Here is a 57,671-nt window from a genome sequence, read left to right on the forward strand (position 1 = left end):
AATATTGAAGCCAAATTACAAGGATTAGGGGCAAAAATAGAACGTTTGCGCTCTAATGACTAATTTATTTTAGTTATCCTTTTTTAGCGATTTAAAACCATAGTGCATTGTTGTGCTATGGTTTTTTTTGCGCATTATTTCAATAGGACTCTCAATAGAATAGGATAATTCATAAGGCATTTCTTGCGTGACAAGATACAGTAAGAAAATAGACCTGTTTTAGAGAAATCTCTATGAGCTAAAAGGAAGGGACATATATGCAGGTAACAAGGAAACAAGAGCGCCTAGTTCGCCAAGCACTGGATGAATGGCAACAATCTGGTGCAATCTCGACACAAGAATATCAACAATTAGGAAGTACGTTGCATCGTATTCCTTTTGATTGGAAAAGATTAAGTCGCTACGCATTTTGGATAGCAATGGTCTGTTTGATTATTGCCGCTGGGAGTATCTTTAGCGATAGCGCATTAGTCTATTATTTAATTGAGATTTTTAGTGTTTCTGAAATTATGCGAGTTATCTCTCCTGCACTTATTGCTTCTGCGCTCTATTTATGGGGATTTAAACGTCAGCGAAAAGAGACACAGTGGCATTACAGTACTGAGTTTATTCTCTTTTTAGGTGTGATGTTTACGGCTATTTTCCTTTGGCAACTGGGAGAATTACTGGATACAGGAAGTGGTCATATTGCTCCTCTCTTTCTAATCGGTTGTGTTATTTATGGTGCAATTGGATTTATCAGTCGTTCCTCGTTGGTGTGGTTATTCTTCTTATTGATGTTAGGAAATTGGTTTGGTGCTGAAACTGGCTATATGTCAGGATGGGGCGCTTATTGGTTAGGGATGAACTATCCTATCCGCTTTGTCTTCTTTGGCGCAGTATTATTAGCAGGCTGTTATTTCCTACAAAATATATTGATACACCGTCGTTTATTTACCATGACAAAAATAATGGGGCTGACTTATCTGTTTATTGCACTATGGATAATGTCTATTTTCGGTAATTACGATCCAGATACGTGGTATCGCACTTCAAGTGTGAATTTATTGCCTTGGGCGCTATTATTTGGTGTTGTCGCCGTTATCTGTATTTATATAAGCCTTAAAACAGATGACGGTATGTTAAGAGGATTTGGCCTAACATTCCTTGGTATCAACCTTTATACCCGATTCTTTGAATATTTCTGGGATAGTTTACACAGTGCGATTTTTTTCTTTATTTTGGCGGTTTCACTGATTTTAATTGGACGAAAAGCCGAAAAAATTTGGCATGCTGTTGAAAATAACTCAATTGCTAATAAAGAGAGTAAGAGCGAATAGTATAATTAACGATATGATAGGAGAGCTAATCCTATGGAAAAGCGAAGTTGTCATCTTCCTTTAGAAGTGAGCTGTGTTGCATGCCATTATTTTGTTTTCAAAGATAAAGAGGAGGCATTTTTTGAGATCTGCCCCGTATGTGGCTGGCAAAATGATGGTACTAAAGAAGGACAATATAGCGGTTGTAATCACAGCACATTAGAGGACTATCGTAATACCCAAAGCTTTAAAGAAAGTTGCTTACAAAGTGCAACGTTCTATATGAAATCTCCCTACTAGCCAAAAATAGGGAGATTTTTTTGTTAGTTATGATTCTGGTTGGTATTCCGAAATGGTGACATCGACATTAATTTCATTGCCATCACGCAATAATGTTACAGGTAATACCGTACCGGGGCGCGTCTCAGCAATATAATCCATCATTTCCATCGCAGAAGTCGCTGGTGCATGATTAATGCTAAGAATAATATCGCCAGTTTTTATTCCTGCTTTATCTGCTGGGCTATTTGGTGTGATACGGAAAATGCGCAACCCTTGAATTTGTTTGATGTCGGTATTTGATGAACGAATTTTAGGTAATTCTTTTGCTGTGATACCAATAAAACCACGAATAACACGACCATCACGAATAAGCTTATTCATAATTTTTACAGCAAGTTCAGTCGGAATAGCGAAGCCTAATCCTTCTGCACTAGGGCGATATCCATTATAAGTACCTGAATCAAACGTCATGGTATTAATACCCACAAGTTCGCCTTCAGTATTAATTAATGCGCCACCCGAGTTGCCTTCATTAATTGAGGCATCTGTTTGTAGAAAGTTTTGGTAGCGTGTTGGACTTAACCCAACTCGACCCGTAGCACTGATGATCCCTTGAGTAATAGTTTGTCCAATATTAAAGGGATTACCAATAGCCAGTACAACATCACCAACATGAGAAATTCGTTTACTATTAATGGGGATCGTCGGGAGTTTATCTGCATCAATCTTTAACACAGCAAGATCAGTTAATGGATCAGAGCCAACGAGTAAACCTTCATAGAGATCACCATTTTGTAACGCAACAATAATTTGATCAGCATTATTAATAACATGTTGATTTGTCAGAATATAACCACGACCATCCATAATGACGCCAGCGCCTAAAGATGTCAGCTCACGACCTTCTTGAGAAAAGCTTCCCATCGTACTGCTATAAACATTAACAACCGCAGGGGCGGCTCGTCGTACTGCTGTGTTATAGCTAAAAGGCGCATTGAGAAAATCGCCATTAAGTAGGCGTTCAATAAAAATAGGGCGAATTGAAGGAACTGCAATCAAAAGAATTGCTGCTGTGAGAAGACCAATTAGAGTTGATCGCAGTAATTTAGTTAACATAAAAATCCTGTATTTATGTCTGACTGTGAAATTATTCGCGTAGAAGGGGTGAGAATAGCATAGTTTAACTTATGAAAGCATCGCTCAACGCATAAAATCCCCTTTTAAGCCAATGACGCTCATCAAAAATAGATATAAAAAAAGCCCTATAATAGATATTACAGGGCTAAGGAAATCAATAAATTAGATAGGTGAAAGCTTACTTCTTAGCGCGGTGTATTACGTAACAGCAGATAAATTTGTTCATTGCCACGTTGAATATTCAATGCAAGAACAGGCGGTTTAGCATCAATTGCTTTGCGTAAATCGCCTAGTGATGTAATTGGCGTATTATTGATACCAATAATAAGGTCGCCTTTTTGTAAACCAGATGCAGCAGCGGCTGAATCTTTTTCGACAGAATCGACTGCAACAGCTTTCACTTGTTTATTCACATAGTTACTTAGTGTTGCACCTTGTAGTGCAGGAGAGAAGTTATCTGCGCGTGTTGCATCTGCCGATTGTTTCTCTAATGTCACTTTCACATCCATTGGTTTACCTTGACGGATTAAACCAATTAGGATCTCTTTACCTGGCGGTGTTGTACCCACTTTAGCTCTTAATTCAGCAAAGCTATTGATACGTTTACCATCAACTGAAATTAAAACGTCACCCGGTTTAATGCCTGCTTTTGCAGCAGATGAATCTGGCATTACTTCGCTAACAAAAGCACCGCGTTGTGCATCAATATTAAAGGATTTCGCCAGATCAGAATTCATTTCTGTACCGCGAATACCTAATATGCCACGTTTAACTTCACCATGAGAAATCAGTTGTTGGCTAAGGTCACGCGCCATATTACTTGGGATGGCGAAGCCAATACCGATGTTGCCACCACCTGGTGCTAAAATAGCAGTGTTAATTCCGATTAACTCACCATTCAAGTTAACAAGCGCGCCACCAGAGTTACCACGGTTGATTGAAGCATCGGTCTGGATAAAGTTCTCTAAACCTTCAAGATTTAAACCGCTACGACCTAGTGCGGAAATAATACCGGATGTTGCTGTTTGGCCTAAACCAAATGGGTTACCGACTGCAACTGCAAAGTCACCAACACGTAGTTGGTCAGAATCCGCCATTTTAATTGCAGTTAAGTTGGTTGGTTTTTCAATTTGCAGTAATGCGATATCGGTTTGTGGATCGCTACCAATTAATTTTGCACTAAATTCACGGCCATCATTAATTTGCAGTTGAATTTTATCTGCGCCATCAACAACGTGGTTGTTTGTTAATACGTAGCCTTTTTGTGCATCAATAATGACGCCAGAGCCTAAGCCTTCAAAAGGGCGTACACTTTGTTGTTGTGATGGGAAATTGGGGCCAAAGAAGAATTTGAACTCTTCGGGCACTTGCTGGTTTTGTACTCGCGTTCCTGAAACGTGCACACTGACAACCGCAGGTAACACTTTTTCTAACATCGGTGCAAGGCTTGGCAGTTGTTCGCCTGATGGCATCACAGCAGGTAGTGCAGCCATACTGGTTGCTGGAATAGTAGAGAGTGAAAGTCCGACACTCATTGCTAATGCACTAAGTAATAATTTTCTTTTTTTAGTCAACATGAATTAGAGTCTCTTGATACAGTTATCAAAATAAAAGTTTTTGCTCAAAATGAGCGCGATGTCACTAAGACCTGTACTGACAAAGGAAAGTTCATTAAGACATGATGTGCTTTGCTTCCTTTTACACGGATTTACAAGACAAAAGCTATCTTTAAAACCATAGCAAATAATTGTCATTTTATGACGTTTGTTAGAAAGAAAAACGCCACAAAAAATGTGGCGTTTTTAATATTAACTGTCTTTTTTATCTGTGGGTCTGAACAATCCAGATGCTCCTTCGGAGTAATCACGAGGTGGCATTTTTATTGGAGATTGGTCATTCGCTGCTTCTGATTCGCTTAAACGGTAATTAAATGGATTTTCTTGAGCAGGCATATCAGGCATGAGCTCATTAGAGCTTTTTGCCATATGTTGATAAAGCTGACGGTAATCTCTCGCCATGTTATCTAATAGTTCAGCACTTCTAGCAAAGTGGCTGACAAGCTCATTGCGATAAGTATCAAGTTCTTCTTTTTTTGTGTCTAACTCTGCTTTGATAGCATCTTGTTGACGAAGGGTGCTGTTACCGTAACGCATTGCAAGTGCGCCGATAATAAGACCGACAACTAATCCAATCAGTGCATAAACCCAAACCATGGCAACTCCTTTTCATCTAATAGTGAGGACGATGGATTCTTATAACATCATAACCGCTAAAAGGCATGGGTGGAATAATATCCTTAAGCTTAATATAAAATTCGTGTGTTACGTTGATGTTAAAACAATTCTTAATGCTTATAATAGAGCCATTCGACAGACACAAATCAGTATGTCAGAAAATTAAGGATAAGAGGGCATTCATGACTGTTAGTACGCCGTTATCACTTTATGAAGCCGCATTGAAGCAAGGTGATTATCAACCTGATGATGTTCAGAGAAAAACGGTTCTCCATCTTCAACAGATATACCATGCATTATTAAAAGAGACTCCACCAGAAAAAAATTCGCTAACCCAACGATTATTCGGGCGAATTCGCACAAAAAAACAGATTGTTACACCAGAACGTGGTCTATATATGTGGGGCGGTGTTGGACGAGGTAAAACATGGCTCATGGATATGTTTTATCTAAGCTTGCCGACAGAACGAAAGCTTCGCTTACATTTCCATCGCTTTATGTTACGTGTTCAAGAAGAACTAAAAAACTTACAAGGCCATGAAAATCCGCTAGAAATTATTGCTGATGGATTTAAAACGCAAACTGATGTGCTCTGTTTTGATGAGTTTTTCGTTTCTGATATTACTGATGCGATGATTTTAGGTACCTTGCTTGAGGCGTTATTTGCTAGAGGTATCACATTGGTGGCGACATCAAATATTCCACCTGATGAGCTTTATCGTAACGGATTACAGCGTTCTCGTTTTTTACCTGCAATAGAGCAAATCAAACAACACTGCGATATTTTAAATGTGGATGCAGGGATTGATTATCGACTAAGAACATTAACGCAAGCGCATCTTTTTTTATCTCCACTTAATGATAAAAATCGTCAGGAGATGGATAGAATTTTCATGCACTTGGCAACCAGCGAACCGCAAGTTGATTGTACCTTAACCATTAACCATCGCCCCATGAAAGTAAGAAAAGCATCTAATGGGGTACTCGCTATTAATTTTTCAACCTTGTGTATGGAACCACGTAGTCAGCTTGATTACATTGAGCTTTCTAAGCATTACCACTCTGTTTTGTTATATGACATGGAGCAAATGGGGACATTAAATGAAGACGCTGCGCGTCGGTTTCTAGCGCTTGTTGATGAGTTTTATGAGCGTAAGGTGAAACTTATTATTAATGCAAATGTAGAAATGAACGAGATTTACCAAGGTGATTTTTTACGTTTTGAATATCAACGTTGCTTATCTCGTTTACAAGAGATGCAAAGTGAAGAATATTTAGTACAACCCCATCTCGCTTAATTTTTAATTCTTGAAGAAAGTCATCTTTCATTATGGTAGGATGACGCAGGTTAAGTTGCTTGATGTTTTTTTCTATGAAAATAGAGTGCATTAGGCAGCTTACAAGCGCTCTGGAAAGGAACAATTCTTCTCTTCAGGTAGCAAGAATTTATCAGTCAAATCAGAAAAAAGTGCCAGATTCGTTTTTTTCGCTGAAATATTGAAAAAGAATTCAATTGTTTTTCAATTATGACTCGATTTTTTTTTCTGACTTCTCTATAATCTTGCGACCCCACGTTGCAGCAAGTTTTTTATTTCCCAAAAAACTCGCATTTTAGAGTCAGCAGTGCTACTCGAAGGGGTAGGTTTGCTGGACACAAGAGTCGTGTGAACCTCAATAGTATTTGAACCGAGCGTTCACCAACGTGTAACTAAACATTGGGTAATTTTCAATAATGAAAACTTTTACAGCTAAACCAGAAACCGTAAAACGCGACTGGTACGTTGTTGATGCAGACGGCAAAACTTTAGGCCGTTTAGCAACTGAAATTGCTAGCCGTTTACGCGGTAAGCACAAAGCGGAATACACTCCGCACGTTGATACTGGTGATTACATCATCGTTTTAAACGCTGAGAAAGTAGCGGTAACTGGTCATAAACGTACTGACAAAGTTTACTACCGTCATACTGGTCACGTAGGTGGTATCAAACAAGCGACTTTCGAAGAGATGATCGCCCGTAGTCCTGAGCGTGTAATCGAAATCGCGGTAAAAGGCATGCTGCCAAAAGGGCCTCTGGGTCGTGCGATGTATCGTAAACTGAAAGTTTACGCAGGATCTGAGCACAACCACGCGGCACAACAACCGCAAGTTCTGGACATTTAATCGGGATAATAGGCAATGGCTGATAATCAATACTACGGCACAGGTCGCCGCAAAAGTTCTTCCGCACGTGTCTTCATTAAGCCAGGTAGCGGTAATATCGTAATCAACAAACGTAGCCTAGAAGTTTACTTCGGCCGCGAAACAGCACGTATGGTTGTTCGTCAACCGCTGGAATTAGTTGATATGCTGGGTAAATTAGATTTATACATCACTGTTAAAGGTGGTGGTATTTCTGGTCAAGCTGGCGCGATCCGTCACGGTATCACTCGTGCACTGATGGAATATGATGAGACTCTACGTTCTGATCTGCGTAAAGCTGGTTTCGTAACCCGTGATGCGCGTTCTGTTGAACGTAAGAAAGTGGGTCTGCGTAAAGCACGTCGTCGTCCACAGTTCTCTAAACGTTAATTTGTTATCTTTAGATATCAATTTGATGTTGAAAACCCGTCTTCACAGGCGGGTTTTTTATTTTTAACTTATTTGTGCTTATTAATAATAAAAACATAATGTTGCTAATACATGAGGCTGTTACTCATAAAACAGGCTATATGTAAGATAACGATAGTATTAAAAAGTCTATTTTTCAGATGTTATCTCTAAATAATTTCATTTTTTGATATTATAATCTTACTTTTAAGGTAGTGTGGCATATTGTGTTGAATTATTTGCATTAGCCCCCCTAAGTAACATGAATTCTGGTAGAATAGCGAGCTTTGATGTCTTTCTTTCTATGACTTCATCATGTTGCCAATGGGTATATTGATCGTAATACCAGTGATGAGTTTGAAAGTCATACCAAAATTATTATGACAATATGATTGTTGAATGATTATTTTGGTATTACTTGATAATGATATGTGCCGCAAAGACAGGTGAGTTTTTAACCCTGTAAAATATGATTATCCCACGATAACACTGTTATACAGGTAGTTACCCAATGCAGTTAATAGCTTAAATGTTTATTTAGGTCTACTGCGTTTGTGTGCTTGTCTTTTAGGAATGGGGAAATGGAAAAGGCATTGTGCTAATTCATTTCTTTAATTGATTAACTTGGAGGTTTTCATGGCTGTCGCTGCCAACAAACGTTCGGTAATGACTTTGTTTTCCGGTCCGACTGATATTTTCAGCCATCAGGTCAGAATTGTCCTAGCGGAGAAAGGTGTCAGTGTTGAAATTGAACAGGTTGAAGCTGGTAATCTTCCACAGGATCTTATCGATCTAAACCCTTACCAAAGTGTACCGACTTTGGTTGATCGTGAGCTGACTCTGTATGATTCACGCATCATCATGGAATACCTTGATGAACGCTTCCCTCATCCTCCTTTAATGCCAGTTTATCCTGTTGCTCGTGGTAGCAGCCGTTTAATGATGCATCGCATCGAGCATGATTGGTATTCTTTAATGAACACCATCGAAAAAGGAACTGAACAGCAAGCAAATGCCGCTCGTAAACAGTTAGCAGAAGAGCTACTGGCTGTATCTCCTGTGTTTAAAGAATATCCTTACTTTATGAGTGAAGAGTTCAGCTTAGTAGATTGCTACCTTGCTCCTCTGTTATGGCGTTTACCAGTGCTCGGTGTAGATTTAAGTGGTGCTGGCGCTAAAGATGTACAAATTTATATGCAGCGTGTTTTTGAGCGTGATTCTTTCCTCGCGTCATTAACCGAAGCAGAGCGTGAGATGCGCTTACCTTCAAGAGGGTAATTAAGTATGGAGATTATGGATATGTCTCCGCGTCGTCCGCATTTATTACGTGCGCATTATGACTGGATCATCGAAAACGATTTAACACCACATTTAGTTGTTGATGTGAATGTTGTCGGTGTTCAAGTCCCAATGGAATATGCGCATGATGGTCAAATTGTACTAAATATTTCATCTCGTGCTGTAGATGAATTAGAGTTAACACCGTATCAGGTTTTATTTAGTGCAAGCTTTGGTGGCATACCTCGTAAAGTGCGAGTGCCTATGGCTGCTGTTATGGCTATTTATGCGAGAGAAAACGGTGCGGGAATGATGTTTGAGCCAGAGCCTGCTTATGAATCTGGCGCATCATTACAGTTTGCTGAAGATGAGCATCAAGAAACACCAGATGCTCCTGTTGGCGAAGTCTTATCATTAGTAACGGATAAACCTGTTTCTGATGATGTAACGCCACCAGATGATGATCCAGAGCCACCTCGTCCTACAGGTCGTCCATCATTGCGTGTAGTGAAATAAGAGATTATCTTATTTGTATTAATGAAAAACCCAGTTCATTTGAACTGGGTTTTTTTGTACATAAAAAAACGCCCTATATTTCTATAGGGCGTTTAAATTAATGATTGGGCTGAAATTATTTCAGCAGTTCTTCTAAACAACCAGTGTAAAGATTAACTGCAGTCATTAATTGTTTTTCGTCGAAGTCAAAGCCTGCTTGGTGGTGACCCGCTGTTCTATCGGCACCAACAACGAAGTACAGTGATTTACCACCACAACGTTGTACACGTTTTGCTAATACTGTTGCATCTTCACTACCACCGAATGGGCGAGTTGCAACCGCAGTTAGCTCAGAATGTTTACCCACAACTTTGGTCATAACATCAATCAGTTCTTGGTCATTCGTCAAGTCAACGGCTTCACCCATGATTTCGCTTTCCATTTCTAACTGGAAGCTATGTGCTGCGCCTTCAGCCATACGTACTGCATTTGCAGCCATAAAGCTGTTGATCTCTTCATTTTCACCACGAACTTCAATTTGCATTTCTGCGTTAGCTGGGGTGACGTTACGGCCTTCACCGGCTTTTAATACACCGATGTTGATACGTGACATTCCTTTACCATGGCGAGAAATGCCCAGCATTTGTGTTGCCGCGTGGCAAGCACCCGCTAAAGCATTACGACCAAGTTCTGGCTCTGCGCCTGCGTGAGATGGTGCGCCTTTAAAGCGGAAGTCATATTTAGTGGTACATAAGAAATGTGTTGGGTTAATAACAATTTCACCACTGTTGGCGATAAAGCCTAAGTGAGCACCTAAGAAGTAATCAGCATCATCTGCGATACCACTTTCTGCCATTGCACGAGCACCACGAACACCTTCTTCTGCTGGTTGGAATAGAATTTTAACTTTACCAACCACTTTATCTTTATTCTCAACTAACCAGTGAGCAACACCTAAACCGATAGAGATGTGTCCATCGTGACCACAAGCATGCATTTCGCCTGCGTGACAAGAAGCAAAGTTCTCTGCATGAGGACGGTGTTTTGCTTCTGTTGCTTCGTTAACACCAACACAGTCGATATCAAAACGCAGTGCTACTGTTGGGCCTGCTTTACCACTGTCAAAGATAGCCACACAGCCAGTTAGCTCTTTCATTTCATCAAGTAGAGCTTCATCAACTTTATGCTCTCTTGCAACAGCTAGACCTTTTTCAACGACTTGACGGCGGCGACCAAAAGCAAACTCTTGATTGATAACGTCTGGGCCAACTTTAACTTCTAAACCTAAACTACGTAGTTCTTTGACGATTTTTGCTGTGGTTAAAAATTCTGACCAACCAATTTCTGGATATTGGTGAAACTCACGACGCCATTTAATTAATTTTTCTAGTGTAATTGCTGACATATTCATTTCTCCACTTATAACATGAATAACGCAACAGCGATGACGCCGATAATCATACCCGGTGCAGTACGTTTTGCGATTTCCATAGGGTTTACGTTTGCAAGACCAGCACAAACAATTGCTGCACCTGCCAGTGGTGACATAGTACGACCTAACGCGCCAGATAATGCCGCTGCCATACCCATGTCTGGGATTTCATAACCGAATTGTGCAGCATGAGGTGTTACTGTTTCGTTGAATGCGAATGCTGCTGCGTCACCAGAACCTGTGATAATACCCATTAAGAATGGCCCTAAAGTACCACCCCAGCGAGCGAATTCAGGAGAATGAGTTAAGAAGTTGATGAACGCGTCGATTAAACCAGATGCTTTCAGACCTGCTGCGAATACTGCTGCTGCAATGATGATACCTAATACATCACCATAAGCATTACCCATACCTTTAAAGAACTCTTTCGTAATTTGAGCTGGGTTAGTTAATGTGATGAACAGAGCATAGATAGAACCGATTAACATTGCCGCTGGTACAGACAGTTTAAATGTACTGAAAGTCTCGAAGAATGGCAGAATTAACAGGATTAATGGAATGAAAGGTGCTGTTGCATATAAGTAGTTAGGGCGAATAGCTTCTGGCGTTGCTTGTGCTGATGAAGATGATGCATCACCCGCAACAGAAGCCATTTTGAACTCTTTTTTCACTAAAGCGACAACCGCCAGTGAAACTGCTGCGATACCACCAGCCATTAAGCTATATGGGCTATGGCGAGCGATTAAATCAACCACTTCCATATTCGCCATGTTAGCAACGAAGGCGTTATGCGACATACCTGGGCTTAGCATTGAGCCGATAGTACCACATAACACTGCACCACCAGCAATAGCTGGGTGAATACGTGCTGCGATTAATAATGGAATGAGTGTCGCACCTACCGCTGCCGCACAACCTGCTGCTGATGGGATTGCGATATTAATAAAATACGTTACGACAACCGTAGCTGGAATAAGGAAGAAGCCCAGACGAGTCATTACTTTTGATAAAACATGAACCAGATGCATATCGCATTTGGTATATTTCATAACATAAGCAAAACCCATACTCGAACAGATTGCTTGAATTAATGATGAAGATACCATGCGCTCACTAAATGCGGCAAACGCATCTAATGGGCTTAGGCTCAAAATACAAAGCAATAAACCCGCACCGATAAGTACCATTCGGGTTTCATATTTTTTTATTAGCAAATAGACAGTTACGATAATAACGGCTACGGCTATAAGTTGCATCACCATGGTGATCCCCTAGTTAATTATGACAATACTATTAATTATGAAAGCGAACCTAACATCAATAAATTATATTTTTCTGTAAAGTTATTAGGTGACTCCATTATGAAGTTGGTAGGTTGACAATATTTGATTGTTATCAAATTTAATAGCCGAAATAAAATCTATTTTTTTAGACTGTGATGTTATTAACAAATGCTGTAAAACAATGATCATTAAAAGATGACAAAAAGGTTAAATAAAAAGAGATAAAGTAAAAAATACGAAAATAAATTATATTTACTATAGATAAGGAGTGTTATTTTGATACAAAAAAGAATATCGCTTTTTATCAAAATATTATTCTATAAATTATATTAAATGGTAATGAGAATGATTATTTGGTCTGATATCTTGATGATCCTTAAATACTATTTATTAATTTCACCGATAATATTGCAAAATTATCCCACTTAAATTAAATGGGATAATAAACAAGAGAAATTGTTATTTAAAATAACGGAAATAAAAAATATTTAACATGATAAATATTGCAATATTCCTTCGGCAGCCTCTCTTCCTTCTGCTATTGCTGTTACCACAAGATCAGAGCCTCGTACAATATCGCCTCCAGCAAACACTTTAGGATTTGTTGTTTGATTTGGTATTTCTTGATTATCTGAAATAATAATTCTGCCTGAAGATGCATATTCAATATTATTTTCATCTAACCATGGATAATGTGCAGGTTTAAAGCCAAATGCCAGAATAACCGCATCAGTAGATAACAAATGCTCACTTCCTTCAATCGGCGTTAATGTTTTATCACTTTGAGTTTTAATAACGCGAATACCAACCACTTTATTTTGATTATCAACTTCAATATCTATAGGTTGAAGATTAAATAAAAATTCGCCGCCTTCTTCTTTGGCGTTTTTTACTTCACGTTTTGAACCTGGCATATTGCTTTCATCACGACGATAAACACAAGTGACTTTATTTGCACCTTGTCGAATTGCAGTACGCACACAGTCCATTGCGGTATCGCCACCGCCTAATATCACTACATTTTTATCTTTAAGGTCGATATAAGGTGTTTGAGGATCTTCACCATAACCCATTAAATAACGTGTATTACCAATTAAATAAGGTAGGGCGCTATAAACACCATCAGCATTTTCATTAGGAAAATGACCGCTTAAACTGTGATAAGTGCCCAATCCTAGAAAAACCGCGTCATATTGTGTTATTAGGGTATTTAGGGCGATATCCTTGCCTATTTCCGTATTAAGGCAAAACTCGATACCCATTTCACTAAATAATTCGCGGCGTCGGATCATCAGTGATTTTTCGAGTTTAAAAGAGGGTATCCCAAACGTAAGTAATCCCCCAATTTCTGGATGTTTATCATAAACAACTGGTTTCACACCTTGACGAATAAGAACATCTGCACAGGCAAGACCCGCAGGGCCTGCGCCGATAATCGCAACTTTTTTATCAGTCATTGTGACGTGAGAAAGATCGGGGCGCCATCCTTGTGCTAAGGCGGTGTCATTGATGTAACGTTCAATATTGCCAATTGTGACTGCACCAAAATCATCATTAAGCGTACAGGCACCTTCACAAAGCCTATCTTGAGGGCAAACGCGACCACAAATTTCAGGCAAACTGTTTGTTTGATGAGAAAGCTCGGCCGCTTCAATAATACGTCCTTCGTTTGCCAGCTTTAACCAATTAGGAATGTAATTATGAACAGGGCATTTCCATTCACAATAAGGATTCCCGCAACCTAAACAGCGATCAGCTTGTGCGGAGGCTTGCTGTGGTGAAAAGGCCTCATAGATTTCAACAAACTCAATTTTGCGAATTGCTAACGGTTTTTTAGTCGGCTCAACACGATTTAAGTCGATAAACTGATACACATTCTGACTCATAATATTCTCCTATTGTGCCTGAACGCGTAATTCAGCAGATGAACGACGAGGATGACCAAGCAACGCATTGACATCACTGGACTTTGGCTTAACCAACTTGAAGTGTTGTGACCAATATTCCCACTGTGAAAGTAATCTTTCTCCTTGCTGTGAGCCTGTTAGTCTGACATGTTCTGCAATCATGCCACGTAGATGTTCAGCGAGAATGGCAAAGGATGCAACAGGAAGCAACTCAATCGACGAAGTGTTGATCCGTTGCGATAATGTGAGGTCTTCATCTAATAGATAGGCAAATCCCCCCGTCATTCCTGCACCAATGTTAATCCCTGTTTTACCGAGAACGCAGACAATACCGCCCGTCATATATTCACAGCCGTTATCACCAACGCCTTCAACAACAGCAATCGCGCCGGAGTTTCTGACGGCGAAACGTTCACCTGCCAAGCCTGAAGCATACAGTTTCCCGCCTGTTGCGCCATAAAGGCACGTATTACCCATAATGGTTGCATGATGATTTTTAAAAGCAGAACCAACTGGAGGCGAAATTACAATACGACCGCCCGCCATACCTTTGCCAACATAATCATTTGCATCACCGATTAAGGTTAATTCAACGCCTTGTGCATTCCAGACACCAAAGCTTTGACCTGCGGTGCCCGTAAAATTGAGTTTTATAGGTGTTGCAGATAACCCATTCTCGCCATATTTCTTAGCAATAATGCCAGATAACGTTGCACCCACAGAGCGGTCTGTATTACGAATATCAAAATAGTGTGTTTGGCTTTTTTGCTGTTCAACGGCTTCAATCGTTTGAGTAACAATACGCTGGTTTAATTCACCTTTATCATAAGTTTCATTATTTTCCTGACAATAAAGGGATTTACCTATGGGGGATATCACTGTTTCTAGTAATCCGCCTAATGAGAGTTTTTGTTGTTTGCTTGTCACACCTTCTAAACAAGAAAGCAGATCAGTACGACCGATTAAGTCGGTAATTTTTCGTACTCCGAGCAATGCCATTAACTCACGGGTTTCTTGTGCAATAAAGCGGAAGTAGTTAATAACACGTTCAGGTAATCCATGATAATGGTTACGACGTAGCGTTTCATCTTGAGTTGCAACACCCATTGCGCAATTATTTAAATGACAAATACGCAAGTATTTACAGCCTAACGCGACCATAGGGCCTGTACCAAAACCAAAACTCTCTGCGCCTAAAATCGCCGCTTTAATAATATCGAGTCCTGTTTTTAATCCGCCATCGACTTGTAAACGAATTTTATGACGAAGATTGTTTGCCACTAGCGCTTGTTGGGTTTCCACTAAACCTAATTCCCACGGACTACCTGCATATTTTACAGAAGTTAAAGGACTTGCACCTGTACCTCCGTCATAACCTGCAATGGTTATCAAATCCGCATAGGCTTTGGCAACACCCGTAGCAATGGTGCCCACACCAGGCTCTGATACGAGTTTTACAGAAATCAGTGCAGTAGGATTGATCTGTTTTAAGTCGAAAATAAGCTGTGCTAAATCTTCAATAGAATAGATATCGTGATGAGGTGGTGGTGATATTAAAGTAACACCAGGAACAGCGTAGCGTAATTGCGCAATATAAGGGGTGACTTTATCGCCGGGAAGTTGTCCTCCTTCACCGGGTTTTGCTCCTTGTGCGACTTTGATTTGCAAAACATCTGCACTCATTAGATAAGAAGGCGTCACGCCAAAACGACCCGAGGCAATTTGTTTAATGCGTGAGACTTTATTAGTACCGTAACGAGCCGGATCTTCACCGCCTTCGCCTGAATTTGAAAAGCCGCCCAATGTATTCATCGCTTGCGCAAGGGCCTCATGAGCTTCTTTGCTTAGTGCCCCAATTGACATTGCGGCGGTATCAAAGCGTTTAAATAATTCTGTTTCAGGTTCGACTTCTTCAATCGAGATAGGCGTTGCCTTGTTATTGAGGACTAGCATATCGCGCAATGTGGTTATTGGGCGTTGTTGTACCAGACTAGCATAATGCTGATAGTCGGCATATTCCCCGCTATTTACCGCTTGTTGCAGTGCTTGAACGACATCAGGATTGTAGGCGTGATATTCCCCTTTATGTGCATATTTCAATAATCCCCCCGCATCTAAAGGGTAACGGGTTAACCAAGCTCGTTTAGATAGATTAAATAAGTCGTGTTCAAAATCACTAAAGTCAGCGCCATTAATCCGATTATCAACGCCCGCAAAGCAGAGTTCGACAACGCTATCATTTAATCCCACCGCTTCAAAAAGTTGAGAGCAACGGTAGGAAGCTACGGTTGAAATGCCCATTTTGGACATGATCTTATACAATCCTTTATTTATGCCGTTGCGGTAATTAAGCATTACTTGGGCATAGCTTGCTTGCAGGATTTTTTTATCAACACGTTGGGCTAAAGATTCATAAGCAAGGTAAGGGTAAATAGCGGTAGCACCAAATCCGAGTAATACGGCGAAATGGTGAGGATCACGGGCACTAGCGGTTTCGACAATAATATTGGCATCACAGCGTAAGTTATTATCTACCAATGCTTTTTGTACCGAGCCAACTGCCATAGGAGCAGGAATAGGCAATCGCTCTTTAGTGATATTTCTATCTGATAAAACCAATAATACCGCACCACGGTGAACTTCCTGTTGTGCTTTTGCGCATAATTGGCGTAACGCTGTTTCTAAGTTGCATTCTGTTGGTTGATATGTGATATCAAGATGAACAGATTGGTAATAAGGACTTTCTTGATTAATAAGCTGTTGGAAATCGCTATAAAGCAAAATAGGCGATTTAAAACTCAGTCGATGAGCTTGACCTTCCGCTTCGCAAAACACATTCATCTCGCGCCCAATGCAGGTCGCTAAAGACATAACATGTGCTTCTCTTAATGAATCTATGGGAGGATTTGTTACTTGCGCAAATTTTTGTCTGAAATAGTCATAAATAAGCCGAGGGCGTTGAGAAAGTACAGCAAATGGCGTGTCATCGCCCATTGATCCTGTGGCTTCTTGCCCGTTTTCTGCAAGCACATGCAAAATGCTTTCAAGTTCTTCTTGGCTATATGCAAATTGTTTTTGATAAGTGGCTAATAAAGTGTCATCAAAGGCACGTTGTCCTGTAGCTTGTTGTTCTGGTAACTCTTCAAAGGGCGTTAAACGTTTGACATTGCGCTCTAACCACAGTTTATAAGGATGGCGTCTTTTTAAATCTTCATCGGTTTCGGCAGAGTGCAAAATACGCCCCTGATGAGTATCAATGACCATCAGCTCGCCAGGACCTACACGTCCTTTTTCTCGCACTTCATCAGGCTGATAATCCCAAATACCAATTTCAGAAGCACAAGTGATGATGTTATCTGTGGTAATAACGTAACGAGCAGGGCGCAAACCGTTTCTATCTAGCGTACACGCAGCGTAACGACCATCTGATAATACAATGCCTGCGGGGCCATCCCAAGGCTCCATATGCATTGAGTTAAAATCAAAAAAGGCACGAAGATCTTCATCCATTTGTGGATTGTTTTGCCATGCAGGCGGCACTAACAATCGCATTGCACGAACAATATCCATACCGCCATTGAGAAAAAGTTCTAGCATATTGTCGAGTGAACTTGAATCTGAGCCACTCTCATTGACAAAAGGTGCTGCACTTTGTAGATCAGGAATAAGTGGCGTATGGAATTTATAGGCACGCGCTCTTGCCCATTGACGATTGCCTGTAATGGTATTTATTTCACCATTATGAGCAAGATAGCGAAAAGGTTGCGCAAGAGGCCATCTTGGTGTGGTGTTAGTTGAAAAACGCTGGTGGAATAAACAAATTGAAGATTCCATGCGTAGATCGGCAAGATCGGTAAAAAAGCGCGGTAAATCAATGGCCATGCAGAGACCTTTATAGATGGTCACTAAATTAGAAAGACTACAAATATAAAAATCATTGTCAGTAATGCGCTTTTCAATACGTCTGCGGGCAACAAAGAGTCGTCTCTCAATATCACTTATCCGCCATCCTGCGGGGGCATTAACAAAAACTTGTTCGATTAAAGGAAGAGAAGAAAGGGCAATACTCCCTAAAATATCAGTGTTAATAGGCACTTCACGCCAGCCGACAATAGAAAGTGTTTCACGTTGTAGCTCTTCTTCAACGATGAGACGGCATTGTTTGGCAATATTGGGATCTTGGCTTAAAAATAGCATCCCTACGGCGTAATTTTTTGCTAAATGCCAGCCTTTTTCTTGTGCAACTAATTGGAAGAAACGCTCTGGTTTTTGTAAGAGTAATCCGCATCCATCGCCGGTTTTACCATCAGAAAGAATAGCACCACGATGTTGCATTCTGGCAAGACCATGTATGGCATTTCTGACAATCTTATGGCTGGCTTGCCCTTCAATATGCGCGATCAACCCAAACCCACAATTGTCTTTTTCCTGTGTCTTTTGATAGAGCATTTTTTTGCTTCCTACTTAGTTTACTGAGCACCTCAAAACAGAGCGCAAAAGGAACGTTTTGGCTCAAAGTATGTAGGTAAATTTATGGGTGCTCAGTCGGGTGATGTTGTGTTTGCCTAGCTTGGAGTGTTTTTTATATTGCTATGCAATGCCTTTTCAACTTATCGATAAATAAAAATCAGGTCAATGTGTAGGGATATTTGACTGAGATAAAATAGATAAGGATATTTTTATTTTAATGCATTGATTAATAACTAAATTATTCTATTTTAAAATAGTATGAGAGCGATTTTTTAATGTGAGCTATATCACTTTATTTGAGCGCTTTAGCTTTATCTCATCCTTTAATGATAAAAACGGGTAGTGAGTTATTCTACTGAATATATTGATTTTGGAGTTTTATTGTTTTTATACATTTTGTATAAAAAAAGACAAATTGAATTTTTTCTAATAAGGTCTATTTATCGTTGATATTGCTATCGTCTATGTTGCTTAGTTTTTGTATTATTTTTATGAATGCATATGTCTGAATAGATTCGTTGAGAGAAAATAGAGGGTTAAATCAAACAAAGTAATGAGAAATAACCACTCTTAGCAAGATTTCTGAATGTTCGCCACTGCGCCAATTCATTTTTGGGTTATCATTCCATAGATTCAATATATTGGAGTTTTCAATGAAATTGCTCAAAGGGCTTGCCCAATACTACGTTGACTTAATGATGAGGCTGGGGCTAATTCGCTTCTCATTGTTGTTAGCTTCTGCATTAGTTGTTTTAGCGATGGTTGTTCAAATGGCGGTGACATTCTTGCTTGCAGGTGATGTTACCAGTATTGACCTTGTTCGCTCTATTTTCTTTGGGCTGATTATTACGCCTTGGGCTGTCTATTTTCTCTCTGTTGTGGTTGAACAACTTGAAGAATCACGACGCCGTTTATCTCGTATGGTGGATAAACTAGGTGTAATGCGCCAGCGCGACTTAGAGCTTAACTCTCAATTGAAAGAGAATATTGAGCAATTAAACTTGGAAATTCAAGAGCGTGAAAAAGTTGAAAAAGCACACCTTGAACTACTAGAAAAACTAAAAAGTGAAATGAAGCGTCGTGAATTGACGCAAATCGAGCTTGAACAGCAATCCTCACTTTTACGCTCATTCTTAGATGCCTCTCCTGACTTAGTTTATTACCGCAATGAAGATAATGAATTTTCAGGATGTAACCGTGCGACGGAATTACTGACAGGCAAAAGTGAAAAGCAACTTATCGGTTTAACACCATTTGATGTGTATGACGAAGATATTGCGATAAAAGTGATGGAAACGGATGAAAAAGTCTTCCGTCATAATGTGTCGCTCACTTATGAGCAGTGGTTAGTTTATCCTGATGGCCGCAAGGCTTGTTTTGAACTGCGCAAAGTGCCGTTTTATGATCGTATTGGTAAACGTCATGGCTTAATGGGCTTTGGACGTGACATTACAGAGCGTAAGCGCTATCAAGACGCATTAGAGAACGCGAGCCGTGATAAAACCACCTTTATCTCAACAATCAGCCATGAATTGCGTACACCGCTAAATGGTATTGTTGGATTAAGCCGTATCTTATTGGATACCGAGCTTTCACCAGAACAACTCAATTACTTAAAAACGATCCATGTGAGTGCGATTACGTTAGGGAATATTTTTAATGACGTGATTGAGATGGACAAAATTGAGCGTAGAAAAATTCAGTTAGATAACCAGCCAATTGACTTTACTGAATTTATTTCTGATTTAGAAAACCTGTCTGGATTGTTAGTACAGCCAAAAGGATTGAAATTCACACTCGAAGCTGAAGAAACGCTACCGCATAAGATAACCTCTGATGGGACTCGATTACGTCAGATCTTATGGAATCTCATTGGTAATGCTGTGAAATTTACTCAAGAAGGTGAAATCAAAGTGCGTATTTGGCAAGAAGCGCCAGATAAGTTGTTATTTGAAGTGAAAGATAGCGGAATTGGTATTCCAAAAAGTGAGCTTGAGAAGATCTTTGCTATGTACTATCAAGTCAATGATAGTCAAGGTGGTCGTTCTGCAACGGGAACGGGTATCGGACTTGCTGTCTCAAAACGCCTAGCACAGCATATGGGCGGCGATATTCGTGTTGAGAGTGAGTTAGGTGAGGGTTCTACCTTTACCCTCTCTATCGTCGCTCCTGCGATTGAAGAGCACCACGATATCGAAAGTGATGATGAACTCTTATTACCTGCTTTAAATATTCTGCTTGTTGAAGATATAGAACTTAACGTGATTGTTGCCTGCTCTGTTTTAGAAAAATTGGGTAATACCGTTGATGTGGCAATGACAGGACAAGAAGCGTTATCGATGTTTAAGCCTGATGAATATGACTTAGTGCTACTAGACATTCAATTACCTGATATGACTGGCTTCGATATTTCAAGAAAATTACGTCAAGAATTCGACAGTAATGAACTTCCTCCTCTTATCGCTTTAACAGCAAATGTTTTGAAAGACAAAAAAGAGTATTTGGATGCGGGAATGAATGATGTGCTAAGTAAACCACTTTCTGTGGATGCACTTACCGCGATTATCAACAAATTCTGGGGTGATGGTGCGGTTTCTGTGCCATGTAATGAGTCATCGGAATTGTTGAATAAAAATGAAGAATTATTAGATATAGACATGCTGAATCAATACATCGAACTTGTCGGACCTCAATTAATCACTGATGGTTTAGATGTTTTTGAAAAGATGATGCCAAGTTATATGTCAGTTCTTGAATCTAACCTAACAGCGCGTGATCAGAAGGGCATCACTGAGGAAGGACATAAAATCAAAGGTGCAGCAGGTTCTATTGGTTTAAAACATTTACAGCAACTCGCTAAACAGATCCAATCACCGGAATTACCTGCTTGGTGGGACAATGTACAAGAGTGGGTCGATGAGCTAGGGAAGGATTGGAGAAAGGATGTAGAAAGTTTAAGAAACTGGTTGGCAGACGCTAGAAAAAAATAACCCCAACCGAAGTTGGGGTGCGCGAATACTGCGCCAACACCAGGGAAACTTTTCTATCCGCTTTTTTTGATTCTCATTACATAGGCGAATAGGATGAAACTATTCCATACATCATACAAGCAACAAAATAGCAAAGATAAGTTTTTTTGTTACAAGAAACATTTAAATATGTGATGCCGATTGGTGTTTACACCTATAAATGGGTAACTAGTAATCTACTACAAACGGAGAAAGATATGAAATCAATTGCGGTAATTTTAAGTGGCTGTGGTGTATTCGATGGGAGTGAAATCCATGAATCAGTGCTCACAATGCTTGCTTTAAGCCAAAATAATGCTGAAGTTCATTATTTTTCACCTAATGATTTGCAACCAACTGTAATTAATCATATTACAGGTGAGGAAAAATCAGAAAAAAGGAATATGATGGAAGAATCTTCTCGTATTTCTCGTGGAAAAATCTCCCCTTTATCAGAGGCAAAGGCTGAAAACTTTGATGCTGTCATTATTCCTGGTGGCTTTGGTGCAGCGAAGAATTTATGCAATTTCGCAACAAAAGGGAGTGACTGTGAAATTAACAAAGATCTCTTAAGATTTGTACAAGAGATGCATCAGCAAAATAAGCCATTAGGGTTAATATGTATTGCGCCTGTAATGTTACCAAAAATGTTAAATTCTCCAGTAAAATTAACAATTGGAAATGACGCAGAAACAGCTCGTGCAATTGAAAAGATGGGTGGCATCCATATAGATTGCCCGGTTGATGATATTGTTGTTGATGAAAAATATCGTGTTGTCACAACTCCTGCGTATATGCTTGCACAATCTATTGCACAAGCACAGGTAGGTATTGAGAAACTAGTTAAGAAAGTCCTTGAGATGGCATAAATAGTAGGTAAAAACAGCAGATGGTACTGGTGAGAAAGTTAAAGAAACTATTAATTATTTTAATTGCTTTATGGCTGTTAACAGTTGTGCTGTTTTCTTTTTTACCTGTGCCTTTTTCTGCTGTTATGGTTCAAAGACAAATTTCTGCTTGGAGTGAGTTTGATTTCTCTTATGTATCACATTCTACTTGGGTAAGTGAAAAAGAGATAGCTTCTGTGATGTATTTAGCCGTTATTGCTTCTGAAGATCAAAATTTTCCCAAACATTGGGGCTTCGATTTTGATGCTATTGAGAAAGTTTTCAAAAAAAATCATAACAACGGGAAAACATTACGTGGTGCATCGACTATTTCTCAGCAAACGGTCAAAAATCTCTTTTTATGGGATGGTCGTAGTTGGATAAGAAAAGGGCTTGAGACGGGAATGACGCCAGTTGTCGAGCTTATTTGGTCAAAAAAACGTATTTTAACGGTGTATCTGAATATTGTTGAATTTGGTGATGGGATCTTCGGTGTAGAGCAGGCTTCTCAACACTATTTTAGAAAGCCAGCGAAACAACTTACAAGCCATGAAGCTGCATTATTGGCTGCGGTATTGCCTAACCCGCATATTTATCACGTAAATAAACCTTCTGCTTATACCTTAAAACGGCAACAGTGGATCTTAAATCAGATGCGACTAATGGGTGGAATAGCCTTTTTAAAGAAAAATAATTTGTAACACCTTTATAAGGTCGGAAACACTTTACTTTCTGGCTCTGCAATTTTTTCTGACATTTTGTTTATCGTCGATGGATCATTAGCTTGACGAGATTGAATGCGAAACTGTGACGGTGTCATGCCATATTTACGTTTAAAGGCATCACAAAAATAAGCATTACTTCCAAATCCACAACGATGGCTGATTTGAAATACCGAGTAATTAGAGAATGTGAGGTAGTTTAAAGCGATCCCCATTCTGACATCTAATAGCAATTGGCAGAATGAAACCCCTTCTTTATTTAAATGCCGACGTAATGTCGATGGCGTCGTAAACAATGTTTTTGCGACATCTTCTAAATGCCATTTTCGCTGTGGATCTTGTGTTATCAGGTGTGTAATGGCCTGATTTTTCGGCTCATCATAGTTAAAACGAAAGATATTTAGAATATCCACACCTGCCTGATGTACCGCCATTAAAATAAAGAATAAGCACTGCTGCATAAACATGGTTTCTTGTGATGGAGAGCCATGTGGTAGCGGTAAACACTGTTTTAAAATTCCAAAATTACTTTTTATCACTTCAGGAGTTGATAAATGGTAAGACGGAAGGTGGCTTGTGAGTGGCGAGCTAGATTTAATTAAAGGTTTTAGTAAAGAGAAAACCGATTGAAGCTCTGTTTCACATAACACCAGAGTGTGTAGTTCAATAGATTTATGCGTAAATTGGCTGACAATATCGCAAGAAATTTGACTATATTTCGGAATAATAAGCGTTAAATGGCTTGATACATCAATAGTTTGCCCATTGATGCAAATTGTACCTTTTGCGCCACTAACCATCGCTATCATCGGGTTTTCGATGTAAAACGTTTTTAAAGACATTTGGTTAGAGGACAGGATGTGTTTGTATTCCATGATCTCCGATATACCGTAGGCAAGTTAAGCATTAATCTTGCTTAAATGAACAATACTCAAAATTAGCTCATTTGCTGTATAAACTGATAAGCCACGTCTAGAATAATAAATAGAGAGATTATTCTAGTTTAAATTAGTGTTGTCATGCAAAGCTGAATGAGAGCAAAACAGAATATAATCTTGCTGATAAAACATGACAATATAGATATTTGCTCATTTTTTACATTTATTTTAAACAGTGTCATTTTTTCTAAATAAATTGTTATTTATTCAAAACGCATTTTTCGTAATAAGGTGTAGAATCGCGCGTCAAAGACGAAGGAGATTATCCTGTTCTTAGGATACCACTGTTTGTCTTTTATCCACACCCTATCCAACATTCATTAGCTTATTTTCTATTTGATTTTGAATGACTCAATCTTATGGATAGCGCTGTATGTATTCACATATTTTCCTGATTTATTGATAATTTTGCCGAGTTGGCAGGAGTGAGTATGTCTGACTTTTCAGGGAAGGGTTGGCTTGCTGAAATCGTTTTACGTTATGAAGTAAAACGTGAAATAACACGTCTTACAGAAAAGCGCCATATCGGCCCATTAATGGTTCAGCGTCCTTTTTATCCTGAGCAAGGTATTGCACACACTTATTTGCTTCATCCCCCAGGCGGTGTGGTTGGTGGCGATAACCTATTGATCAATATTGATGTGCAGCCTCAAGCGCACGCGTTGCTTACAACACCTGGAGCCACTAAGTTTTACCGTAGTGCAGGCGGTGTTGCTCGGCAAGTTCAAACCTTAAAAGTGGCAGCTAATGGTTTTTTAGAGTGGTTACCTCAAGAAAATATCTTTTTTCCTGAAGCTCAAGTTTGCCTAGAAACGCATATTCATATTGCATCTACAGCCAGATTTATTGGCTGGGAAATCCAATGTTTTGGTCGCCCTGTTTTAAATGAATGGTTTGAAAATGGCAATGTAAAAGGGCGTTTAAATTTCTATATTGATGAAAAGTTGACATTAACTGAGTCGCTTTTTGTCGATGGTTTACAAAAAAGATCGGCTGCCATGCGTGAATTTCCTATGTTGGGGTCACTTTATATTTATCCCGCAACAGACGAATTAAAAAACCTTATTCAACAGAGCGTTGAGATTTCTTCAGCCACTTACGATCCTGTTATCGAATATGGTTTAACGGATGTAGACGGTATTTTAGTTTTACGGTTATTAGGCTCGCAAACAGAGCCGATGATGGCGTGTTTTGCTCAAGTTTGGCAAACCGTCAGACAACACTGGTTAGGGTATTGCCCTGAGCCGCCTCGTATATGGGCGACATAATCGTTAATTTTAGGAGCAGAAATGGAATTAACACCAAGAGAAAAAGATAAATTACTGCTTTTTACAGCGGGTCTTGTTGCTGAAAGACGTTTAGCGAAAGGGCTCAAGCTTAATTATCCTGAAGCGGTTGCACTTATCAGTTGCGCCATTATGGAAGGCGCGCGCGAAGGTAAAACTGTTGCCCAATTGATGAGTGATGGACGTACTGTTTTGACGGCAGAACAAGTCATGGAAGGGGTGCCAGAAATGATCAAAGACATTCAAGTAGAATGCACATTCCCTGATGGCACAAAGCTTGTTTCTATTCACGATCCTATTGTGTAGGTAACAACATGATACCCGGTGAAATTAGAGTTAATCAGGCATTAGGGGATATCGAGCTTAATGCCGGTCGAGAGACAAAAACAATACAGGTTGCCAATCATGGTGATAGACCCGTGCAAGTTGGTTCTCATTATCATTTTTATGAAGTGAATGACGCACTGAAATTTGAACGAGAAGGCACTTTGGGTTTTCGTTTAAATATTCCAGCGGGCATGGCGGTTCGTTTTGAACCCGGTCAAAGCCGCACAGTCGAATTGGTGGCTTTTGCAGGAAAACGTGAAATTTACGGTTTTCATGGCAAAGTGATGGGTAAATTGGAGAGTGAGAAAAAATGAAAACTATCTCACGTCAAGCTTATGCAGATATGTTTGGCCCAACAACTGGCGACCGTCTGCGATTAGCCGATACTGAGCTTTTTCTTGAAATTGAAAAAGACTTCACCACTTATGGCGAAGAAGTCAAGTTTGGTGGTGGTAAAGTTATTCGTGATGGTATGGGGCAGAGCCAAGTCATCAATGCTGAATGTGTCGATGTACTTATTACAAACGCCATTATTTTAGATCATTGGGGTATCGTAAAAGCGGATATCGGTATTAAAGATGGTCGCATTGTGGGTATCGGTAAAGCTGGTAATCCTGATGTACAGCCTAATGTGGATATTGTTGTAGGGCCTGCTACTGAAGTGGTTGCTGGTGAAGGTAAAATTGTTACCGCAGGTGGCGTTGATACGCATATTCACTTTATCTGCCCTCAACAAGCACAAGAAGGTTTGGTGTCTGGTGTCACCACGTTTATTGGTGGTGGTACAGGACCAGTAGCTGGAACAAATGCAACCACAGTCACTCCGGGTATTTGGAACATGCACCGCATGTTAGAGGCTGTTGATGAACTCCCGATTAATGTTGGTTTATTTGGTAAAGGCTGTGTGAGTCAACCTGAAGCCGTTCGTGAGCAAATTGAAGCGGGTGCTATTGGTTTAAAAATTCATGAAGATTGGGGCGCAACACCAATGGCAATTCATAACTGCCTTAATGTTGCCGATGAAATGGATGTGCAAGTTGCTATTCACTCTGACACCTTAAATGAAGGCGGTTTCTATGAAGAAACTGTGAAAGCAATTGCTGGTCGTGTGATCCACGTTTTCCACACCGAAGGCGCGGGTGGGGGGCACGCCCCCGATGTAATTAAATCAGTCGGAGAGCCGAATATTCTCCCCGCTTCAACCAATCCTACAATGCCTTATACCATTAACACGGTAGATGAGCATCTTGATATGTTGATGGTTTGCCATCACCTTGATCCTTCTATTCCTGAAGATGTGGCTTTTGCTGAATCTCGTATTCGCCGTGAAACTATCGCAGCAGAAGATATTTTGCATGATATGGGCGCTATTTCTGTTATGTCGTCGGACTCGCAGGCAATGGGGCGCGTAGGTGAAGTGATCCTTCGTACTTGGCAATGTGCACACAAAATGAAATTACAACGTGGCATATTAGAAGGTGACACACCTGAAAGTGATAACCATCGTATTAAACGCTATGTGGCGAAATACACTATTAATCCTGCTTTAGCGCATGGTATTGCACATGAAGTTGGTTCTATTGAAAAAGGAAAATTGGCTGATCTGGTTTTATGGGATCCGGCTTTCTTTGGTGTGAAACCCGCATTGATCATGAAAGGTGGCATGGTGGCTTATGCGCCAATGGGTGATATTAACGCGGCTATTCCAACGCCTCAGCCTGTGCATTATCGTCCAATGTATGCGTGTTTAGGTAAAGCGAAATATCAAACGTCGATGATCTTTATGTCGAAAGCGGGGATCGACGCAGGTGTACCTGAAAAGCTGGGCTTAAAGAGCTTAATTGGTCGTGTTAAAGGTTGTCGTAATGTGACTAAAGCTTCGATGATCCACAATAGTTATGTGCCTCATATCGAGCTTGATCCTCAAACCTATATTGTGAAAGCTGATGGTGTGCCATTAGTGTGCGAACCTGCAACGCAATTACCTATGGCACAACGCTATTTCCTCTTTTGATCAGCGTTTTACCGAGAATGTAGAGAATGAAAAGATTTACTCAACTTATTGATAAACAAAAAGCGCTTGAAATAGCAACTTCGGAAAAACAGGCTCTTACTTTGTGCTTAACGATGGATGAAAGAACCAAAAGTCGTTTAAAAGTAACCTTAAGTGATGGGCAAGAAGCTGGGCTATTTTTGCCCCGTGGTACGGTGCTAAAAGAGGGCGATATCTTACTGTCAGAAGATAATACGCTGGTAACGATTGAAGCGGCTAAAGAGCAAGTTTCAACCGTGTATAGTGACGATCCGCTGTTATTGGCTCGTGTTTGTTACCACTTAGGTAATCGTCATGTTCCATTACAAATCGAAGCGGGTTGGTGTCGCTATTTTCATGATCATGTTTTAGATGATATGGCGAGAGGTTTAGGCGCCAATGTAGTGGTGGGTTTAGAGAAATACCAACCTGAGCCAGGCGCTTATGGTGGATCGTCAGGTGGTCATCATCACCATCACTCTCATGACGATCACCATCATCATCACTAATTATTTGAATAAGGGAGCCTATTGATGCTTGCAGATCTGCGCTTATATCAATTAGTCAGTCCTTCTTTACCTGTGGGATCGTTTACTTATTCCCAAGGATTAGAGTGGGCGATTGAAAAGGGTTGGGTTTGTTGTCCGCAAACATTATCGGATTGGTTAAGTACCCAAATGACCAGCACTATAGCAACGTTAGAGCTCCCTATCTTACGGCGATTACAAGAAAATTTGGCACAAGCCAAAATGAGTGAAGTGAAATATTGGTGTGATTTTATTGTCGCAAGTCGTGAAACTAAAGAGTTAAGACAAGAAGAGCGCCAACGAGGTATCGCTTTTGCTCGTTTACTTCCTCAATTAGATATTGAGTTAGATGAAACTTTACAAGCATGTGTAAAACAGACACAACTCATGGCGTTTGCGTTAGCTGCTGTGAAATGGAATATCTCCTCTGAAAAGTTATGTTGTGCTTACGCTTGGGGTTGGCTTGAAAATACAGTGATGTCAGGCGTAAAACTGATCCCATTAGGGCAAAGTGCGGGGCAGAAAATATTGTTTACATTAGCAGAGCAGATCCCTGCAATTGTTGAGCAATCCGCACATTGGGCAACGGAAGATATTGGGAGTTTTACACCCGCACAAATTATTGCCAGTAGTCGCCATGAAACACAATACACTCGACTTTTTCGTTCATGAGAAATCTATATGCAAGAATATAATCAACCACTACGTATTGGTGTGGGTGGCCCTGTTGGATCAGGAAAAACCGCACTGTTAGAAGTTCTTTGTAAAGCAATGCGCGACACTTATGAAATCGCGGTTGTGACTAACGATATTTATACTCAAGAAGATGCCAAGATCTTAACACGTGCTGAAGCATTAGATGCGGATCGTATTATTGGTGTCGAAACGGGCGGTTGCCCTCATACTGCTATTCGTGAAGACGCATCAATGAACCTTGCGGCGGTTGAAGAATTAGCTATGCGCCACAAAAATCTTGATATCGTTTTTGTGGAAAGCGGTGGTGATAACTTAAGTGCGACATTTAGCCCTGAGCTTGCTGATTTAACTATTTACGTAATTGATGTTGCCGAAGGCGAAAAGATCCCTCGTAAAGGTGGTCCTGGTATTACTCATTCCGATCTACTCGTGATCAACAAGATCGATCTAGCACCTTATGTTGGAGCATCATTAGAAGTGATGGAAGCAGACACAGCAAGAATGCGCCCTGTGAAGCCTTATGTTTTCACAAATCTAAAAGAAAAAGTGGGCTTGGAAACGATTATCGATTTTATCATTGATAAAGGGATGTTAAGACGCTAACTGCTTGTTGAGTGAAGGCGAGTTTTAGTCGAGAAAGAAACTGATAGTATCGGTCATTTTATTATAAAGACCGATACTGTCAGGATAATCTAAAAACGATATTAGCAATGGGATCAGTTAAGGTAAGTAAATGCGGTAGTGACTTTTACTACCCCTTTGGTTTCACTGGCAATTTTTGCAACAGCAGCCCCTTCTTGGCGGGTTAAAATACCAAACAAGAACACTTCACCATTTTCAGTGATCACTTTTACAGAAGAGGATTTTACTGAATCACTGCCTAAAATTTGAGAGCGAACTTTGGTTGTTAACCATGTATCTGAAGATGCAGTGCCTAATGTCACAGGCTCACCTTGGCGCACTTCGTTGTAGACGTTATTCACCCCTTCAACCTGACTTGCGACTTGTTTTGCCGTATTCGCAACAGACATATCAGGGCTTTGACCTGTTAACAGAATATTGCCTTGGTAAGCAGTCGCCACAATACGTGAATTACTTTTCTTGATCTGTTCGTTTTTGTTTAGAGCACCAGAAACACGAGCTTCCAAGGTACCATCGTCAACTTGTTGCCCTAATGAGCGAGGATCGGTTGCAGTTTTACCCGCAACTGCGGCTGTGCCGACAACAGCTGCGCCGATACAACCTTGCAGTAAAAGCGCAGAACACAGCACTGCAGTGATAGGAAGCAATTTCATAGTAACTCCTTAGTCATCCTGATGTGGGAATAATGTATTATCAATCAAATCACAGAGACAATTGACTGTTAGCATCTGAACTTCCTGTATTCTGACGGTGCGTTGAGATGGAATACGAATTTCAACGTCTTGAGGGCCTAATAACCCAGCAAGCTCTCCGCCATCATAACCTGTTAATGCAACAATGGTCATATCTCGTGTAACAGCGGCTTCAACGGCTTTAATAATACTTCTGCTGTTACCGTGCGTTGAGATAGCAAGTAGCACATCTCCAGCTTGTCCTAATGCACGCACTTGTTTTGCATAGATTTCATCGTGCTGCTGATTCCCCATAATTGCAGTCATCACAACGCTATCTGTGTTTAACGATAATGCAGGCAAGCTTGGGCGCTCAGTTTCAAAACGATGGATCATGCTTGCGGCAAATCGCTGTGCTGTTGCTGCTGAGCTACCGTTTCCACAGCTTAATATTTTATGGCCGTTTAACAAAGATTGAACCATCATCATGGCGGCTCTGGAAATGGCATCTGGTAATGCTTCTGCTGCTGCAATTTGAGTTTGAATACTCTCTGTAAAGCAGACTTTGATTCTATCAAGCACGTTAAGACCTATATAATCTAATTTAACGAATAAATTCCGTATAATCGAGAATGTTTTTTAACCATATTAGCTGGCGTTGATTAAATGCACAAATATCAAAGCGACAGTCTGATGTCTCGATACTTTCTTGGCGTTGTGCTAACCAACACTGTGCTGTACGCCACAAGCGACGTCGTTTTGAGGCAGTAATAGAGCTTATTGCATCACCAAATAAGATGTTACGTCTAAAACGAACCTCAACAAATACCCATGTCCTCTTTTCCTGCATAATAAGATCAATTTCTCCGCAGGGATATCGGACATTACGCTCAATCAATATTAATCCTTGTTGGCGTAAATATTTTAGCGCTTTTTGCTCATAATACAGCCCTAAAAAATAAGGGTTTTTAGAAAAAATCATCCATGATTTCCTTCTTTATCTCACTCATAAAATAAACCGCCTTTATGGCGGTTTATTTTAATGATAACTAAATATGTGTATTACTGTACCACAGGTTCAATTTTACCTTGTTTAAACTGCATCCAAGGAAGTTCTCTATAAACAGTACAGTTGTTTTCAACACGTAATGAACCTGAAATACCATTAAAACGTAATGTGCCTTTTGTCAGATCATTGTAATTGTTTGCTAATGACCATGCATCAATTCCCATGGCATAAAGACGCATTAATGAGTAATCGTTCGCAAACTTGCTGGATGCTTTTTGCATTAACGGCAAATTAGCGCCAGCCATCAATGGAATATCACTAAATTGAATACCATCCATCTCCATACGGAAATCAGGGCCTGTTCCACCTTGGTTACTCCGCGAACTAACATAAATTGGTGGACGTTTTTGGGTGCTGATCGCCATATCAATCATTGGCTTAATTAAGGTTAATTCATCGCTGGTGGCAATGATGTAAACCGAATCAATGGCACCACCCGCAGATGGAATAGATTGTGTCTCTAATGGTAAAGGTGCATTAGCTGTTGGTAGAACAGGCGTACCTGTCATACGAATACCCACACCACGGTTAATAGAGGCTTTTAAGCTATCAACAGAACTAAAAGTTTGTTGTAAAACGGTGCCACCACCTGTGCGTTGCCACTCATCAGCAAATGTTTGAGCCATTCTTTGACCAAATTTATTATCAGGAACAATAATTAATGGGTTTGATTTTTGTTGCTGACGTAAATGTTGTGCCGCATTACGTGTTTCATCTTCTGGCGAAAGCGAGAAGAAGCAAACCGTGGTTGCAGAAGGCACATTATCTAACTCATTGAGTGCTAATACAGGTAAACCACTTTGAAGCTCTATCGTCTTCATGACTTCAGGTTTTAGCAGCGGGCCAACAATTAAGCTAGCGCCGTCTTGCTGCACTTTTTTCATTAAAACATCAATAGGCTGGCTATTGGTATCATAAACAATCACTTGGCGTGAGTTTTGTGCAATAGGATCTAAGCGTAATGTTGTATCACCAGAAAATGTTGAGCTCTCTTTTCCTTGATCTTGAGTCGCTTGCGTATTTTCGGTTGTTTCTTTTGCCGTATCTGTTGCTGGCGTCTCTGTATTATTGATGCCCAACTCTTCTAAAATTGATGCAAGGCTGTCATCTTTTTTAGGCTCTTGCGGTGCTGTTGGCATAGCTTGAGGTTGCGGTAAACCACTTTGTGCATCAAGGAAACCTTGGCGAATAGCTTCACCAAAGACTTTCGCTTGCCCTGTTAAAGGTAATAATAATGCGATTTGGCTACTCGTACTCACAGAGGGTTGTGAAAGACGTAATAATGCTGCTGGAAGGGTTAATGCCGCTGGATTACGAGGATAGCGAGTCTGCCATTCTCTGACTGCCGCTGATAGCTTATCAGCATCATCTTTGTTGTATTCATAGGTATTCAGTAAATCTAACCAACCTTGCAGTGTATTTTCATCTGCTTTGATAACAACGCCACGGCGTTGCTCTGGTGTGAGTTTGGTTAGCGTGAGCCATGTATCATCAATATTTTTCTGATGCAGTTGAGGATCAGTAATTAATGTTTCTAACCCAATATAGGCTCTAATAACATCTAAAGATGCTAGCCCTTGAGCGTCATCAATCACTTTTTGAAATTGTTTCATCTCCATTTCTGCTTTTGCAGCTGGAGTGAGAGGTTGTTCTTGTTGCCCCGTCAGGGTACAACCTGACATAATCAACGCAGAGAGTATCGCAGTATAGGATAAACCTGTTTTAAAACGCACAAAAATTGAGGAAAGCATACTGTACCCAGTGATGTTTTATAATTATGCTCAATTTTAAATCGGTCATTCGGAATAAACAATGAATCAACCTAATCGAGCAGCGGTAACGACATCCACACTGTACATAGTACCCACACCTATTGGTAATCTGGGCGATATCACCCAGCGGGCACTTGATGTGCTGTCTCATGTCGATTTAATTGCTGCAGAAGATACCCGTCATACAGGGCTTCTATTACAGCACTTTGCCATTAACGCACGTTTGTATGCGTTACATGATCATAATGAACAGCAAAAAGCGGATCAATTAATTAGCAAATTACAACAGGGGCTAAGTATCGCATTAGTCTCTGATGCAGGTACACCATTAATTAACGATCCTGGCTATCATTTAGTCAATCAATGTCGTAAGAATGGCATCAATGTCGTGCCATTACCCGGCGCTTGTGCTGCTATTACGGCACTTTCTGCGGCAGGGCTTCCTTCTGATCGTTTTTGTTATGAAGGATTTTTGCCAGCAAAAACAAAAAGTCGTCAAGATTGTTTACGCGCATTATCAGAAGAGCCTCGTACATTGATTTTTTATGAATCAACACATCGACTGTTAGATAGTTTAGCTGATATGGTGACAGTTTGGGGTGAAGATCGCTACGTAGTATTAGCGAGAGAGCTCACAAAAACGTGGGAAACTATTCAAGGCATGCCTGTTGGTGAATTACTTAAGTGGGTACTTGAAGATGAAAACCGTCGTAAAGGTGAAATGGTATTAATTGTTGAAGGTTATGAAAAACCCGTTGATGACGATTTTTCCCCAGAAGTATTACGGACACTTGCGATTTTACAAAAAGAGTTACCACTGAAAAAAGCAGCAGCAGTCACTGCTGAGATTTATGGCGTGAAGAAAAATGCACTCTATAAACATGTCATTGAGCAAAATGGTGAAGCTCAAGACGAGTAAAGTGATTTTTTAGCTTCTTTTGCTATACATTTTCTACCAAAATCCCTATAATCCGCACCCAGAGTTGACTAGACAACCGCTGCTTTATCGTTGTCCCTTCGGGGGAGACGGATAGAGGGGAGGAAAGTCCGGGCTCCACAGGGCAGGGTGCCAGATAACGTCTGGGAGGCGCGAGCCTACGACAAGTGCAGCAGAGAGTAAACCGCCGATGGCCTGTTTACAGGATCAGGTAAGGGTGAAAGGGTGCGGTAAGAGCGCACCGCGCAACTGGTAACAGTTTGTGGCATGGTAAACTCCACCCGGAGCAAGACCAAATAGGGGTTCTTATGGTGCGGCCCGCATTGAACCCGGGTAGGTTGCTGGAGCCAGCGCGCAAGTTCTGGCCTAGATGAATGGTTGTCCACGACAGAACCCGGCTTAACGGTCAACTCACCTCATAAAAAACCCTCGATTCACATTGTGTTTCGAGGGTTTTCTGTTTTTAAGCCAATCCAAATCAACTATCACGAAATGATATCAATAAACAAGCCACGAAACTCAGCCGAGCTTTTTAACGTGATACTGTGGCTCTCTTGGATAAAAGCTCCATCACCACACTGAATTTGCCCATTTTCTTGTGTTGATGTTTGCAAATAGGTGCCACCTTTTATGGATTGTAAAAAGCCTTTCTGTCCTTTTATTGGTAGCGTAATTTCATCGCCTGCTTGCAAATGAATATGATAAAGCCAAATTGTTTGCCTTAATATTAATGAGCCATCATCACCGGTAGGTGAAGCTAACAATTGATATTTTAAGTTTTCATCTAAAGCCAATTTTTGTGAAGCTAAACTTTCTTGTTGTGGGCACGCATTTAACCACAACTGAATACGGGTTAACGGTGTATCAGGGCTACTGTTTTTCTCTATATACGTATCAGTATTATGCGGTGAAATAAGTAAGCACTCATTTTCTTTTGCCGTCACTGTACGTCCCATATTATCAAGGTATGTCGCTTCTCCTTGAAGGATCAAGTTAACCACATCAACATGAGGATAAGTCTTTGCTTTAAATTCAGAATTTGGGGCAAGCACTTCTTGGTTGAGAACTCTTAGCGTGCCATAGTCTAAAAAATGAGGGTCAAAGTAGTGGCCAAAGGAAAATGTGTAGCGAGCTTGTAGCCAACCATAATCCGCTTTACCACATTGTTGTGCTGTTCTGTATTTTATCATAGCGGTATTTTTCGAGTAGATTATCAATATATTTATCATAGAGGTATGGACTGTCTATTGTTAGCAAGTTAATCTGGTGCCAATAATCAAATTATTTGATAGAGATAAGTATAATGAGTAAAGACAAAGCAATTACGTTGGAATCTTTACGAGTGATGGATGCCATTGATCGTAGAGGGAGTTTTGCAGCAGCAGCTGATGAACTAAATCGAGTTCCATCGGCACTCAGTTATACCATGCAAAAATTAGAAGAAGATTTAGACGTTGTCCTTTTTGACCGTTCTGGCCATAGAACTAAATTTACTAATGTTGGCAGAATGCTGCTTGATAGAGGACGCATATTACTTGAGGCTGCTGACAAATTAACGTCAGACGCAGAAGCCTTAGCAAGAGGTTGGGAGCCTCATATCACTATCGTTTGTGAAGCACTTACTCCTGCATCTCGACTCTTTCCTTTGGTTGATAAATTAGCTGAAAAATCCAATACCCAACTCTCTTTAGTGACAGAAGTCTTAGCAGGTGCTTGGGAAAGCTTAGAAAGCGGTAAATGTGATATTGTGATTTCACCTGATATGCATTTTCGCACTTCATCAGAAATCAACTTTCGTCCTTTATACAATACCACTAGCGTTTATGTCGCCAGCCCAGATCATCCCATCCATAACGAACCTGAGCCATTAGCCGAAGAAACTCGCTTAAAATATCGTGGTATTGCCATTGCAGATACCGCAAGAGAGCGCCCAGTTTTAACTGTGCTGCTATTGGATAAACAGCGCCGTTTAACGGTCAGTTCTATTGAAGATAAACGCCGTGCTTTAATTGCGGGTTTAGGTGTGGCGACGATGCCAATTGATTTAATTGAAGATGATATCAAAGAAGGGCGTTTACGTGTTGTTGGCCCTGAATATCACCATGAAAATAATATTATTATGGCATGGCGAAGAGACAGCATGGGCGAAGCAAAATCGTGGTGTTTACGTGAAATACCTAAACTCTTTGCGAACAATAAAAAATAGTTTTGAAGCTCAGATAATCTTTAGATTTTATGCTTAAAACAAAAAAAGATCCCCTAGAGGATCTTTTTTGTTTCTAAATTCGTTATTACCAATTTTTATTGAAAATACGATCTAAGCTCCATTTACCTGGACCAGTGATAACCAGTAATAAATATCCACCTGCGATTGTCATATTTTTCATAAACATTAATTGGTTCATGCCTTCAGCAAAATTACTGTGGAACAGTAGTGCGGTTAGAAGAGTAAATACCGCGGTAAAGATTGCTGTTGTGCGAGTTAAGAAACCAAATAAGATTGCTAATCCACCGCCTAATTCTAATAAAATAGTCAGTGGTAATAAGAAACCTGGAACACCCATTGCTTGCATATATTGCTGTGTACCTTCGTAACCACCAATTTTTCCGTAGCCTGCGCTGATAAATAAAATTGGCATTAAAATGCGGGCAATTAATAACGCAATATCTTCAAATTTTTTCATGATGTTTATTCCTAATTAAACTCTATTATTTGCAATGTATATCGATTTGTATTGTATTTTCGTCGGCTATTTTTCTGTTTTTAGATTTAATAACCACGGCTACGTTGTGAGATATATAATAATGTGAGTTGAGTAAAGAGGATATTAAGAAGAATTAACATTCTTAGACAAAAAAATTGATGTTCAATCTGAGGTTTTTTTGAAGGACTTTTGGATTGTACGAATTAAACCAATTGCACCGATAGCACGTTGTCCTAATCGTATGATTTTTTTAGGATGTTTAATGCTGTAAAGAGAAATAAAACTGGCACCCACTAAAAGCGCGGGTTTTAACGAAATGATAATTCTCCATGCTTTATCATAAGGCTCAGTCACATCAAGCCAAGTTTGCGTGCTTTGCCCTAAATCAGAGCGCTGTTGCTGAATTTTATTCAACAACAGCTTTTTACGTCTTGCGAGGATCGCCTGCTTATTTTGTTTGTTCATCATGATATTGCTCCAAAAGACGTTTATCTAATTCCAATTGCTGGCGAGTATCGCCTAACAAGGTGGAATTTCGCGCTTTTCTTAATGTCATGATGGCACCAATCAGTGCACAAAAAAGTAAAGTAGCGGTTGTGATGGCTAAAGCATGGACTCGATATTCAGGTGGAATAACCCAAAAAATCAGAATAAGTAGGCTCATTAAGCCAAAAGCGGTGAGCAACAAAGTAACACCAGCCATTAAAATAAGCTGGATAAGCGTGGTTTTTTCTTCTTCTAGCTCAACGGCAATCAAGTTTAGGCGTGTTTCAACCATGCCTATCATGATAGCGCCAATCTTACTGAGAGAATTCAGAACCCCAGATGCGGGGCCCTGTGGTCTTTGCGTATCACTCATGGGTGATTAGCGTTTAGCTAGAAGAACACCAAGAACAACACCAACTGCAGCACCAATGCCGACACCTGTCCACGGATTTTCACGAACATAGTTGTCTGCTTTGCCTGCAATTTCTTTGGTATTATCGACAATTTCACGACCTGCATCGCTCAATTTTGCACGAGAACCTTTGATTGCCGATTCTGCTTTTGCGCGTAAGCTTTGGATTTCTTCTTTGGATTTATCAGCAGAGGAGTTCAGCACTTCTTCTAGAGTATCAGCAAGAGATTTCAATTCACTACGCAGATCTTCATTTGAACGTTGATGAGACATAATTAACTCCTTTAATAGTGACAGGTTAATACTTATAACCATAGACCAATTTTATCTCTTAATAAAATTAAATATTGATGTAACGAGGTAAAAAAGAGAAAAGTCTTAATTAAACGGGAATATTTACTGTATTGCTTGAGATAAAAAAAGAAGAGGTCACCCATAAAATAAAAGCCTGTTCAGTTATCTGAAACAGGCTTTAAGTATGAGTTTTATGACTCTATTTCGTATTCAGAATATCTTGATATTATTAGAAAAAGCAGCGCTTTAGCTCACTTTCTTTTTAATCACAACCCAGATACTACCAATTAATCCCATAACTAATAGGCAAACTGGTAATAGCATAAGGATATTCATTAAATGGTGTTCATATTGGCGAAAGAGCGGGCTATTACCTAATAAGTAACCTAACGTGGTCAGTATACCAACCCATAAAAGCCCACTTAACCAATTGAAGATTTGAAAGCGCGTGTTGTTTAATCCAGCAAGACCTGCAATTGTTGGCAACAGTGTTCTCACGAAGGCTAAAAAACGTCCAATTAACAGTGCGGCTAAGCCATGACGATGAAAAAGCCCATGAGCACGTTGGTGGTAATGTTCTGGCAGATGCGATAGCCAACTGCGTACTAATTTAGTATTTCCAAGCCATCGCCCTTGAAGATAGCCCAACCAACAGCCTAGGCTCGCGCCTGCAGTCAAAATAAGTAAGGTTAATGGAAAATCCATTGTATCTTTAGCAATTAACACGCCCACTAAAATTAATAAGCTATCTCCTGGTAAGAAAGCTGCGGGCAATACTCCGTTTTCTAGGAATAGTATGGTGAATAATAAAATGTAGATAATCCATATTAATGAAGGATTAGCTAAGGTTTCGTAATCTTGGTGCCATAGCGCCAAGAATAGCTCTCTTACGATTTCCATATAAAAGGCTTCCTAAAACTGAGTCATTTGGGGGTAAATATAGAATCAATAGGTGTTGTAATCTATTTACCCGTTTTCTACTTCATAGGGTCTATTTTTCATTGTTTAAAACAGCAACACTCTAACAAAATCATGAAAAACTAGACAGAAAATTTTTTAACTGGATGACGACACTATTTATACATGGATATTGGATCTCGAAAAATAGACATCTAATCTCTTTTTGAGTTCAGAATAGGCACTTTTTAAAAAGAAAAACTTAAGAAGAGGGATAATACCAAGAGGTGTTTTCTATTTTATAGCGTTCATAAAAGATAAGTTTTTAATATTAATTGTGCAAAAATAAAGCATTATCTTGTTTATTATTTATTCAAATCAAGAAGGGCTAGAGAGAATAATTGTTAGTGATAATGTTAATAAAAAAGACTATTAATTGATTAAGAAAATCTAAAAGAAGAGAAACAAAATAAAAAATAAGTAAGGTGACTAGGTATAACTTACTGATAATAATAATTTCTTTCATTTCATGTTGGTCTATTAAAAAGAACAAAATCCTATTATGATCACAGTTATGTTATTTTATTGTTAACAAAAATGGTTAATGCTGTATATTTTGCATAATCAGCTTTTCAGCGCGATTCAATTCCTTATACTGGCATTGCAAACACTCAAAAATGCCTTTTTTAAATATTATTTTAAGTAATGGAATAGCTATGGATAAACAACAATCCAGAGTCTTCAGCCTGTTCTTTCAGGGAAGTCTCGTTAAACAAATTCTCGTGGGATTAGTCGCAGGGATCTTACTTGCTTGGTTAGCGCCAGAAGCTGCCAAAATGATGAGCCTGTTAGGTACTCTGTTTATTAGTGCATTAAAAGCTGTTGCCCCTATCTTAGTTTGGGTGCTGGTTATGGCTTCAATTGCAAACCACCGTCAAGGGCAAAAATCTAATATTCGTCCTGTATTAATTTTATATCTGTTAGCAACGTTCTTTGCTGCGTTAACCGCAGTTGTTGCCAGCTTTATGTTCCCATCAGTTTTAACGCTAGTTGTTAACGAATCACAATTGTCACCACCTGAAAATATTGCTGAAGTTCTTAAAGGCGTATTAATTAATGTGGTTGCAAACCCTGTTGATGCGCTTATCAATGGTAACTATATGGGCATTTTAGCGTGGTCTATCGGGCTTGGTTTAGCATTACGCCACGCAAGTGATACTACTAAAGCCTTAACGCAAGATTTAGCTGACGCAGTAACTAACTTAGTGCGTGTTGTTATTCGTTTAGCGCCTATCGGTATTTTCGGCTTAGTGTCATCAACGATTGCAACAACTGGCTTTGAAGTCTTAGCAGGTTACTTACAAGTTCTTGCTGTATTGATTGGCTGTATGTTGTTCGTTGCTTTAGTCGTGAATCCACTGATCGTATTTTGGAAAATCCGCAGTAATCCATATCCATTAGTGTGGGCATGTTTGCGTGAAAGTGGTGTAACTGCCTTCTTTACACGTAGCTCAGCTGCAAATATTCCAGTGAATATGGCAATGTGTCGTCGTATGAATTTAAACGAAGATACTTATTCTGTTTCAATTCCATTAGGTGCAACCATTAATATGGGTGGTGCTGCAATCACTATCACTATTTTGACATTAGCTGCGGTTAATACACTGGGTATGCCAGTCGATATTCCAACTGCGTTATTGTTAAGTCTTGTTGCTGCGATTTGTGCGTGTGGTGCATCAGGTGTTGCAGGTGGTTCTTTACTGTTAATTCCACTGGCTTGTAGCATGTTTGGTATTAGCAATGATATCGCTATGCAAGTGGTTGCTGTGGGCGTGATGATCGGAGTGTTACAAGATTCAGCTGAAACCGCACTGAACTCATCAACTGACGTTCTGTTTACTGCAACAGTTTGTATCGCTGAAGATAATCGTATTTCAGAAAATCCATTAACTGAAAAAAATAATGGGTAAAAAGGGTAAGTAGTAAGACAGGAAGAGTAGTAAAAATAATAATTAATAAAAAAATATAACCCCACATTTTGTGGGGTTTCTTTTTGTCTTGCTAACTTTAATTGATTAAATTTCAAGGGCGAGTTCTGTGCCTTGCCTAATAGCGCGTTTTGCATCTAATGCACTGGCATCTTTTGCTCCACCAATAAGATGAACTGTTTTGTTTTCTTTTTCTAAAGGCGTAAGTAATGGGTGATAAGCACGTTGCCCTGTACACAATATAATATTATCAGCAGGGATAAGCTGTTGCTTTCCATCCTGTTCAATAATGAGACCTTCTGGTGTGATCCTTTGATAGTTGCAATGGGTTAAAAATTTAACGCCTTTTTTCTCTAGCGTTAAACGATGTATCCATCCCGTTGTTTTACCTAAGCTTAAGCCTATTTTCCCTGCTTTACGCTGTGTCATAACAATGTGTTTAGTATCGTCTTTTGAATGATTTGCGGGTTTTATGCCACCACGATAAGAAAGTGTCGGATCAATACCCCACTCTTTATTAAAGGCGCAAGGACTTAGGCTACTACATTGCCCTTTTTGCGTGAGATAAAGGCTGGTATCAAAGCCAATTCCGCCACTCCCCATGATCACGACATTTTTACCTACTGGCTGGTGGTATTTAAGAACGTCGAGATAAGATTTCACAATGGGATCATCAAGTCCTTCAATCTCAGGAATATGAGGTTTAACGCCACTTGCTAAAATCACCTCATCAAAGTTTTCAAGATGTTCAGGAGTGGCTTCGGTATTATTTTTAACAATGACTCCCGTGAGTTGTAATTGTCGTTTGAAGTAACGTAATGTCTCTTGAAATTCTTCTTTCCCCGGAATTTGACTGGCGATATTAAGTTGACCACCAATCACATCTTCTTTTTCAAACAGTGTGACATGATGGCCTCGTTTCGCGGCGGTTACCGCAAAAGATAATCCCGCGGGTCCCGCACCAACAACAGCCAGTTTTTTAGGTTGTTGAGTTGGAATAACCAGAAGTTCGGTTTCTTGACAAGCAAAGGGATTAACTAAACAAGAGGCGGTTTGACCTGAAAATATTTCATCAAGGCATGCCTGATTGCAAGCAATGCAAGTATTGATTTCATCTTCGCGCCCCTGTTGTGCTTTAAGCACAAACTCAGGATCAGCAAGGAAAGGGCGAGCCATTGAAACCATATCAGCACAGCCTTCAGCTAAAATAGCTTCTGCGGTTTGTGGTGTGTTAATTCGGTTTGATGTAATCAGTGGGATATTCACCTTTCCCATTAATTCGCGTGTGACATTCGCAAATTGGCCTCTTGGTACCATCGTGGCAATGGTCGGAATTCGCGCTTCATGCCAACCGATCCCTGTATTAATCATTGTAGCGCCCGCTTTTTCAATGGCTTTGGCAAGATAAAGTACCTCTGATGCCTCTGCGCCATCTTTGATTAAATCCAACATAGAAAGGCGGTAAATAATAATAAACGCCTCGCCCACGGCTTTCTTAATGCCTTCAAGAATACGTAAAGCAAAGCGACAACGATTTTCGATATTCCCTCCCCACTGATCGTCTCGCTGATTAGTCTGTCTGACTAAAAACTGATTAATTAAATAGCCTTCCGATCCCATTATCTCAACACCATCATAACCTGCCTTTTGAGCCAATTGAGCACAATGAATGTAATCATTGATGGTTTGTTCGATTTGTTCATGACTCATGGCTTTTGGCATAAACGGGGTGATTGGCGATTGAATAGCTGAAGGTGCAACTAAATTAGGTTGGTAGCTATAACGGCCTGTATGCAATATCTGTAATGCAATTTTACCGTCTTGTTGATGAACCGCATCAGTAACAAGTTGATGAGTTGCCAGTTGGCTTTCAGACATCAATGTTGCAGCGTGTGGCAATAACACGCCTTGTTTATTGGGAGAGATCCCTCCAGTCACTATTAGTGCAACACCTGCCGCGGCTCTTTGGGCATAAAACTGTGCAAGTTTTGGGGCATCATTCGGATTTTCTTCAAGTCCAGTATGCATAGAGCCCATAAGAATACGGTTTTTAAGTACGGTAAACCCTAAATCAAGAGGCGAAAATAGATGAGAATAATGTGCCATCAGATACCCTTTTTATACTGGTCAGATGAGATATCTATTAGCATAACGAGAAGTGAGTGATTAAGAGTTTATTATGTTAATAAGTTGTGATCTTAATCATGGAAAAGGTGAATGGCGGGCTATAAATCAATAATAATCTAAGTGATTAGTTAATGAGAACAAATAGTGATAATAAAAATCACACTCATTCATAATATTTCATCATATAATGTAGTGTACCTATTAATACGTATTAAAAATACACTTCACTATTTTGAATTTGGAGACGTTATGATTAATAAATTTAATCAACTTGTTGACTGTTCTGACTTGGGTAAATTGGTATTACGTGTTTCTCTTGGCGTTTTAATGTTATTACATGGACTTCATAAAATGGAACCGGGTGGATTAGCAGGTATTCAGGGAATGTTGGCTAATGCTAATCTACCTGCATTTATTGCTTATGGCACAGTGATTGGAGAAGTTGTTGCGCCTATTCTATTGATTATTGGTTTATTTACTCGTGCTTCAGCGCTGGTTTTAGCGGGTACAATGTTTGTTGCTGTACTGATGGTGCACTCAGGTGATTTATTTGCACTAAACCCTAAAACAGGGGGATGGGCACCAGAAAGCGCGGGCTTCTATTTATTTGCGGCAATTGCTGTCATGTTTTTAGGTAGCGGTCGTTTCGCTGTTAAAAAGGATTAATAAATTTAATAATCAATAAATTTGAATGTTATCTTTATAACTTGATTAAAATTGATGAATGAACGCCCAGTTTTATCTTGAACTGGGCGTTTTGTTTTCGACAACGTAGTTAATTATCGTTTATAAACTAAAGTCGTTTTTATTTTTGATTTGGTGGCGTTAATTTAAATACTTTTTCATTTTCGCCTAGCCACTGACGAGCTACTTGGTTTATATCGTTAACACTTAATGTTTTTATAATGGCAGGGTCAGTAAGTAAACGCTGATACTGCTGGTCATCAGTTGCAACTTGTGCAAGGGCATCTGTCCAATAGCTTGCACTGTCATTTACTTGTGAATTTTCAGTTAGCCAGATATTTTTAGCCTCTTGTAACTCTTTATCTGTAATGCCTGACTGCTTAACTTCGTTGACCACTTTACGCGCGAGAGTGATTAATTCATCTGCACGCTCAGGTGATGCTGTAAAGTTTAAACGGCCAGTATAGTAGCTTGTAGGGACTTTCGTTAACATTTCAGAGAAACCAAGAGAGTAAATTCCTCCAGCACGTTCACGTAGATTAAGTCTTAAGCGTTGGCTGATCACCGTATCGAGTAAATTTAGCGCTAATACTTGTTGCTGTGACCATTGAGCAGGCGCTGCATATTGAATGCTAATCATGCTCTTATCACTACTTGCAATAGGATATGTTTTGCTAAACGAGGTGAGTTTAGGATTAATAGCGGGATCTGCCCAAAATAAGCGTTGCTCTGAACGTGTTGGCAGACTCGCAATCCAGCGCTCAATTAACGGTTTAACTTGATTAAGGTTCACGGGACCACTGATAACTAACGTCATATCAGCAGGTTGCCCTAAAATCATTTGGTTGGTTTGCTGTAATTGTTGGGCAGTAAACTGCTTCCAAGCACCTTGAGGAGAAACCACTAAACGATCGCCATTTTGATAACTTTCTTTATTGATATTATCTAAGAACGTGCGTTCAACAGGCGTTTTTGAAATGCCTAATGCCATCGCTTGTTTTTGTTGCTCTAATTTCTCGCCATTAAATTGCGGTGACGTGATTTTTAAGTGCATTAACGTGAGTAAAGTTTCCAATTCATCAATGGGCGCTTCACCACGGAAACCGTGGAATAATAGTTCACTGTAAGGGCGTAAACTAATTTGGTGTTGTTTGGTAAATAACGTTAATTCGCGAGCGTTATAATGACCATATCCACTGACTTCAGGTAATTTTAATGCCCATTGCACCATGCCTAAGCTTTGATTGGTTTCAAGGGATGAACCACCCGGAATACGCAGTGAAACTTGAATATTATCTTTAAGATAACTGTCATTTTTCACAATCACTTTTACGTTATTGCTCAGTGTCCACTCTTGTGTTTTTTCAATCGGCAGTGATTGCGTTGAAACAATGGAGCCTGTTTGTTCAGGTTTGATATCTAACACAACGGCTTGTGTTTTTAACGTAAATGCACCTGGATTTGATTGTCTAATTTCTTGCCAGCGTTGTGCTGCTTTAGTTGCACTAAATACATTGGCATCACTATCAGGGCCAATAACCGCCACTCGTGGTGATGCTTGTTTTAGGTATTGAGCAAAATAGTGTTCAAGTGTTTCAGGTGTCACTTTATTGATGAGTTGATAGCTTAAATTTAATGCCTGTTTTTTTGTTTGAATTGGCATCTCCAATTCGATCGCGGTGGTAATTTGATTGGCTAAATAATCGTGCTCGTAACGTTCTTCGCCCGCTGCTTGTTGACTTAGACGCTTTAACAACGCATTTCGAGCATTATCTAATTCTTCTTGAGTTACCGGAACAGAGGCTAGGCGTTGAACTTCGGTAAATAAGATATCTAATGCGCCTTGGTAATCATTACCTTTAGGGTGCGCAATCATCAATTGCTGTGAGCGGCGAGAGTCTAACATTGCGCCTTGCGCATTAGCGCTAATGGACGCAATCAAGCCATTATCGACGATAGTTGAGAAGCGTTGATTTAAAATCGATAGCCATAATGAATCCATTAGGTCTTCATATTGACCTTGGCGGCTATTTAAAGGTGCAGGCAAAGTACGTTGCAAGGTAAATTGCAAAATACGTGAGCCTTGTTCTTTATCGAAAATAGTCTTAACGAGTAAATCTTTATGATCGATAAAGTTGTGCCAAGATGGGTCGTCAATCCCTTTGTTCTCGCTATTTTTAGCGTTAAACAGTTGTTTAATATCTGCGATTGCATCGCCTTGATTAAAGTTACCCACCAGCACTAAAGCCATTCTTTCTGGTTGATACCAAGCATCATAATAACGTTTCGCATCTTTTACATCGCCATATTTAACGATGTCTAAATCACCAATAGGATCACGATCCAGATAACGGCTACCGTAATAACGCAATTCTTCTAACTGGCGGTTAATTCGAAAACCAATCCCCTGACGTAAACGCCATTCTTCAACAATAACAGGGCGCTCTTTATCAAACTCAATAGGGTCAAATGTCATTTCAAATGCCCAATCTGATAAGATTTTTAGCCCTGTTTTAATTTGGATGGGATTTGCATTCGGCAATGACAATTTATAGGTAGTTGCATTTAAACTAGTTGCTGCATTAACGTGGCTACCTAATTTCATGCCTAGGCTTTCAAGTTGTTTAAAGCCCGTTGTACCCGGAAAGTGTGTGGTGCCTTTAAACGCCATATGTTCGGTAAAGTGTGAAAAACCAAGTTGCTTTTCATCTTCTTGCACAGAACCGCTTTTCACTAATAGACGCATTTCAACGCCAGTTTGTTGGCGTTGCAGTAAGTAGACGTCTAAACCATTATCTAATGTAAAATGGCGAACATCAGGGCGCAGAGATAGCGTATTTTTGTCATTTTGATTAGGGGTGCTTGCAGCACACCCTAAAAGTGAAAGACTGACTGAAACAATCAGTAAATTACGATACATATTCGGTAGCTCCAGCAGGTTGAGAGGAGGATACGGTAGAGGCTTTTAATGAAAGCACATTATCTGCAATCACATGTGTAAAGCGCTGGTGGCTGACTAAGGCAATACCCGCAGTTGGCAGATGTTGTTTTAGCAACTTCAACATGCTTAATGCATTTTGTTCATCAAGTGCTGATGTGGTTTCATCTAGTAAAATAAGCTCTGGTTTATTGAGTAATAAACGGGCAAAAATAAGGCGTTGTTGCTCACCACCTGATAGGCGTGTTGTCCAATCAGTTTCCAGTGAAAGTTGATTTTTTATTTTATCTAAGCCCACCAAATGAAGCGCTTCTTCGTACTCTTTGGCGGAGAATTGATTAGGCTGATAAGGATAAGCGAGCAAACTATCTAAACGCGCAAAAGGCAGATACATACGTTGTGGGATCCAACACACATTTGGTGAGCGTTGAATTTCCCCTTTGAAATAAGGCCAATGTCCACTTAATGCTCTAAGCAGTGTTGATTTACCTAAACCAGAACAACCTTCGATAACGGTTAATTCACCCGCTTTTACAGAGAAGTTAATATCTTGGATTAACAGGCTGTTATCTTGCATAAATAGAGAAAGATTGGCTTTCAACTTAATCTGTTTATCATTTAAATCAGTGACTTCTGGCTCATGATCGTGCTCTAAAAGCACCACGAAATTGTAAAGACGCGTCACCGTTGCTTGCCATGCAGCAATCTCTTTATAGGAGAAAATAAACCAGCTTAATGCACCCGCAACGCTAGAGAATGCTTGTCTCAACTGCATTAATCCCCCTAGCATTAATTCGCCAGCAAGGAATTTAGGTAAGGAAAAAATAATTGGCGCCATTGCAGTAGCTTGTTGGTAGCCCACAGTGAAGAATGCAAGATTTCTTTCGTAGCGGATAAGGTTATTCCAGTTATGAATAACCCCTAAAAAACGGCCCATTAATTCATTACGATCACTGATTTCACCACGTTGGCCTGCAATTGCATCGCCATGTTGTTTACGGGTGATGAGAGCAGCACGGTAATCAGCTTCTTTGCGCTGTTTATCCATATTAATTTTACGCAGTGGCGAACCAATAAACTGCGTAATAGTGATCCCAATAATGGTATACACAATACAAGCCCAGAACATATAGCCAGGAATTGTCCACTCGCTACCACCTAATGTGAAAGAGATAGCGCCAGACAGTGACCAAAGAATGGTGGCAAAAGAGATAAGCGTGAGTAACGAGTGCAAAAATGTCACGGTTAAACGCATTGTTGATTCGATCAGTAAACGAATATCTTCTGCAATACGCTGATCTGGGTTATCAGGCTCTTGAGAAGTGAGTCTTAACATATAGTGTTTACTGTTTTTTGATAACCAGCGATCAAGCACTTGTTCAGTCATGCCTTCTCGCCAGCGAATGACCATTTTTTGGCGTAAAAAATCGCCCATTACTACCACAGTAATTAATCCCGCAATAATAATGACAAATTGTTGAAGGAGCTTGTATAACGCTTGTCCGTCAAGTTGTTGTAATGCGTTATAGAAACTGCCATTCCATTCATTCATTTTGACGTTAAACCAAACCGATGACAGGGTTAAGGTTAATGAGACAATCAACAGAAACCAGCAGTAAAGGGCGGCACGCCGCCCCCAAAAAGGTGAAACTAAATAGAAAAATTGTTTTATTGTTTTCATTGCTTATTGGTCATATTTTTATTGTTTATCGACTAGGTTGCTCACATTAACTTCGTCAATTTATTAATAGTCGTAGCTGACTTGTAACCAGAATTGACGACCTGGTTCATAAGATTTGTAATCTTTATCTTGGTAAGTGAAGTAGTCAGCCACATTTTTGGTGTTAAGGACATTATTCACTTCAACAGAAATACCGACACCATAAGCAAATTCAGGTTTCCAACCCAGTTTGGTATCCCAAGTAAAACGACTACTGTAATTACGTTTTTTGTATTCAAATAATGGACCATATTCACTTGGTTTTGGCGCGCCATTATTGACTTTTTCTGCTTGTGAACGAGCACCATTCCATTGAAGTCGGTTATACCAAGTAATATCCCAATCATCCCAAACACTGGTGAGTTCAGCCGTGACTTTTAATGGTGAGTTAAAATTGCCAGAAGGTAAGTCTTTGGCATTGATGATTTTTCCGTCATACCAAACTTTGTCATAGTTCATTCCTTGTGAACTAGGATCGAAATTGGCGTAACCAGAATCTTTAGGGGTATTGGTTTTGCTTTTCTGCCAACTAATAGAAGCATTAAAAACATGATCTGCTTGGGCTAATTCCCAAGGCTGACTGTTTTTCACTGAAAGCGTTAAGGTATCGTGAGTGCTGCGACCATTATTATTGAAGTGACGAATTCTTATTTTGTCTTTGTCATTCGGGTATTTTGTATCACTACGGACTTCGTCACGACCTTCACGATGAACGTATTGCAGACGCCAAGTTGTAGACACAATTTCTTGTTGTAAACCTAACGTAATTTCATCGTTATACGGTGTTTTGAGAGAATCAACACCTTCAAAGTCGGTACGGTTTTCCCAATCATTTGGATTGTTGTTATCACAAGAGAAATAGCAGTGCTGTAAGCCTGCATTTTGTGCGCCATACAGTGCGTAAGTCAGCATGGAACGACCGTAATAACGGTTTACACCACCAATAATTAAGGTATCACCTGTTCCCCAAAGATCATAAGTTCCGCTTAAACGTGGAGAAATATTATTTTTTTGAACAAAATCATCACGATCTAAACGGATACCAGGACGTAATGTGAGGCGTTTATATTGGATATTATCGTCGAGATAAATAGCGTAGTTAGTATACGAAGCATCATATGTGCCCGCTAAGAAACGCGTTGTTTGCTGCAATGAACCCATCCACTGATTATCCCATGTGGAACCTGTATAGGTGTAGTTGTAATAGGTTTTGTCGCGGATATAAGAGCCTTTAGTTCGGCTAATCTCAAATCCTGTCGTTGGCTGGTGACTCACGGCACCCCATTCAACAGGGTTAAATCGCATAATACTTTTTGCGTTATAGGTTTCTTGTCTACTTTTCAGATCACCTTGACCACCACTGCTAACCTGCTGTGGGTTTTGCCAATCGGTATAATCTTTAATGGTGATAAAGTAGTCTTGATCATTAGTACGCTTATCTTCAAGGTTTTGATAACCCGCCGTTAATTCCAATGAACCAAGATCAAGTTGGTGTTTATAAAGTGCGGTAAAACTTAAACCATTATGTTCGTTGTCATAGCCTGAGTTATAGACAGAACCTGAGAATAAATAACTATTATAACGTGCAATATTGCTCGATAAATCAAGAGATTGTTTCTCTGAGATATCCCATGAATATTTAATAAAATAGTTATCTGATGTTCGAGTTTGATCTTTATAATGAGGCGTTTGCTCAACTTGTTCTAACTGACCATCTGGAGTCAGAATAATTCCGCCTTCTGCACTTATCATCATCGGGATCGTTGATTCACGACGAGATGCAGAGAAAATAAGTCCGGTGTTGTCTGTTAAGCCTGTTTCAAACCAACCACCAAAGTTTTGTTTATCGTATTTTTTCTGGAATCGAGCGGGATTACTAAAATCGTTATTTGCGGTATCAAAATTTAGTTTTGGATCGGTGAAAATATTGTTCCAGCTTGAACGTGTTGTACGATAATAGGCGTTGGCGTGTGTTTCACCAGACCAACGACGACTTTGTACTTCAACCGTTCCCCCCGTAAATCCGCCGAATTCGACAGGAATATTGTTATCGTAAACTGCGACGCTATCAATTAAGCGACTATCAAGGTACATCCCTTGTTCATCACTACTAATGCGTGTGTTGGTTTCACCTAAACCTGAATTAGCAGGGTCAAAATCGTTGTTAAAACTGACACCGTCAAGTTTGTAAGAGTTTTGATAACTACTAGAGCCGTGAATAGAGATACGCGAAGGTTTAATTTCACCCTGATTCATTGAGGTGCTGTCGTTATTGGAAAATTGAACAGCAGGGTTACTTTTTAGTAAGTCAGTAACGTTTCCATCACCTGTATTACGCTGTTTTATCTCTTCTGAGGTGATGTATTGTGGGGCTGAAACCACATCAGTAGCTGGATGATATGTACTACCGACACCGGTTACTTTAACTTCAGGAATAACGATCGCGTTGGCAGTTGCAAGGGGGCGAATAACAAACCCACTGCCTTGTGGAATAATTTCTAATCCACTCCCGATTAAGACTTTTTGTAATGCAGTTTGGGTTTCAAATTGACCTGAAAGTGCTGGAGCACGTAGGTTTTTAACCGAATTTGCATCAAATAAAATTTGTACTTGTCCTTGTTTTGCAATGGCACTTAATGAATCAGCTAAAGACTGCTCTGGTAAAGCCACTGAAACTGTAGATGCATAAGCGCAAGGTGCGGCAATAGTGGTACTTATTAGCAATGCTAGTAAAGACCTCTTAAGGGTCCTTTTTTTGTTATTCATTCTCATTTCACCAATCCCATTCACTAACTTAATAATTGTTGTTACTAGGGAAGAGGGTGAAATGAGAATTATCCTCACCTGTAAAAAAGAATATTTTTCATATTTCTTTTTACTTATTGATAATTAAAGCATTATTTTTATCAGTAAAAACAACATTAACCGGCAATATCAGTGGAATTGCGGTAATAAAGTCTTTGGCATCATTTATGTTAGCGATCCCTGAGACTTTCATTTTGGCGATTTCGGGGGAGGAAATTTGAATATTGATATCAAGATAAGGTTTGAGCTTGGTTATCACTTCATTCAATGGGCGCTCAAAGAAATGCAGTTGACCAAAACGCCAACTTCCCACGGAATCAATATTGACCGAAGAGATAACAAAGCTATCGCTGGCTAATTTGCTTGTAGCCTGAGAGCCTGCGTACAAATAGGCTGGCGAAGATTTCGGTGTTGCTTTTACTTCAACGATCCCTTCATGGACAGCAACGTTAATTTGATTGTTATCATAGCGACTAACTTCAAATTCAGTGCCAACTACTTTAATTAATCGGGTATCAGCATGCACATAGAAAGGGCGATACGGATTTGATTTTACCTTGAAATAGGCTTGTCCTTTATCCAACCATAAACGCCTTTCTTCTTGCACATAAGCCACTCTTACCTGTGTATTTCTGTCTAAATAGACTTTAGAGCCATCAGCTAAGGTCATTTCTTTCGGTAAATCGCTGGTTGCAAGCGTCATATTATCCATCAGTAATGCAGGTAAATGACTATAAGGAAGATATAAAACGGTGAGTAAACAAAGAGTAGCCGTGGTGTGGATCATTGGGCGCCAAAAAGAGCGTTTTTTCTTTTCAACGGTGGCGATTGTTGGTCGTGGTAATGCATCGCATTGACGCCAGATCCCAGCAATATCTTGATACGCTTGCCGATTTACATCATTTTCTATCCACACTTTAAACGCTTGACGTTGCTGAGGTGTCATCCTTTGGCTATATTGTCGGGTGAACCAAAGGGCTGCTTGCTCATCAGTCGATCCATTGAGTAATTCATCATTAGTCTCCAAAAAAAGGGAGTCTAGCTCCTCATCTGTGTGAGGTTTTATTTCCGGTATATTTTTTTCCGGCTTACTCATCATTCGAGCATTTCTCCTGTCCTGCATCGACATATCTTTTGCAATGTAATAGGGCAGCGGCAATATGTTTTTCCACCATACTGATTGAGATTTCCATTTGCTCTGCAATTTCGCTTTGTGATAGTCCATCAAAACGATAAAGAACAAATGCTTCTCGACGGCGTGGAGGTAATGTTTCAATTGCTTCGCTAAGTAGATCTAAACGCTGTTGATGCTCAACGACATACCCCGGATCAAGCTCCGTGGTATAACTTTGAGCGGCGTCATCTAATTCACAATCATCCTGATAGATATCTTTTTGCTTTTGATTTTTTCTCCAATGGTCAATCAAAACGTGGTTCGCTATTTTAAACAGAAAAGCACGCTGTTCTTGCACAGGTGTTTGTTCTTTTCTGTTTAGCCATAGTGTAAACACATCTTGAGACAAATCATCTGCATCATGGTAATTACCCGTACGTTTGTGGAAAAAACGCACAAGTTGTCCATAGGTTGATTGATAGGCACAACTAATTTTTTGTGCCAATGATTTATCGCTAGCCATAATCTCTGGTGTCTAAAAAAGAGTGAAATAATAAGCTCTTACTGCTTCTCATGCGAACAAGTTATGATAATTATCAAGCTAATTTTTTATTGTATTATTAATAATAAGCAATATCATTTGTGTTTGTATTATGCCTATAATTCACAAGAAAGAAAATCAGAGGCAAGAATTATGAGTAGTATGTCGGCGACTTTTTCACGCCGTGGATCATTTTCTATTGGTGGATTAACCGCCAGTATTTTATTTCATGCAACGTTAGCTGTTGTCGCTATTGGCTGGATAACATCTAAAGATGAACGCCATGGTGTTTTACCACCAGCGATGACAATGGATCTTGGTATCTATCAATTAGCACAGGCAGAAACAAAAGAAGTTCCTGTTGGGCCTGAAAAAGTGATGTCTGTTCCTGAACCCGCAGAGGTAGAGCCAGAACCTATCAAAGAAGTGTTAGATTTACCTAAAATGCCTGTAGTAGAACAAGGTACTTATGAGCGTATTCCAGAAAAGCCAAAAGTAAAACCAGTGGTGAAACCAAAACCTGTTGCGGTGAAAGTACCTGATGATCTTCCTGTCTCAGAAGCACCATCAGATGTAACAAGCGCACCTATTTCTGGTTCTAATACAAGTAGTAGTGCTCAATTTAATAGTTTATCTACTTCTTCTGTGAGTGGGCAAATGGGCTGGGAAAGCTTAGTTCATAGCCATATTAATGCCTATAAACGCTACCCACGCACAGCATTGCGCTTTAAAGCAACGGGCGTGACACAAGTTTCTATTGTGTTAAATGCAAAAGGTGAGTTATTAGACGCGAAAGTAGAAACATCATCAGGTAATCGTATTCTTGATAGAGAAGCGTTAAATACGATTAAACGTGCTTCGCCATTTCCAGCGCCTGAAAGCTATCGTTTAGTAAATGGTAATATTTCATTTACTGCGCCTTTAACGTTTGATTATAGGCAAGAGAGCTAAGTTATTATTTATAATTATTTACTACATAATAAACTAACTATTAAAAATAAATAATTTAAAGAAACAGAAACTAAAAAACCACCGTAAGGTGGTTTTCTAGTTTTAATCTTTGTGTTCGTCGGCATCGCAATTTTTCAGCGTCGCGGGGAAGATTGCCGGCTCTTTTATCCCCACCAACGAAACAAGAGTATCATAGTGAAAATATAACATCAATATAATTATTCAATAGAGTTTTTGTATAATAAAATCTCATTATCAATTTCATCAATATGTGAAGCGTGACTTCCATTTGTATACATATACATCTCTTTTAAGAGCAGTAAATTATTTTTCAAATGATATATCTCTGATTCTAATTTATTATTCTTTATTTTTAAATCCTCTAATTCTGAATATAATTTATTTTTTGATATTGATGATAATAATCCTTTGTCTAATAACTTTCGATCGTTACGGCAAATAGATGCTCGATAATCCTCATGTCTATAGTATCTTTTACGAGTGTTTAATTTAAATAAAGGAGGAAGTATTCGCGTTACACAAATAGTTTGGATCATATCACATAAAGCATAAGTTTCTTTTTTAGCAAGATCACCAATGTTTTTTATTGATTCATCTGATAATTTAAAAATAGAGGAATTAACGGCTAAGTCATGAGGCTTTTTTGATGTGAGTGGAATGACTTTAACTCCTCTGTCATCTGCTTTTACGACAATCGCAGGCCTTCTCTTATGCATTTCACCCTGTTGAATATTATCAGGATAGCGTTTATTTGTTTTTATACTGGCATCCAAAGTGACACATGAGAAGATATGTCCAAATTCAACAATAATAATTTTACCAAGATATAATATTGATTTAGCACTTTTATAATTTTTATTTTTTAATGTTTGAGATAAATAAATATCATCTGAAACATTTCTTGGAGATAGCCAAATATTTATAATAATATTGTTCTCAGATAGAGTTTGAATTTTTGAACTTTTTATTTCCCATCTGTGTTCTTTTCTACCGATAAATGATTTTGTGATAAAAACAGGATAGAAATTTTCTTTATCAATGTTATCTCTAAATAGTGGAGTGATAATTTCATTTATACCATTTAGAATAACATGACCTAATAATATTTCAGTCCGATAATTATAAAATTCAAAATAATTAATTCTTATCATAATATAATCCGTTAAGTAATAGTGAGGTATATCTGTGTTTTCGGGATTATTTTAGATTAATGTGACTTTATTTTTTCTATTTTAAACTTTAAATATATTTATTAAATTTCAAACTAATTAAATATAAAAAAGCAGAGAATAATCTCTGCTTTTATTTTTAGTCGTAAGGAAAATAATTAAAACTATTTTGTCATACGTTTGTATTTCATGCGACGAGGCTGAATAGCGTCGTTGCCTAATGTACGTTTTTTGTATTCTTCATATTCAGTAAAGTTACCTTCGAAGAATTCCACTTTTCCTTCATCTTGATAATCGATGATATGCGTGGCAATACGGTCAAGGAACCAGCGGTCATGCGAGATAACCATTGCACAACCAGGGAACTCTAATAGGGCGTTTTCTAATGCACGTAAAGTTTCAACGTCGAGGTCGTTAGTTGGTTCATCGAGCAGCAACATGTTACCGCCAACTTGTAGCAGCTTCGCAAGGTGTAAACGACCACGCTCACCACCAGAAAGTTCGCCAACACGTTTACCTTGGTCAATACCTTTAAAGTTAAAACGACCAACATAGGCACGGCTTGGGATCTCAAAGTTGCCAATACGCATAATGTCTTGACCACCTGAAACTTCTTCCCAAACAGTTTTACTGTCGTCCATGCTGTCGCGGAACTGATCAACAGACGCCAGTTTAACAGTATCACCTAAAGTGAGTGTACCTGAGTCTGGTTGTTCTTGACCCGAGATCATACGAAATAGTGTTGATTTACCTGCACCGTTAGGGCCGATAATACCGACAATCGCCCCTTTAGGAATAGAGAAGCTTAAATCATCAATCAGAACGCGATCACCATAAGATTTTGTTAGATTATTAATTTCTAACACTTTATCCCCTAAACGTGGTCCAGGTGGAATAAAGAGTTCACTGGTCTCATTACGTTTTTGATAATCAACGCTGTTAAGTTCTTCAAAGCGAGCAAGACGTGCCTTGCCTTTTGCTTGGCGACCTTTAGGATTTTGGCGGATCCACTCAAGTTCTTTCTGAATAGATTTATGACGAGCCGCTTCAGTTGCCGCTTCTTGCTCAAGACGAGCGTCTTTTTGCTCTAACCATGAAGAGTAGTTACCTTCCCATGGAATACCTTCACCACGGTCAAGTTCTAAGATCCAACCCGCTACGTTATCAAGGAAGTAACGGTCGTGGGTGATCGCCACAACAGTACCTTCATAATCATGTAAGAAGCGCTCTAACCAAGCCACAGATTCTGCATCCAAGTGGTTAGTTGGTTCATCTAATAACAGCATATCTGGTTTTTCTAACAGGAGACGACAGATAGCAACACGGCGACGTTCACCCCCTGAAAGTTTCTCAATTTTTGCGTCCCATTCAGGTAAACGTAGCGCTTCTGCTGCACGCTCTAATTGATTTTCAAGGTTATGGCCATCATGAGATTGAATAATCGCTTCTAACTGACCTTGTTCTTTTGCTAATTTATCGAAATCAGCATCAGGATCGGCATAAGCCGCATAAACTTCATCAAGGCGGTTTAATGCGTTTTTCAGTTCGCTGACGGCTTCTTCAACGGCTTCACGTACTGTATGTTCTGGGTTTAATTTTGGTTCTTGTGGTAAGTAACCAATTTTAATACCTGGTTGTGGACGTGCTTCACCTTCGATATCAGTATCAATACCTGCCATGATGCGTAGTAATGTTGATTTACCAGCACCATTAAGACCAAGCACACCAATTTTCGCGCCCGGGAAGAAGCTGAGTGAAATGTTTTTAAGGATATGTCGCTTAGGTGGGACAATTTTCCCGACACGCAACATACTATAAACGTATTGAGCCACTATAATTACCCTTTGATTATAAAAGAGATTTTATCTGAGGTGCCACTTTTTGCGCTAAAAACAAATTTTTTGTGATTAAGTCGCGTGTTTATGGTACCAAAATGAACAATAGCAAAGTCAATGCCAGTATTTTGCCAAAGACCCGAAAATGATGAAAGTCGCCAGTATACCCGATTTATAAAAGAAAACCTTAGTCAAAAGAGAGGTTTTTATCCACCTTTCGTACTTCCTCTGAAAGTAAAGAAAATTTCTCTTAAAGAGGGGAACTTACATTGTTAATGATTATCATATTAGCTAATGTATTCACTCTTTGGTGGTTCTATTTGAGGTGGGAGAAATAACGTGGTGAAGCAAAAGTGGTCGTTAGCATTGGCAATTGGGGCATTGTGTTTTTCTACATGGGTGCAAGCAGATTCATTAAGTGAACAACGTGCCCGTTATCAAGAAATTAAGTCAGCATGGGATCTGAAAAAAACAGATGAAGTAGAAAAACTACTACCTACATTACAAAACTATCCACTTTATCCTTATCTGGAATACCGTCAAATTACGGATAATCTTGATATTATTGCGCCAGCAGTGGTTACTGAATTTGTTGCTAAATATCCCACATTACCACCAGCAAAAGCGCTTCCTTCACTGTTTGTGAATGAATTGGCTAAACGCCAAGAGTGGCAGAACTTACTGACTTTTAGCCCCAATCCACCAAATCCTAAAGCTGCAAGATGTAATTATTATTATGCAAAATGGGCAACAGGTGATATTCAAACGGCATGGGTAGGGGCTAAAGAAGCATGGCTTAATGGCACATCAATGCCATCAAGTTGTGATTCACTTTTTGATGAATGGCAAAAAGCTAATCAATTAACACCCGAGTTGGTGTTAGAACGCATTAATTTAGCGGTTAAAAATGGTAATACGGCGCTTGCTGCTTACTTGGCTCGACGTCTCCCTGAAAATTATCAAACCATTAGTGATGCCTTGGTTGAATTGCAAGACTATCCCAATTTAGTTGGACGCTATGCAACCACTCTTTCACCGACAGATTTCACACGTTCAATCATACAATC

50 protein-coding genes and 1 other RNA gene (2 of these 51 cut by a window edge) are annotated in these 57,671 nt (G+C 39.6%); 25 read left to right on the forward strand and 26 right to left on the reverse strand.

Features of this window, described 5'->3' with window-relative positions; all coding sequences use genetic code 11:
• From murA to JEP71_RS06590, 3 genes are all read left to right on the forward strand, one after another.
• Positions 1–63: the 3' portion of a UDP-N-acetylglucosamine 1-carboxyvinyltransferase gene (gene murA / locus JEP71_RS06580; protein WP_088493805.1), read on the forward strand. 1,200 nt of this gene lie to the left of the window's left edge; the window shows 63 of its 1,263 coding nt (coding positions 1,201–1,263); its start codon lies off the left edge, out of view; it ends in the stop codon at positions 61–63.
• Positions 64–257: 194 nt separating this feature from the next.
• The gene (locus JEP71_RS06585; protein WP_198625950.1) at positions 258–1,319 is read left to right on the forward strand and encodes a DUF2157 domain-containing protein; all 1,062 of its coding nucleotides are present in this window, start codon (positions 258–260) and stop codon (positions 1,317–1,319) included.
• Between the two features lie 33 nt (positions 1,320–1,352).
• Positions 1,353–1,598: a CPCC family cysteine-rich protein gene (locus JEP71_RS06590; RefSeq protein WP_198619281.1), complete on the forward strand. Its 246-nt coding sequence runs from the start codon at positions 1,353–1,355 to the stop codon at positions 1,596–1,598.
• A gap of 27 nt (positions 1,599–1,625) precedes the next feature.
• On the opposite strand, the gene degS is transcribed toward JEP71_RS06590, so the two are convergent.
• The 3 genes from degS to zapG all read right to left on the reverse strand — a co-directional run bounded on the left by degS (position 1,626) and on the right by zapG (position 4,930).
• Positions 1,626–2,696, reverse strand: coding sequence for an outer membrane-stress sensor serine endopeptidase DegS (degS, locus tag JEP71_RS06595; RefSeq protein ID WP_109371937.1), 1,071 nt, complete (start codon positions 2,694–2,696; stop codon positions 1,626–1,628).
• A gap of 206 nt (positions 2,697–2,902) precedes the next feature.
• Positions 2,903–4,294: a serine endoprotease DegQ gene (gene degQ / locus JEP71_RS06600; protein WP_109371935.1), complete on the reverse strand. Its 1,392-nt coding sequence runs from the start codon at positions 4,292–4,294 to the stop codon at positions 2,903–2,905.
• Positions 4,295–4,525: 231 nt separating this feature from the next.
• Positions 4,526–4,930 carry a Z-ring associated protein ZapG gene (zapG, locus tag JEP71_RS06605; RefSeq protein WP_023582864.1) on the reverse strand — a complete coding sequence of 135 codons (405 nt, stop codon included), beginning with the start codon at positions 4,928–4,930 and terminating at the stop codon, positions 4,526–4,528.
• A 203-nt stretch (positions 4,931–5,133) separates the two neighbouring features.
• Between zapG and zapE the strand changes: the two genes are divergently transcribed.
• The 5 genes from zapE (at position 5,134) to sspB (ending at position 9,332) form a co-directional block, all read left to right on the forward strand.
• Positions 5,134–6,249 (forward strand): cell division protein ZapE, encoded by a 1,116-nt coding sequence (gene zapE, locus JEP71_RS06610; protein ID WP_198625951.1) that lies wholly within the window; start codon positions 5,134–5,136, stop codon positions 6,247–6,249.
• Positions 6,250–6,683: 434 nt separating this feature from the next.
• Positions 6,684–7,112 carry a 50S ribosomal protein L13 gene (gene rplM, locus JEP71_RS06615; RefSeq protein WP_006535327.1) on the forward strand — a complete coding sequence of 143 codons (429 nt, stop codon included), beginning with the start codon at positions 6,684–6,686 and terminating at the stop codon, positions 7,110–7,112.
• Between the two features lie 15 nt (positions 7,113–7,127).
• A complete protein-coding gene (rpsI, locus tag JEP71_RS06620) occupies positions 7,128–7,520 on the forward strand; it encodes a 30S ribosomal protein S9 (RefSeq protein ID WP_004245284.1) in 393 nt (130 codons plus the stop codon).
• 654 nt (positions 7,521–8,174) lie between these two features.
• Positions 8,175–8,816: a stringent starvation protein SspA gene (gene sspA, locus JEP71_RS06625; RefSeq protein WP_023582862.1), complete on the forward strand. Its 642-nt coding sequence runs from the start codon at positions 8,175–8,177 to the stop codon at positions 8,814–8,816.
• Positions 8,817–8,822: 6 nt separating this feature from the next.
• Positions 8,823–9,332 carry a ClpXP protease specificity-enhancing factor gene (sspB, locus tag JEP71_RS06630; RefSeq protein WP_160229959.1) on the forward strand — a complete coding sequence of 170 codons (510 nt, stop codon included), beginning with the start codon at positions 8,823–8,825 and terminating at the stop codon, positions 9,330–9,332.
• A gap of 115 nt (positions 9,333–9,447) precedes the next feature.
• On the opposite strand, the gene JEP71_RS06635 is transcribed toward sspB, so the two are convergent.
• The 4 genes from JEP71_RS06635 to gltB form a co-directional block, all read right to left on the reverse strand.
• Positions 9,448–10,716, reverse strand: coding sequence for an amidohydrolase (locus JEP71_RS06635; RefSeq protein ID WP_109371927.1), 1,269 nt, complete (start codon positions 10,714–10,716; stop codon positions 9,448–9,450).
• 14 nt (positions 10,717–10,730) lie between these two features.
• The gene (dcuC, locus tag JEP71_RS06640; RefSeq protein WP_109371925.1) at positions 10,731–12,005 is read right to left on the reverse strand and encodes a C4-dicarboxylate transporter DcuC; all 1,275 of its coding nucleotides are present in this window, start codon (positions 12,003–12,005) and stop codon (positions 10,731–10,733) included.
• A gap of 509 nt (positions 12,006–12,514) precedes the next feature.
• Positions 12,515–13,912, reverse strand: a complete 1,398-nt coding sequence (locus JEP71_RS06645) for an FAD-dependent oxidoreductase (RefSeq protein WP_198619283.1) — start codon at positions 13,910–13,912, stop codon at positions 12,515–12,517.
• A gap of 9 nt (positions 13,913–13,921) precedes the next feature.
• Positions 13,922–18,382 carry a glutamate synthase large subunit gene (gene gltB / locus JEP71_RS06650; protein WP_198625952.1) on the reverse strand — a complete coding sequence of 1,487 codons (4,461 nt, stop codon included), beginning with the start codon at positions 18,380–18,382 and terminating at the stop codon, positions 13,922–13,924.
• 674 nt (positions 18,383–19,056) lie between these two features.
• Between gltB and arcB the strand changes: the two genes are divergently transcribed.
• The 3 genes from arcB to mtgA all read left to right on the forward strand — a co-directional run bounded on the left by arcB (position 19,057) and on the right by mtgA (position 22,999).
• A complete protein-coding gene (gene arcB, locus JEP71_RS06655; RefSeq protein WP_198625953.1) occupies positions 19,057–21,393 on the forward strand; it encodes an aerobic respiration two-component sensor histidine kinase ArcB in 2,337 nt (778 codons plus the stop codon).
• A gap of 236 nt (positions 21,394–21,629) precedes the next feature.
• On the forward strand, positions 21,630–22,280 hold the full coding sequence (gene elbB, locus JEP71_RS06660; protein WP_198625954.1) for an isoprenoid biosynthesis glyoxalase ElbB: 651 nt from the start codon (positions 21,630–21,632) through the stop codon (positions 22,278–22,280).
• A 20-nt stretch (positions 22,281–22,300) separates the two neighbouring features.
• Positions 22,301–22,999 carry a monofunctional biosynthetic peptidoglycan transglycosylase gene (mtgA, locus tag JEP71_RS06665; RefSeq protein WP_196532371.1) on the forward strand — a complete coding sequence of 233 codons (699 nt, stop codon included), beginning with the start codon at positions 22,301–22,303 and terminating at the stop codon, positions 22,997–22,999.
• A gap of 5 nt (positions 23,000–23,004) precedes the next feature.
• On the opposite strand, the gene JEP71_RS06670 is transcribed toward mtgA, so the two are convergent.
• Positions 23,005–23,895 (reverse strand): AraC family transcriptional regulator, encoded by an 891-nt coding sequence (locus tag JEP71_RS06670; protein ID WP_196532370.1) that lies wholly within the window; start codon positions 23,893–23,895, stop codon positions 23,005–23,007.
• Between the two features lie 494 nt (positions 23,896–24,389).
• On the opposite strand from JEP71_RS06670, the gene JEP71_RS06675 reads away from it, so the two are divergent.
• The 7 genes from JEP71_RS06675 to ureG are packed head-to-tail and all read left to right on the forward strand — an operon-like array spanning position 24,390 to position 29,429.
• A complete protein-coding gene (locus JEP71_RS06675; protein WP_198619287.1) occupies positions 24,390–25,226 on the forward strand; it encodes an urease accessory protein UreD in 837 nt (278 codons plus the stop codon).
• Positions 25,227–25,247: 21 nt separating this feature from the next.
• A complete protein-coding gene (locus JEP71_RS06680) occupies positions 25,248–25,550 on the forward strand; it encodes an urease subunit gamma (protein ID WP_198619288.1) in 303 nt (100 codons plus the stop codon).
• 8 nt (positions 25,551–25,558) lie between these two features.
• Entirely contained in the window at positions 25,559–25,885 is a 327-nt protein-coding gene (locus JEP71_RS06685) for an urease subunit beta (RefSeq protein ID WP_069368686.1), read from the forward strand.
• Positions 25,882–27,585 carry an urease subunit alpha gene (ureC, locus tag JEP71_RS06690; RefSeq protein ID WP_109371909.1) on the forward strand — a complete coding sequence of 568 codons (1,704 nt, stop codon included), beginning with the start codon at positions 25,882–25,884 and terminating at the stop codon, positions 27,583–27,585. Before JEP71_RS06685 ends, ureC begins: the two co-directional genes overlap by 4 nt.
• A 26-nt stretch (positions 27,586–27,611) precedes the next feature.
• Complete coding sequence (gene ureE, locus JEP71_RS06695; protein ID WP_196573643.1) at positions 27,612–28,112, forward strand: urease accessory protein UreE; 501 nt, start codon at positions 27,612–27,614, stop codon at positions 28,110–28,112.
• 24 nt (positions 28,113–28,136) lie between these two features.
• On the forward strand, positions 28,137–28,802 hold the full coding sequence (locus JEP71_RS06700) for an urease accessory protein UreF (protein ID WP_198619289.1): 666 nt from the start codon (positions 28,137–28,139) through the stop codon (positions 28,800–28,802).
• Between the two features lie 9 nt (positions 28,803–28,811).
• Positions 28,812–29,429: an urease accessory protein UreG gene (gene ureG, locus JEP71_RS06705; RefSeq protein WP_006535303.1), complete on the forward strand. Its 618-nt coding sequence runs from the start codon at positions 28,812–28,814 to the stop codon at positions 29,427–29,429.
• Between the two features lie 113 nt (positions 29,430–29,542).
• Here ureG and dolP read toward each other — a convergent pair whose 3' ends face one another.
• The 4 genes from dolP to JEP71_RS06725 form a co-directional block, all read right to left on the reverse strand.
• Complete coding sequence (dolP, locus tag JEP71_RS06710) at positions 29,543–30,121, reverse strand: division/outer membrane stress-associated lipid-binding lipoprotein (RefSeq protein WP_023582845.1); 579 nt, start codon at positions 30,119–30,121, stop codon at positions 29,543–29,545.
• A gap of 9 nt (positions 30,122–30,130) precedes the next feature.
• Positions 30,131–30,721: a DnaA initiator-associating protein DiaA gene (gene diaA / locus JEP71_RS06715; RefSeq protein WP_004245257.1), complete on the reverse strand. Its 591-nt coding sequence runs from the start codon at positions 30,719–30,721 to the stop codon at positions 30,131–30,133.
• Positions 30,722–30,743: 22 nt separating this feature from the next.
• Positions 30,744–31,121 (reverse strand): YraN family protein, encoded by a 378-nt coding sequence (locus JEP71_RS06720; RefSeq protein WP_198619290.1) that lies wholly within the window; start codon positions 31,119–31,121, stop codon positions 30,744–30,746.
• A gap of 80 nt (positions 31,122–31,201) precedes the next feature.
• The gene (locus tag JEP71_RS06725; RefSeq protein ID WP_198625955.1) at positions 31,202–32,959 is read right to left on the reverse strand and encodes a penicillin-binding protein activator; all 1,758 of its coding nucleotides are present in this window, start codon (positions 32,957–32,959) and stop codon (positions 31,202–31,204) included.
• 61 nt (positions 32,960–33,020) lie between these two features.
• Between JEP71_RS06725 and rsmI the strand changes: the two genes are divergently transcribed.
• Complete coding sequence (rsmI, locus tag JEP71_RS06730) at positions 33,021–33,899, forward strand: 16S rRNA (cytidine(1402)-2'-O)-methyltransferase (protein WP_023582842.1); 879 nt, start codon at positions 33,021–33,023, stop codon at positions 33,897–33,899.
• Between the two features lie 60 nt (positions 33,900–33,959).
• Positions 33,960–34,335: RNase P RNA component class A (rnpB, locus tag JEP71_RS06735), an RNA gene on the forward strand.
• 67 nt (positions 34,336–34,402) lie between these two features.
• On the opposite strand, the gene JEP71_RS06740 is transcribed toward rnpB, so the two are convergent.
• Positions 34,403–35,107 carry a pirin family protein gene (locus tag JEP71_RS06740; RefSeq protein ID WP_198619292.1) on the reverse strand — a complete coding sequence of 235 codons (705 nt, stop codon included), beginning with the start codon at positions 35,105–35,107 and terminating at the stop codon, positions 34,403–34,405.
• A gap of 113 nt (positions 35,108–35,220) precedes the next feature.
• On the opposite strand from JEP71_RS06740, the gene JEP71_RS06745 reads away from it, so the two are divergent.
• Positions 35,221–36,123, forward strand: a complete 903-nt coding sequence (locus tag JEP71_RS06745) for a LysR family transcriptional regulator (RefSeq protein ID WP_023582840.1) — start codon at positions 35,221–35,223, stop codon at positions 36,121–36,123.
• An 85-nt stretch (positions 36,124–36,208) separates the two neighbouring features.
• On the opposite strand, the gene JEP71_RS06750 is transcribed toward JEP71_RS06745, so the two are convergent.
• The 5 genes from JEP71_RS06750 to JEP71_RS06770 form a co-directional block, all read right to left on the reverse strand.
• A complete protein-coding gene (locus tag JEP71_RS06750; RefSeq protein WP_023580968.1) occupies positions 36,209–36,601 on the reverse strand; it encodes a DoxX family protein in 393 nt (130 codons plus the stop codon).
• A 183-nt stretch (positions 36,602–36,784) separates the two neighbouring features.
• Entirely contained in the window at positions 36,785–37,090 is a 306-nt protein-coding gene (locus JEP71_RS06755; protein WP_232797544.1) for a YqjK-like family protein, read from the reverse strand.
• Positions 37,071–37,481: a phage holin family protein gene (locus tag JEP71_RS06760; RefSeq protein ID WP_160229968.1), complete on the reverse strand. Its 411-nt coding sequence runs from the start codon at positions 37,479–37,481 to the stop codon at positions 37,071–37,073. The genes JEP71_RS06755 and JEP71_RS06760 overlap by 20 nt, the downstream gene beginning before the upstream one ends.
• Before the next feature lie 6 nt (positions 37,482–37,487).
• Positions 37,488–37,793 (reverse strand): DUF883 family protein, encoded by a 306-nt coding sequence (locus JEP71_RS06765; RefSeq protein WP_098941181.1) that lies wholly within the window; start codon positions 37,791–37,793, stop codon positions 37,488–37,490.
• A gap of 267 nt (positions 37,794–38,060) precedes the next feature.
• A complete protein-coding gene (locus tag JEP71_RS06770) occupies positions 38,061–38,714 on the reverse strand; it encodes a DedA family protein (protein WP_198625956.1) in 654 nt (217 codons plus the stop codon).
• A gap of 713 nt (positions 38,715–39,427) precedes the next feature.
• Between JEP71_RS06770 and sstT the strand changes: the two genes are divergently transcribed.
• The gene (sstT, locus tag JEP71_RS06775) at positions 39,428–40,681 is read left to right on the forward strand and encodes a serine/threonine transporter SstT (RefSeq protein ID WP_109371891.1); all 1,254 of its coding nucleotides are present in this window, start codon (positions 39,428–39,430) and stop codon (positions 40,679–40,681) included.
• Between the two features lie 105 nt (positions 40,682–40,786).
• Here sstT and JEP71_RS06780 read toward each other — a convergent pair whose 3' ends face one another.
• On the reverse strand, positions 40,787–42,805 hold the full coding sequence (locus JEP71_RS06780; RefSeq protein WP_198619293.1) for an oxidoreductase: 2,019 nt from the start codon (positions 42,803–42,805) through the stop codon (positions 40,787–40,789).
• Positions 42,806–43,075: 270 nt separating this feature from the next.
• On the opposite strand from JEP71_RS06780, the gene JEP71_RS06785 reads away from it, so the two are divergent.
• Positions 43,076–43,492: a DoxX family protein gene (locus JEP71_RS06785; RefSeq protein WP_198619294.1), complete on the forward strand. Its 417-nt coding sequence runs from the start codon at positions 43,076–43,078 to the stop codon at positions 43,490–43,492.
• 139 nt (positions 43,493–43,631) lie between these two features.
• Here JEP71_RS06785 and JEP71_RS06790 read toward each other — a convergent pair whose 3' ends face one another.
• From JEP71_RS06790 to JEP71_RS06810, 5 genes are all read right to left on the reverse strand, one after another.
• On the reverse strand, positions 43,632–46,430 hold the full coding sequence (locus JEP71_RS06790; RefSeq protein ID WP_198625957.1) for a M16 family metallopeptidase: 2,799 nt from the start codon (positions 46,428–46,430) through the stop codon (positions 43,632–43,634).
• Entirely contained in the window at positions 46,420–48,129 is a 1,710-nt protein-coding gene (locus JEP71_RS06795) for an ABC transporter ATP-binding protein/permease (protein WP_198625958.1), read from the reverse strand. The genes JEP71_RS06790 and JEP71_RS06795 overlap by 11 nt, the downstream gene beginning before the upstream one ends.
• Positions 48,130–48,192: 63 nt before the next feature.
• Positions 48,193–50,940 carry a TonB-dependent receptor gene (locus JEP71_RS06800; protein ID WP_198619297.1) on the reverse strand — a complete coding sequence of 916 codons (2,748 nt, stop codon included), beginning with the start codon at positions 50,938–50,940 and terminating at the stop codon, positions 48,193–48,195.
• Between the two features lie 103 nt (positions 50,941–51,043).
• Positions 51,044–52,072: a FecR family protein gene (locus JEP71_RS06805; RefSeq protein ID WP_232797545.1), complete on the reverse strand. Its 1,029-nt coding sequence runs from the start codon at positions 52,070–52,072 to the stop codon at positions 51,044–51,046.
• A complete protein-coding gene (locus JEP71_RS06810) occupies positions 52,062–52,610 on the reverse strand; it encodes an RNA polymerase sigma factor (RefSeq protein WP_109371879.1) in 549 nt (182 codons plus the stop codon). The genes JEP71_RS06805 and JEP71_RS06810 overlap by 11 nt, the downstream gene beginning before the upstream one ends.
• 171 nt (positions 52,611–52,781) lie before the next feature.
• Between JEP71_RS06810 and JEP71_RS06815 the strand changes: the two genes are divergently transcribed.
• Positions 52,782–53,579 (forward strand): energy transducer TonB, encoded by a 798-nt coding sequence (locus JEP71_RS06815; protein WP_198625959.1) that lies wholly within the window; start codon positions 52,782–52,784, stop codon positions 53,577–53,579.
• Between the two features lie 218 nt (positions 53,580–53,797).
• On the opposite strand, the gene JEP71_RS06820 is transcribed toward JEP71_RS06815, so the two are convergent.
• Together JEP71_RS06820 and ettA are read right to left on the reverse strand one after the other, a co-directional pair.
• The gene (locus tag JEP71_RS06820; protein ID WP_198625960.1) at positions 53,798–54,751 is read right to left on the reverse strand and encodes a type II toxin-antitoxin system PemK/MazF family toxin; all 954 of its coding nucleotides are present in this window, start codon (positions 54,749–54,751) and stop codon (positions 53,798–53,800) included.
• 182 nt (positions 54,752–54,933) lie between these two features.
• A complete protein-coding gene (ettA, locus tag JEP71_RS06825) occupies positions 54,934–56,601 on the reverse strand; it encodes an energy-dependent translational throttle protein EttA (RefSeq protein ID WP_198625961.1) in 1,668 nt (555 codons plus the stop codon).
• A gap of 342 nt (positions 56,602–56,943) precedes the next feature.
• Here ettA and sltY point away from each other — a divergent pair, with 342 nt between their 5' ends.
• A protein-coding gene (gene sltY, locus JEP71_RS06830; RefSeq protein ID WP_198625962.1) for a murein transglycosylase crosses the window boundary here: on the forward strand, positions 56,944–57,671 show its 5' end (the start). It continues 1,192 nt past the right edge of the window; 728 of the gene's 1,920 nt are visible here — the first part of the coding sequence; its start codon is at positions 56,944–56,946; the stop codon falls past the right edge of the window.

The organism is Proteus sp. PR00224, from assembly GCF_016238105.1.
GTDB lineage: Bacteria > Pseudomonadota > Gammaproteobacteria > Enterobacterales > Enterobacteriaceae > Proteus.

What these genes read in the sequence shown, in the direction of transcription:
- ureE (WP_196573643.1), top strand. Translation starts at nt 27,612, where the DNA reads ATGAAAAGATTTACTCAACTTATTGATAAACAAAAAGCGCTTGAAATA.
- dcuC (WP_109371925.1), bottom strand. Translation starts at nt 12,005, where the DNA reads ATGGTGATGCAACTTATAGCCGTAGCCGTTATTATCGTAACTGTCTAT.
- dolP (WP_023582845.1), bottom strand. Translation starts at nt 30,121, where the DNA reads ATGAAATTGCTTCCTATCACTGCAGTGCTGTGTTCTGCGCTTTTACTG.
- rpsI (WP_004245284.1), top strand. Translation starts at nt 7,128, where the DNA reads ATGGCTGATAATCAATACTACGGCACAGGTCGCCGCAAAAGTTCTTCC.
- JEP71_RS06585 (WP_198625950.1), top strand. Translation starts at nt 258, where the DNA reads ATGCAGGTAACAAGGAAACAAGAGCGCCTAGTTCGCCAAGCACTGGAT.
- JEP71_RS06790 (WP_198625957.1), bottom strand. Translation starts at nt 46,430, where the DNA reads ATGTATCGTAATTTACTGATTGTTTCAGTCAGTCTTTCACTTTTAGGG.
- JEP71_RS06745 (WP_023582840.1), top strand. Translation starts at nt 35,221, where the DNA reads ATGAGTAAAGACAAAGCAATTACGTTGGAATCTTTACGAGTGATGGAT.
- sspA (WP_023582862.1), top strand. Translation starts at nt 8,175, where the DNA reads ATGGCTGTCGCTGCCAACAAACGTTCGGTAATGACTTTGTTTTCCGGT.
- JEP71_RS06635 (WP_109371927.1), bottom strand. Translation starts at nt 10,716, where the DNA reads ATGTCAGCAATTACACTAGAAAAATTAATTAAATGGCGTCGTGAGTTT.
- JEP71_RS06750 (WP_023580968.1), bottom strand. Translation starts at nt 36,601, where the DNA reads ATGAAAAAATTTGAAGATATTGCGTTATTAATTGCCCGCATTTTAATG.
- sspB (WP_160229959.1), top strand. Translation starts at nt 8,823, where the DNA reads ATGGAGATTATGGATATGTCTCCGCGTCGTCCGCATTTATTACGTGCG.
- JEP71_RS06740 (WP_198619292.1), bottom strand. Translation starts at nt 35,107, where the DNA reads ATGATAAAATACAGAACAGCACAACAATGTGGTAAAGCGGATTATGGT.
- JEP71_RS06800 (WP_198619297.1), bottom strand. Translation starts at nt 50,940, where the DNA reads ATGAGAATGAATAACAAAAAAAGGACCCTTAAGAGGTCTTTACTAGCA.
- JEP71_RS06590 (WP_198619281.1), top strand. Translation starts at nt 1,353, where the DNA reads ATGGAAAAGCGAAGTTGTCATCTTCCTTTAGAAGTGAGCTGTGTTGCA.
- JEP71_RS06645 (WP_198619283.1), bottom strand. Translation starts at nt 13,912, where the DNA reads ATGAGTCAGAATGTGTATCAGTTTATCGACTTAAATCGTGTTGAGCCG.
- elbB (WP_198625954.1), top strand. Translation starts at nt 21,630, where the DNA reads ATGAAATCAATTGCGGTAATTTTAAGTGGCTGTGGTGTATTCGATGGG.
- sstT (WP_109371891.1), top strand. Translation starts at nt 39,428, where the DNA reads ATGGATAAACAACAATCCAGAGTCTTCAGCCTGTTCTTTCAGGGAAGT.
- degQ (WP_109371935.1), bottom strand. Translation starts at nt 4,294, where the DNA reads ATGTTGACTAAAAAAAGAAAATTATTACTTAGTGCATTAGCAATGAGT.
- JEP71_RS06700 (WP_198619289.1), top strand. Translation starts at nt 28,137, where the DNA reads ATGCTTGCAGATCTGCGCTTATATCAATTAGTCAGTCCTTCTTTACCT.
- JEP71_RS06720 (WP_198619290.1), bottom strand. Translation starts at nt 31,121, where the DNA reads ATGATTTTTTCTAAAAACCCTTATTTTTTAGGGCTGTATTATGAGCAA.
- JEP71_RS06785 (WP_198619294.1), top strand. Translation starts at nt 43,076, where the DNA reads ATGATTAATAAATTTAATCAACTTGTTGACTGTTCTGACTTGGGTAAA.
- JEP71_RS06805 (WP_232797545.1), bottom strand. Translation starts at nt 52,072, where the DNA reads ATGATGAGTAAGCCGGAAAAAAATATACCGGAAATAAAACCTCACACA.
- rsmI (WP_023582842.1), top strand. Translation starts at nt 33,021, where the DNA reads ATGAATCAACCTAATCGAGCAGCGGTAACGACATCCACACTGTACATA.
- JEP71_RS06670 (WP_196532370.1), bottom strand. Translation starts at nt 23,895, where the DNA reads ATGGAATACAAACACATCCTGTCCTCTAACCAAATGTCTTTAAAAACG.
- JEP71_RS06680 (WP_198619288.1), top strand. Translation starts at nt 25,248, where the DNA reads ATGGAATTAACACCAAGAGAAAAAGATAAATTACTGCTTTTTACAGCG.
- JEP71_RS06685 (WP_069368686.1), top strand. Translation starts at nt 25,559, where the DNA reads ATGATACCCGGTGAAATTAGAGTTAATCAGGCATTAGGGGATATCGAG.
- degS (WP_109371937.1), bottom strand. Translation starts at nt 2,696, where the DNA reads ATGTTAACTAAATTACTGCGATCAACTCTAATTGGTCTTCTCACAGCA.
- JEP71_RS06780 (WP_198619293.1), bottom strand. Translation starts at nt 42,805, where the DNA reads ATGGCACATTATTCTCATCTATTTTCGCCTCTTGATTTAGGGTTTACC.
- ureC (WP_109371909.1), top strand. Translation starts at nt 25,882, where the DNA reads ATGAAAACTATCTCACGTCAAGCTTATGCAGATATGTTTGGCCCAACA.
- JEP71_RS06755 (WP_232797544.1), bottom strand. Translation starts at nt 37,090, where the DNA reads ATGATGAACAAACAAAATAAGCAGGCGATCCTCGCAAGACGTAAAAAG.
- rplM (WP_006535327.1), top strand. Translation starts at nt 6,684, where the DNA reads ATGAAAACTTTTACAGCTAAACCAGAAACCGTAAAACGCGACTGGTAC.
- JEP71_RS06770 (WP_198625956.1), bottom strand. Translation starts at nt 38,714, where the DNA reads ATGGAAATCGTAAGAGAGCTATTCTTGGCGCTATGGCACCAAGATTAC.
- mtgA (WP_196532371.1), top strand. Translation starts at nt 22,301, where the DNA reads ATGGTACTGGTGAGAAAGTTAAAGAAACTATTAATTATTTTAATTGCT.
- ureG (WP_006535303.1), top strand. Translation starts at nt 28,812, where the DNA reads ATGCAAGAATATAATCAACCACTACGTATTGGTGTGGGTGGCCCTGTT.
- JEP71_RS06760 (WP_160229968.1), bottom strand. Translation starts at nt 37,481, where the DNA reads ATGAGTGATACGCAAAGACCACAGGGCCCCGCATCTGGGGTTCTGAAT.
- arcB (WP_198625953.1), top strand. Translation starts at nt 19,057, where the DNA reads ATGAAATTGCTCAAAGGGCTTGCCCAATACTACGTTGACTTAATGATG.
- zapG (WP_023582864.1), bottom strand. Translation starts at nt 4,930, where the DNA reads ATGGTTTGGGTTTATGCACTGATTGGATTAGTTGTCGGTCTTATTATC.
- JEP71_RS06820 (WP_198625960.1), bottom strand. Translation starts at nt 54,751, where the DNA reads ATGATAAGAATTAATTATTTTGAATTTTATAATTATCGGACTGAAATA.
- JEP71_RS06795 (WP_198625958.1), bottom strand. Translation starts at nt 48,129, where the DNA reads ATGAAAACAATAAAACAATTTTTCTATTTAGTTTCACCTTTTTGGGGG.
- JEP71_RS06810 (WP_109371879.1), bottom strand. Translation starts at nt 52,610, where the DNA reads ATGGCTAGCGATAAATCATTGGCACAAAAAATTAGTTGTGCCTATCAA.
- zapE (WP_198625951.1), top strand. Translation starts at nt 5,134, where the DNA reads ATGACTGTTAGTACGCCGTTATCACTTTATGAAGCCGCATTGAAGCAA.
- gltB (WP_198625952.1), bottom strand. Translation starts at nt 18,382, where the DNA reads ATGCTCTATCAAAAGACACAGGAAAAAGACAATTGTGGGTTTGGGTTG.
- JEP71_RS06675 (WP_198619287.1), top strand. Translation starts at nt 24,390, where the DNA reads ATGTCTGACTTTTCAGGGAAGGGTTGGCTTGCTGAAATCGTTTTACGT.
- JEP71_RS06725 (WP_198625955.1), bottom strand. Translation starts at nt 32,959, where the DNA reads ATGCTTTCCTCAATTTTTGTGCGTTTTAAAACAGGTTTATCCTATACT.
- JEP71_RS06765 (WP_098941181.1), bottom strand. Translation starts at nt 37,793, where the DNA reads ATGTCTCATCAACGTTCAAATGAAGATCTGCGTAGTGAATTGAAATCT.
- JEP71_RS06815 (WP_198625959.1), top strand. Translation starts at nt 52,782, where the DNA reads ATGAGTAGTATGTCGGCGACTTTTTCACGCCGTGGATCATTTTCTATT.